Source organism: Exiguobacterium sp. s192, from assembly GCF_018618795.1.
GTDB lineage: Bacteria > Bacillota > Bacilli > Exiguobacteriales > Exiguobacteriaceae > Exiguobacterium_A > Exiguobacterium_A undae.
Genome location: NZ_JACSMS010000017.1, coordinates 1 through 42,028, shown reverse-complemented (window position 1 = coordinate 42,028; position 42,028 = coordinate 1). Strand labels below are relative to the sequence as shown.

At 49.2% G+C, this 42,028-nt stretch carries 43 protein-coding genes, 2 tRNA genes and 2 rRNA genes; 1 reads left to right on the top strand and 46 read right to left on the bottom strand.

Annotated features, from left to right (window positions below; all coding sequences use genetic code 11):
* The 36 genes from KNP87_RS16400 to metG all read right to left on the bottom strand — a co-directional run.
* Nucleotides 1-99, bottom strand: a 16S ribosomal RNA gene (locus tag KNP87_RS16400); the annotation flags it as partial.
* A gap of 414 nt (nt 100-513) precedes the next feature.
* A complete protein-coding gene (gene lysS / locus KNP87_RS16395) occupies nt 514-1,995 on the bottom strand; it encodes a lysine--tRNA ligase (protein ID WP_214722316.1) in 1,482 nt (493 codons plus the stop codon).
* 167 nt (nt 1,996-2,162) lie between these two features.
* Nucleotides 2,163-3,158 (bottom strand): tRNA dihydrouridine synthase DusB, encoded by a 996-nt coding sequence (gene dusB / locus KNP87_RS16390; protein ID WP_026831533.1) that lies wholly within the window; start codon nt 3,156-3,158, stop codon nt 2,163-2,165.
* Complete coding sequence (gene folK, locus KNP87_RS16385) at nt 3,145-3,684, bottom strand: 2-amino-4-hydroxy-6-hydroxymethyldihydropteridine diphosphokinase (RefSeq protein WP_214722314.1); 540 nt, start codon at nt 3,682-3,684, stop codon at nt 3,145-3,147. The genes dusB and folK overlap by 14 nt, the downstream gene beginning before the upstream one ends.
* Nucleotides 3,681-4,052, bottom strand: coding sequence for a dihydroneopterin aldolase (gene folB, locus KNP87_RS16380; RefSeq protein ID WP_028105317.1), 372 nt, complete (start codon nt 4,050-4,052; stop codon nt 3,681-3,683). Before folB ends, folK begins: the two co-directional genes overlap by 4 nt.
* A gap of 2 nt (nt 4,053-4,054) precedes the next feature.
* Nucleotides 4,055-4,846: a dihydropteroate synthase gene (gene folP / locus KNP87_RS16375; RefSeq protein ID WP_214722313.1), complete on the bottom strand. Its 792-nt coding sequence runs from the start codon at nt 4,844-4,846 to the stop codon at nt 4,055-4,057.
* The gene (locus KNP87_RS16370; RefSeq protein WP_214722312.1) at nt 4,843-5,682 is read right to left on the bottom strand and encodes an aminotransferase class IV; all 840 of its coding nucleotides are present in this window, start codon (nt 5,680-5,682) and stop codon (nt 4,843-4,845) included. Before KNP87_RS16370 ends, folP begins: the two co-directional genes overlap by 4 nt.
* Nucleotides 5,666-6,247: an anthranilate synthase component II gene (locus KNP87_RS16365; protein ID WP_214722311.1), complete on the bottom strand. Its 582-nt coding sequence runs from the start codon at nt 6,245-6,247 to the stop codon at nt 5,666-5,668. Before KNP87_RS16365 ends, KNP87_RS16370 begins: the two co-directional genes overlap by 17 nt.
* On the bottom strand, nt 6,244-7,632 hold the full coding sequence (locus tag KNP87_RS16360) for an anthranilate synthase component I family protein (RefSeq protein ID WP_214722310.1): 1,389 nt from the start codon (nt 7,630-7,632) through the stop codon (nt 6,244-6,246). Before KNP87_RS16360 ends, KNP87_RS16365 begins: the two co-directional genes overlap by 4 nt.
* Nucleotides 7,633-7,780: 148 nt before the next feature.
* Nucleotides 7,781-8,728: a cysteine synthase A gene (gene cysK, locus KNP87_RS16355; RefSeq protein ID WP_026831539.1), complete on the bottom strand. Its 948-nt coding sequence runs from the start codon at nt 8,726-8,728 to the stop codon at nt 7,781-7,783.
* A 79-nt stretch (nt 8,729-8,807) separates the two neighbouring features.
* Complete coding sequence (locus KNP87_RS16350) at nt 8,808-9,119, bottom strand: SurA N-terminal domain-containing protein (protein WP_035387542.1); 312 nt, start codon at nt 9,117-9,119, stop codon at nt 8,808-8,810.
* Between the two features lie 12 nt (nt 9,120-9,131).
* The gene (gene hslO, locus KNP87_RS16345; RefSeq protein ID WP_214722309.1) at nt 9,132-10,058 is read right to left on the bottom strand and encodes an Hsp33 family molecular chaperone HslO; all 927 of its coding nucleotides are present in this window, start codon (nt 10,056-10,058) and stop codon (nt 9,132-9,134) included.
* 10 nt (nt 10,059-10,068) lie between these two features.
* Nucleotides 10,069-10,830 carry a type III pantothenate kinase gene (locus KNP87_RS16340; protein ID WP_026831542.1) on the bottom strand — a complete coding sequence of 254 codons (762 nt, stop codon included), beginning with the start codon at nt 10,828-10,830 and terminating at the stop codon, nt 10,069-10,071.
* Nucleotides 10,831-11,039: 209 nt separating this feature from the next.
* Nucleotides 11,040-13,046: an ATP-dependent zinc metalloprotease FtsH gene (gene ftsH / locus KNP87_RS16335; RefSeq protein ID WP_026831543.1), complete on the bottom strand. Its 2,007-nt coding sequence runs from the start codon at nt 13,044-13,046 to the stop codon at nt 11,040-11,042.
* Nucleotides 13,047-13,166: 120 nt separating this feature from the next.
* The gene (hpt, locus tag KNP87_RS16330; protein ID WP_012368964.1) at nt 13,167-13,712 is read right to left on the bottom strand and encodes a hypoxanthine phosphoribosyltransferase; all 546 of its coding nucleotides are present in this window, start codon (nt 13,710-13,712) and stop codon (nt 13,167-13,169) included.
* Between the two features lie 33 nt (nt 13,713-13,745).
* Nucleotides 13,746-14,990: a tRNA lysidine(34) synthetase TilS gene (tilS, locus tag KNP87_RS16325; protein ID WP_119924090.1), complete on the bottom strand. Its 1,245-nt coding sequence runs from the start codon at nt 14,988-14,990 to the stop codon at nt 13,746-13,748.
* A gap of 78 nt (nt 14,991-15,068) precedes the next feature.
* Nucleotides 15,069-15,140: transfer RNA gene (locus KNP87_RS16320), tRNA-Glu, on the bottom strand.
* 9 nt (nt 15,141-15,149) lie between these two features.
* Nucleotides 15,150-15,226, bottom strand: a tRNA-Met gene (locus KNP87_RS16315).
* 153 nt (nt 15,227-15,379) lie between these two features.
* Entirely contained in the window at nt 15,380-15,910 is a 531-nt protein-coding gene (locus KNP87_RS16310; protein ID WP_012368962.1) for a S1 domain-containing RNA-binding protein, read from the bottom strand.
* 82 nt (nt 15,911-15,992) lie between these two features.
* On the bottom strand, nt 15,993-16,373 hold the full coding sequence (locus tag KNP87_RS16305) for an FtsB family cell division protein (RefSeq protein ID WP_026831545.1): 381 nt from the start codon (nt 16,371-16,373) through the stop codon (nt 15,993-15,995).
* Nucleotides 16,374-16,438: 65 nt separating this feature from the next.
* Nucleotides 16,439-16,711 carry an RNA-binding S4 domain-containing protein gene (locus KNP87_RS16300; protein ID WP_028105324.1) on the bottom strand — a complete coding sequence of 91 codons (273 nt, stop codon included), beginning with the start codon at nt 16,709-16,711 and terminating at the stop codon, nt 16,439-16,441.
* Complete coding sequence (yabN, locus tag KNP87_RS16295) at nt 16,708-18,138, bottom strand: bifunctional methyltransferase/pyrophosphohydrolase YabN (protein ID WP_214722308.1); 1,431 nt, start codon at nt 18,136-18,138, stop codon at nt 16,708-16,710. Before yabN ends, KNP87_RS16300 begins: the two co-directional genes overlap by 4 nt.
* Nucleotides 18,135-19,673, bottom strand: coding sequence for a putative polysaccharide biosynthesis protein (locus KNP87_RS16290; RefSeq protein WP_251135663.1), 1,539 nt, complete (start codon nt 19,671-19,673; stop codon nt 18,135-18,137). Before KNP87_RS16290 ends, yabN begins: the two co-directional genes overlap by 4 nt.
* A gap of 8 nt (nt 19,674-19,681) precedes the next feature.
* A complete protein-coding gene (mfd, locus tag KNP87_RS16285; protein ID WP_214722306.1) occupies nt 19,682-23,197 on the bottom strand; it encodes a transcription-repair coupling factor in 3,516 nt (1,171 codons plus the stop codon).
* Between the two features lie 54 nt (nt 23,198-23,251).
* Nucleotides 23,252-23,809, bottom strand: coding sequence for an aminoacyl-tRNA hydrolase (gene pth, locus KNP87_RS16280; protein ID WP_026831550.1), 558 nt, complete (start codon nt 23,807-23,809; stop codon nt 23,252-23,254).
* Between the two features lie 120 nt (nt 23,810-23,929).
* Nucleotides 23,930-24,886 (bottom strand): ribose-phosphate diphosphokinase, encoded by a 957-nt coding sequence (locus tag KNP87_RS16275; protein WP_014969100.1) that lies wholly within the window; start codon nt 24,884-24,886, stop codon nt 23,930-23,932.
* Nucleotides 24,887-24,952: 66 nt separating this feature from the next.
* Nucleotides 24,953-26,302, bottom strand: coding sequence for a bifunctional UDP-N-acetylglucosamine diphosphorylase/glucosamine-1-phosphate N-acetyltransferase GlmU (gene glmU, locus KNP87_RS16270; RefSeq protein ID WP_028105328.1), 1,350 nt, complete (start codon nt 26,300-26,302; stop codon nt 24,953-24,955).
* Nucleotides 26,303-26,469: 167 nt separating this feature from the next.
* A complete protein-coding gene (gene spoVG, locus KNP87_RS16265; protein ID WP_026831552.1) occupies nt 26,470-26,781 on the bottom strand; it encodes a septation regulator SpoVG in 312 nt (103 codons plus the stop codon).
* Between the two features lie 162 nt (nt 26,782-26,943).
* Complete coding sequence (purR, locus tag KNP87_RS16260) at nt 26,944-27,783, bottom strand: pur operon repressor (protein ID WP_026831553.1); 840 nt, start codon at nt 27,781-27,783, stop codon at nt 26,944-26,946.
* A 69-nt stretch (nt 27,784-27,852) separates the two neighbouring features.
* Nucleotides 27,853-28,713 (bottom strand): 4-(cytidine 5'-diphospho)-2-C-methyl-D-erythritol kinase, encoded by an 861-nt coding sequence (gene ispE, locus KNP87_RS16255; protein ID WP_028105329.1) that lies wholly within the window; start codon nt 28,711-28,713, stop codon nt 27,853-27,855.
* A gap of 96 nt (nt 28,714-28,809) precedes the next feature.
* Nucleotides 28,810-29,049, bottom strand: coding sequence for a Veg family protein (locus KNP87_RS16250; RefSeq protein WP_012368950.1), 240 nt, complete (start codon nt 29,047-29,049; stop codon nt 28,810-28,812).
* 84 nt (nt 29,050-29,133) lie between these two features.
* Nucleotides 29,134-30,012, bottom strand: a complete 879-nt coding sequence (rsmA, locus tag KNP87_RS16245) for a 16S rRNA (adenine(1518)-N(6)/adenine(1519)-N(6))-dimethyltransferase RsmA (RefSeq protein ID WP_026831555.1) — start codon at nt 30,010-30,012, stop codon at nt 29,134-29,136.
* Entirely contained in the window at nt 30,009-30,566 is a 558-nt protein-coding gene (gene rnmV, locus KNP87_RS16240) for a ribonuclease M5 (RefSeq protein WP_026831556.1), read from the bottom strand. Before rnmV ends, rsmA begins: the two co-directional genes overlap by 4 nt.
* 69 nt (nt 30,567-30,635) lie before the next feature.
* On the bottom strand, nt 30,636-31,919 hold the full coding sequence (locus tag KNP87_RS16235) for a 3D domain-containing protein (protein WP_214722305.1): 1,284 nt from the start codon (nt 31,917-31,919) through the stop codon (nt 30,636-30,638).
* On the bottom strand, nt 31,916-32,683 hold the full coding sequence (locus KNP87_RS16230) for a TatD family hydrolase (protein ID WP_119924084.1): 768 nt from the start codon (nt 32,681-32,683) through the stop codon (nt 31,916-31,918). The genes KNP87_RS16235 and KNP87_RS16230 overlap by 4 nt, the downstream gene beginning before the upstream one ends.
* A 59-nt stretch (nt 32,684-32,742) precedes the next feature.
* Nucleotides 32,743-34,698, bottom strand: coding sequence for a methionine--tRNA ligase (gene metG, locus KNP87_RS16225; protein WP_119924083.1), 1,956 nt, complete (start codon nt 34,696-34,698; stop codon nt 32,743-32,745).
* Between the two features lie 340 nt (nt 34,699-35,038).
* On the opposite strand from metG, the gene KNP87_RS16220 reads away from it, so the two are divergent.
* Complete coding sequence (locus tag KNP87_RS16220; RefSeq protein ID WP_012368944.1) at nt 35,039-35,335, top strand: transition state genes transcriptional regulator AbrB; 297 nt, start codon at nt 35,039-35,041, stop codon at nt 35,333-35,335.
* 38 nt (nt 35,336-35,373) lie between these two features.
* On the opposite strand, the gene rsmI is transcribed toward KNP87_RS16220, so the two are convergent.
* The 10 genes from rsmI to rrf all read right to left on the bottom strand — a co-directional run bounded on the left by rsmI (nt 35,374) and on the right by rrf (nt 42,020).
* The gene (gene rsmI / locus KNP87_RS16215) at nt 35,374-36,228 is read right to left on the bottom strand and encodes a 16S rRNA (cytidine(1402)-2'-O)-methyltransferase (RefSeq protein ID WP_026831560.1); all 855 of its coding nucleotides are present in this window, start codon (nt 36,226-36,228) and stop codon (nt 35,374-35,376) included.
* The gene (locus KNP87_RS16210) at nt 36,206-36,487 is read right to left on the bottom strand and encodes a GIY-YIG nuclease family protein (protein ID WP_026831561.1); all 282 of its coding nucleotides are present in this window, start codon (nt 36,485-36,487) and stop codon (nt 36,206-36,208) included. Before KNP87_RS16210 ends, rsmI begins: the two co-directional genes overlap by 23 nt.
* Nucleotides 36,480-37,217: a tRNA1(Val) (adenine(37)-N6)-methyltransferase gene (locus KNP87_RS16205; protein WP_214722304.1), complete on the bottom strand. Its 738-nt coding sequence runs from the start codon at nt 37,215-37,217 to the stop codon at nt 36,480-36,482. The genes KNP87_RS16210 and KNP87_RS16205 overlap by 8 nt, the downstream gene beginning before the upstream one ends.
* A gap of 49 nt (nt 37,218-37,266) precedes the next feature.
* On the bottom strand, nt 37,267-37,629 hold the full coding sequence (yabA, locus tag KNP87_RS16200) for a DNA replication initiation control protein YabA (RefSeq protein WP_026831563.1): 363 nt from the start codon (nt 37,627-37,629) through the stop codon (nt 37,267-37,269).
* Complete coding sequence (locus tag KNP87_RS16195; protein ID WP_026827009.1) at nt 37,626-38,456, bottom strand: PSP1 domain-containing protein; 831 nt, start codon at nt 38,454-38,456, stop codon at nt 37,626-37,628. Before KNP87_RS16195 ends, yabA begins: the two co-directional genes overlap by 4 nt.
* A 6-nt stretch (nt 38,457-38,462) precedes the next feature.
* Nucleotides 38,463-39,455, bottom strand: a complete 993-nt coding sequence (locus KNP87_RS16190; RefSeq protein WP_026831564.1) for a DNA polymerase — start codon at nt 39,453-39,455, stop codon at nt 38,463-38,465.
* On the bottom strand, nt 39,455-39,784 hold the full coding sequence (locus KNP87_RS16185) for a cyclic-di-AMP receptor (protein WP_012368937.1): 330 nt from the start codon (nt 39,782-39,784) through the stop codon (nt 39,455-39,457). The genes KNP87_RS16190 and KNP87_RS16185 overlap by 1 nt, the downstream gene beginning before the upstream one ends.
* Nucleotides 39,781-40,419 carry a dTMP kinase gene (tmk, locus tag KNP87_RS16180; protein WP_028105334.1) on the bottom strand — a complete coding sequence of 213 codons (639 nt, stop codon included), beginning with the start codon at nt 40,417-40,419 and terminating at the stop codon, nt 39,781-39,783. The genes KNP87_RS16185 and tmk overlap by 4 nt, the downstream gene beginning before the upstream one ends.
* Nucleotides 40,416-41,834, bottom strand: coding sequence for an aminotransferase class I/II-fold pyridoxal phosphate-dependent enzyme (locus KNP87_RS16175; RefSeq protein ID WP_251135662.1), 1,419 nt, complete (start codon nt 41,832-41,834; stop codon nt 40,416-40,418). Before KNP87_RS16175 ends, tmk begins: the two co-directional genes overlap by 4 nt.
* A gap of 70 nt (nt 41,835-41,904) precedes the next feature.
* Nucleotides 41,905-42,020, bottom strand: a 5S ribosomal RNA gene (rrf, locus tag KNP87_RS16170).
* Nucleotides 42,021-42,028: the final 8 nt, after the last annotated feature.

Genomic DNA, 42,028 nt, shown 5'->3' with positions numbered 1-42,028 from the left:
CTTCCCTCCGAAGAGTTCCGTGAGCTTCCTGCGCTCGACTTGCATGTATTAGGCACGCCGCCAGCGTTCGTCCTGAGCCAGGATCAAACTCTCCATAAAGTGTTTGACTTGCTCGTTGTTGTGACCGAAGTCACGTTGACGAAGCTTGCGCTTCATTCATTGTTTGTATCCGAAGATACGTTTTTGCCTCATCGTTCAGTTTTCAAAGTTCGTCGTGTCGTTTTCAGCGACTTTAATATCTTACCAAGTCACTGACACGATTGTCAATAACTTTTTTTGATATTTTTTTCGGTGTGTCACAACCATTTGTGGCACAAGAAGTAATATACCATGGAGTTTTTGTTTATACAAGTGTTTTATTAGAAAAACATTTAAAATGATCTTATTCCCGGTTTTCATAAGGATTATTCTAATAAACACCTGATTAATTAAAGGTTTTTATTAGATGAATCAAAGTAAAAATCCCCCCGCTTCCTTCTATATGAAGAAAGACGAGGGAATGACCGTTCCAAATTAGTTTTGTTGATGACGCATCGTTGGGAACAACAGTACATCGCGAATCGACGTAGAATTCGTCAATAACATGACGAGGCGGTCAATTCCGATTCCGAGTCCTCCAGTTGGCGGCATGCCGTACTCGAGTGCTTCGATGAAGTCATTGTCCATTTCATGGGCTTCATCATTCCCTGCTTCTTTTTCAACCAGCTGGGCTTCGAAACGTTCCCGTTGATCGATCGGATCATTTAACTCCGTAAAGGCATTCGCATGCTCACGGCGGACGATGAACAATTCAAATCGATCCGTAAAACGAGGATCTTCCGGATTTTTCTTCGCAAGTGGCGAAATCTCAACCGGATGTCCGTAAACGAATGTCGGCTGAACGAGTGACTCTTCAATTTTCTGTTCAAAGAATTCATTGAGGATATGTCCCGTCGTCATATGCGCTTGGACTTCGACACCATGTTCGTGTGCGAGTTCATGGGCACGCTCTTTCGAAATCTCTTCAAAGAAATCAACACCTGTCGCTTCTTTGACAAGATCCGCCATATGCGCACGTTTCCAGCCGACAGACAAGTCGATGACATCTTCGCCGTACGTGACTTGTGTCGTACCGAGTACTTCTTGTGCCACATGAGCAATCAGGTTTTCCGTCAAATTCATGATGTCGTTGTAATCCGCGTAAGCTTCATACAGTTCGATCATCGTAAATTCAGGGTTATGACGTGTCGAGATTCCTTCATTTCGGAAAACGCGACCGATTTCATACACCTTTTCAAGTCCACCGACGATTAACCGTTTGAGGTGCAATTCGATGGCAATTCGCATGTAAAGTGTCATATCGAGTGCATTGTGATGCGTAATGAACGGACGCGCCGAAGCACCACCCGCGATCGTATGCAACATTGGTGTTTCGACTTCCAGGTATCCGAGGCTGTCGAGGTACTGACGAATACCGCGAATGACTTTACTGCGTGCAATAAACGTCTCACGTGATTCGTTGTTCGTAATCAAATCCAGGTAACGTTGACGGTACCGTTGTTCGACATCTTTTAATCCGTGGTATTTATCCGGAAGCGGACGTAATGCTTTGGTCAACAACGTAAACGATGTGACGTGAACCGAGAGTTCGCCAACATTCGTTTTGAAGACGTAACCGCTGATTCCGACGATGTCCCCTAAGTCACACGTTTTATAAATCTCATATGCTTCTTCCCCAACGTCGTCCTTACGCACATACAATTGGATCTGACCGTTTACATCCTGGACGTTCGTAAAACCGACTTTCCCTTTACGGCGTGTCGTCATGACACGACCCGCGATGGAAACGTCCGGCTTCAGTTCTGCCAATTCTTCTTTTTCATGTTCGCCGTAAGCAGCACGAATACTCGCTGTATCCGTTGAACGTTCGAAACGTGCACCAAACGGATCAAGTCCTTGTTCACGCATGGCGTTCATCTTACCAAGACGCACCTGCATTTGATCATTCATTTCCATGTCCTGACTCACTGTCTTCACTCCTTTTATAATGGTTCACGATGGTTTTCATCCGCTTCGATGAAAAAGCTGCCGGCATGACCGACAGCTCTTAGAAAAACCGATTCGCTCATCTTCAATGGCATTAGCGTACCATAAAACGGGCAATCCCGACCATACTTTACGTGTCACGCATGTACTGCGGTTGATTCCAATGTTTCGACATACTGGCGCAACAACTCTTGCAGACCCGCATGAGTATCGATATCGAATAACGCTTTACGGACTTGTCCGTTTCCGCTTAATCCTTTGAGGTACCACGCAACATGGGTGCGCATTTCCCGCACGGCAAGTTTTTCCCCTTTTAGTGCGACGAGACGCGCGGCATGCAACAGGCAAATATCAATCTTCTCACGTGGTGTCGGCTCCGCCGGTAACGTTCCGGATTCAAGATACTGGATCGTCTGATACAGCATCCACGGATTCCCAAGTGCAGCCCGACCGATCATGACACCGTCTACTCCGATCTCATCAATCATCCGTTGGGCGTCTTGCGGCGTCTGGACATCGCCGTTACCGATAATCGGAATGTTGACTGCCCGCTTCGCTTCGCCGATGATGTTCCAGTCGGCAACCCCTTCATACTTTTGTGAACGGGTCCGTCCGTGGATGGCGACAGCCTTCGCTCCACCGGCTTCTGCCGCCCGGACATTGTCGACGCAATAAATATGATGGCTGTCCCAACCGGTCCGCATCTTGACCGTCACGGGTTTCTCGACTGCTTGCGATACGGCATGGACCATCTCGTACACTTTATCCGGATCAAGCAACCATTTCGCTCCGGCATCACACTTTGTCACTTTCGGAACGGGACAGCCCATATTGATGTCAATGATATCGGCATTCGTATTGGCATCGACATACTGTGCTGCCTGGACCAATGTTTCCTTCGAACCGCCGTAAATCTGCAGACTGAGTGGTTTTTCTCGGTCATCAACGTACAACATCTGCATCGTCCGTTCATTTTCGTAAAGAATCCCCTTGTCACTGACCATTTCTGCACAGACGAGACCTGTCCCGAATTCTTTTGCAATCAAACGAAACGCAGGATTACAGACACCCGCCATCGGTGCTAAAATGACACGGTTATTCAGTTCAACATCACCAATTTTAAAACCTGTCATCACGCTCTTCCCTTCTCTGCTCTGAATGCGGCTTGCCTTCAATTCGTTTTACATCCGCCCGCTCCGCTTCCGGCAAGTCGACATACAACTCGTCGACAGTTCGTTCCCAACCCGGCACGAAATAGGAAGCATTTAATTCACGTAATGGGGCCAAGACGAATGCCCGATTGTTCATCCGTGGATGCGGTACCGTCAACCCTTCCGACTGAATCATCTCGTCATTATACAAAATGATGTCGAGATCGAGTGTCCGCGGTCCATTTTTGAATAACCGCTTCCGCCCTTCCTGGTGTTCAATCTGTTGTAATTCCGTCAATAGGTGCTCGGCGGATAAGGTCGTATCCAGTTCGACGACCATATTGTAAAAAAGATCTTGATCCACATAGCCGACGGGTGCCGTCTCATAGATTGACGAAGCACGCACTGCTTTCGTCGTTGGCAAGGCACGGATCAACCGGATGGCCGCTTGCAGGTGAGCTGCTTTATCGCCGATGTTCGATCCCAGTGCGACGTAGGCACGATTCATGCATAATCGCCCCGTTTCCGGTGGATTTCAACGGCAACATGTTCATAATGTCCCGCAATCGGCGGATCCGGTTTAATGACCTTGATCGTCGTCTCAAGAATCCGGGGATCGAGCAACAGCACCTGTTCTGCAATTCGGTCTGCGAGCGCTTCGACGAGTTGCAGCGGCTTCCCTTCGACAACCTGTTTCGTGACTTCGTATAACTCCGCATAGTTGACGCTTTCACGTAAATCATCTGTCTTACCGGCACTTGATAAATCAAGACCAATCGTCAGATCAACGTTAAAGCGTTGACCCAACTTCGTTTCTTCTGCAAACACACCATGGTATCCGTAAAAACGCATACCGGTCACCTGTATCCGATCCATCTTCATTCTCCTCCCGGTAATTCTGCAGCCAACATCGTATCCATCATGACGGCTGCCCGTTTGACCGCCTGCACATCATGCACCCGCATCCATTCACATCCTTGTTGAATGCCGTAACAGACTGTCGCAATCGTCCCTTCGACACGCTGATCAGCCGGCAAGCCAAGCGTCAGACCAATCATCGACTTCCGGGATGTCCCGAGCAGGACAGGATAACCAAAGTCCGTCGTAATCGACAGATGCCGCATTAAAAATAAGTTTTCTTGATGTGTCTTCATGAACCCGATGCCGGGATCCAACCAGATGTGGTTTTCTGACACTCCGGCCTGTTTCGCCAATCGAATCGAATCTTCCAAATCGGCCCGTACTTCAGCCAGCATATCCGGTCCATGAGGTTCTGAGCGGTTGTGCATTAAAATGATCGGGACGTCATGCCGGGCTGCCACGTCGACCATCGAGCCGTCCCCCCATTTCGATCCCCAGACATCGTTGATGATGTCTGCTCCGGCACGAACAGCGGCTTCGGCGACTTCCGGTTTATACGTATCAATCGACACCAATATATCCAGTTCACGTTTCAGACGCCGAATGACCGGGACAACACGGTCGATTTCGTCTTCAGCCGAGACAAATGAAGCGCCAGGTCTCGTCGATTCACCACCGACATCAATCGCGTCCGCTCCGTCCGCGACGAGTTGTTTCGCATGCCGGACTGCCTGTTCGATATCCACATAGTTCCCGCCATCGGAAAAAGAATCCGGTGTCACGTTAAGAATCCCCATGATTTTCGTCATCCTTTTTCCCTCCTCGACCACTTCGATTGGACGGCGTCATCAAACAATCTCCGAACTGCTTGATACCCGTGTCCTTTAAGACCCGGGAACGTCCGCCCATCCAAGGAAGAGACTGCGACCGCTTCTTGAACCGAGTTTGTATAAAGGATTTCATCCGCTTCCGTCAATTGCGGCAATAACGCCAGCCGTTCCTCGACAGGCAACTCTTCCATCAGGAATTGACGGGTGATGCCATTGAGGACACCTGTCTCAAGTGGTGGCGTATACCATCGTTCTCCATAACGCCAAAAGATATTGGACGTGATACCTTCACAGATGAAACCGTCTTTTGTTAAGAAGAGACCTTCTGCCTCCTGATTAAACAACTGACGTTTGGCGACCAGATTGTTCATGTAGTGATGTGATTTCAACCGATAACTCGTTTCCGGTGTACTCCGGGGCAAACGAACGGTTTCAAGCGCCCGTTCCGCCATCTGTCTGGAACCGATCGATTTCGCATACAACAGAACAGTCGGCTGCTCATACGGTTCAATCGAAAGACCGATTTCACGGGCACCGGCGGAGACGTTTAAACGAAAGTAGAGATCTCCCGTTCCGTGCACACGACACAATTCTTCAACGGCCGCCAATAAATCATCACGTCCGTAAGGCAATTTGATGCCGATTGCCGCACAACTCATCTGCAGACGCTCGATGTGATCATCAAAGAGAAACGGATGACCCGCATACGTCCGGAATGTCTCGAAGACCCCCATCCCGTATAGATATCCATGATCGAGCGGCGAGATGCGTACGTCTTCTTCTTGTTTTATCTGTCCATCATGCCAAAGATACATAGTGTGTCAACTCCAAAAAGTTTTTTAACATCTGTTTCCCGTCACGTGTCAAAATTGCTTCCGGGTGGAACTGTACACCGACGATCGGCAACTCCTTATGACGAAGGGCCATGATTTCCCCATCTGCTTCTGCCGTCATCGTCAAGGCGTCCGGGAAACTTTCCCGTTCGACGACAAGTGAATGATAACGCGTCACCGGCGTCTCCTGTTCAATTCCGGCAAACATACCGGAACCGTCATGGGTAAGCAAGGACACTTTTCCGTGCATCAATGTCTTTGCCCGGACGACCTTTCCACCAAACACTTGACCGATTGCCTGATGTCCAAGACAGACACCGAGGATCGGCAGACGACCGGCAAAGTAACGGATGGCTTCTAAACTGATTCCAGCTTCGTTCGGAGTACACGGTCCCGGGGAAATGACCAAATGATCCGGTGCCAGTGCTTCAATTTCCTCAAGCGTAATCGCATCGTTTCGAAAAACACGGACCTCTTGTCCAAGCTCTCCAAAGTACTGTACTAAGTTATACGTAAATGAATCATAATTATCGATCAGTACAATCATGTCGTTCCCTCCGCTAATTCTTTGGCGACCCAAAGCGCCTTCGCCTTACTGAGTGATTCTTCATATTCGCTTTCCGAATCGGAATCCGTCACGATTCCGGCTCCCGCCTGAATATACGCCATCCCGTCTTTTGCGACAAGCGTCCGAATCAAGATGTTGAAAATCGCATCATCCGCCCAGCTGATAAAACCGAGTGAGCCGGTATAAATCCCCCGGCGGACCGGTTCAAGCTCTTCGATGATTTCCATCGTCCGGATTTTAGGCGCACCGGTAATCGTGCCTCCCGGGAACATGGCGGCAAGAACACTGCTTCCGGTCTCACCTTCCGCAATCTCCCCCCGGACGTTCGAGACGATATGTTGAACGTGTGAATACTTTTCGATGACCATCAACTCATCAACATGAACCGAACCATAGCGGCTGACCCGTCCTAAATCATTTCGTTCGAGATCGACGAGCATCACGTGTTCCGCCCGTTCTTTTTCGTTATCGAGCAAGGTTTTCGCTAAAGCAAAATCCTCTTCCTCATTTTTGCCGCGCGGACGGGTTCCTGCAATCGGACGGGTCGCTAAGGCTGAATCGATTTTTTCCACGAGCAACTCAGGTGACGCCGACACGAGAACCAGTTCCTGATCTGCAAAATAGCCCATGTAGGGAGACGGGTTGACAGTTCGCAACACGTCATAAATATGTGCCGGTGTCGTCTGGAGCGGCTCTTGCTGGCGGACAGCGAGATTCACTTGAAAGACATCGCCCGCTTCGATATACCGTTTGATCCGATCAGCGGCGTGAACGAAATCACGCCGTTTAAAGGAGCGGTCCCGCTGAGGACGCTTGACGTCCGGAACCTGAAACACCGGTGCCGGACTCATTTGCCGCCACGAGGCGACTTCTTCGACTAATGCCAGACGGGCTTCCGCTTCTGTCTCACGGGTGACGGCAACAAATAATTGATTTTTTTCATGATCAAAGACGGCCACCTCATCGTACCAATAGAGCGAAAGATCAGCTGTCTCCAAATCGTCCGCCGCCTGCTGCGGCAGGCGTTCTAAATAACGGACAGCATCATAACTGACGTATCCCGCCAGTCCTCCAAAAAACGGTGGCATTCCCGCCGGTCGAGCCGAGGCGTAACGTGAACGAATGTCCTCCAAGATTGTGAATGGAGTATCTGTTGTCTCTGTTTCTTCCCCGGACATCGCCACTGTCGTAAGACCATTTTTTGTCCGAATGTGTCCCACCGGTCGGACCCCCGCCATCGTATAAGCCCCGATTCGTCCGCTTTCGAGCCAGACGTGTCCGGTCCGGTTTGCCGTCAATTCGACGTACCGGTTATAAAATTGTTCCTTCGTCCATGTAAATGCTTCGTATACTGTCTGTCGCACGCTTGTTCCTCCACTTCCGAGCTATCCTGTTTTCATTATACGCAAAAAATCAGTCAGACGGACGACTCAAACGCAAGTCCCATTCTTTCCGACAAGGAAAAAGAGGTCCATTCCGAACAAGCGGAATGAACCTCTGAGTCTGCTAAGATTATAGTTTTGAGCTGTCCGCTTCTTCTTCCACCTGATACAACGGTGTACTGAGGTAGCGTTCTCCGTTTGACGGAATGATCGCCAGAACGTTTTTGCCTTTTCCTAAACGCTTCGCCGTCTTCAAAGCAGCTGCAATCGCTGCACCGGAAGAGATTCCGCCGAGGACTCCGTTCGACTTGGCCGCGCGACGTGCATGATCAAACGCTTCTTCCGTTGTCACTTGCTCGACACCATCATAAATCTGTGTGTCGAGAATCGATGGAACGAATCCGGCACCGATGCCTTGCAACTTGTGTGGACCGGGTTTTCCACCCGACAGAACAGGTGAATCCGTTGGTTCAACCGCGATGATTTCGATTCCAGGGAACGCCTCACGCAAGACTTTTCCAGCGCCGGTGATTGTACCGCCCGTTCCGATTCCCGCGATGAAGGCATCGAGGGATAATCCTTCAAACGCTTCGACGATTTCCGGTCCCGTCGTTTTTTCATGAACGACCGGGTTCGCTTCATTGTTGAACTGTTGCGGCATGAAATAACCGTGTTCGTCCGCTTCTGCCGTCGCCCGAGCAATCGCACCCTTCATTCCTTCTGGACCGGGTGTTAAAATCAACTCCGCACCGTACGCACGAAGAAGAGTTCGACGTTCCATGCTCATCGTTTCCGGCATGACGAGAATCGAACGGTAGCCTTTTGCAGCAGCCACCATTGCGAGTCCGATGCCCGTGTTTCCACTCGTCGGTTCGATGATGGTATCTCCTGCTTTGAGATGTCCCGCTGACTCAGCCGATTCGATCATCGCTAAGGCGATTCGGTCTTTGACGCTTGAACCCGGATTCATATATTCCAATTTCAAGTACACGTCCGCATCTTCCGGTCCTGTCAAATGATTCAATTTAACGATCGGCGTGCGGCCGACTAAATCCAATACTGAATTCGCAATGCGCATGACCATTCCTCCTCATAATGAAAAACTTTAATTCCAAGTAATCCGATAGATCAATTATCCACGGACTGGATGAAAATTGTCAATCAAAGCGTTCTACAGTCGGCTTTGATCCATTTTCCGACTGTTTTTCGACTGCTTCCGCAATCAGACGGTCAATCGTTTCTTGTTCATGCTCGTTTCGCATGACTTGATACACATCCGCCCGCGTGATTTCCTGATCTCCGACTTTGGCGACGACATCTTCGAGTGGTCCGCCGATGCTATCTTGAACGACCTTCGGAGAATCTACTTTCGGCAATTCTCCCATGAACGCGTAAGCACCCGTCAAAAAGTTTGTCAGTAATAAAATGAAAATCAACATCCACAAGTACTTAGAGTTTACAGTTCCCATTTTCAGACCCTCTTATGCTCTTTCGAGTGATTTTTCGCGAAGTGATTGTAATTCTTCGACATCATATTGGTAATGTTCCGAACAGAAATGACAGACCGCTTCCGCTCCACCATCTTCATCAATCATCGCTTGAATCTCATCCGGTCCGAGAGCAACAATCGCTGTCGCTAACTTTTCACGTTCGCACGTACAGTTAAATGACACCGGAATCGTATCGAGCAGTTCGAACGATTCTCCTAAGACAAGACTTAACATCTCTTCCGGTGTTTTTTCTTCACCGACCAGAATCGAGATCGGTTTTAAGGCCGCGACTCGTTGTTCCAGTGCCGCAATCGTTTCTTCCGACGCACCCGGCATCAGTTGAACGATCAATCCGCCTGCTGCGATGACCGACTCATCTTCCGGATAGACGAGAACGCCTGCTCCGACGACAGATGGACTTTGCTCGGAAACCGCGAAGTAATACGTAAAGTCTTCACTGATTTCACCTGTTTGAATCGGTGATTGTCCACCGACGAAGTCACGCAGACCTAGATCCTTGATGACGGAAATGTTTCCGCGGCCGACTGCATCGCCGACTTTCAGTTTTGTCAGACCGTCACTGTTGACGTATGTGTCCATCTCGACACGCGGGTGACTGACATATCCCCGGACTTGTCCTTTCGCATCCGCATCGACGATGATTTTTCCGATTGGACCATCCCCTTCGACTTTCAGCGTCACACGGGTATCCCCTTTTTGCATCGTTCCCATCATTGCGCCAATCGTCAACGTCCGACCGAGTGCTGCCGTGACGACCGGTGTCGTCTGATGACGGAGTTGTGCTTCATAAACGGTTTTCGTCGAACGAATCGCAAACGCGCGGACTTCGCCGTTAAACCCTAAGGCTCTGACTAAATAATCATCTTTTAATTGTGCTAATAATTCTTCACGTTTCATTATTTTTCCCTCACTTATTTCGTTCGTAGATAATCCGCAACCCGTCCAGCGTCAAAAATGGATCAACGATTTTAATCGTCGCGGATTCCTCACTGATTAATCGGGCGAGTCCACCTGTCGCAATGACAGTCGCTTCTCCCATTTCTTCTTTCATCCGATGGACCAGTCCATCGACTTGCGCGACGTATCCGAAATACGTACCGGACTGCATCGCATGTACCGTATTTCGACCAATCGTCGACTGCGGTTTGGCAATCTCGATTCGTGGTAATTTCGCCGCTTTGTTATACAAGGCTTCTGTCGACACCATGACACCCGGTGAAATGATTCCACCGTAGTAGCGTTTTTGTGAATCGATATAACAATATGTCGTTGCTGTTCCAAAATCAACGATGATTAAAGGACCATCATATTTTGCCGTCGCAGCGACGGCATTGACGATCCGGTCTGCCCCGACTTCTCTTGGATTATCGACTTTTAAATCGAGTCCCGTCTTGATTCCCGGTCCGATCACGAATGGACGTCGGTTGAAATAACGGACGCACATGTTCTCGAGTGGAAACACGACAGGGGGTACGACAGATGATAACACGATTCCCTCAATGTCTTCCACGTTTAAGTCTGCATCCCGAAACAGGGCTTTGACCAACATGCCGTACTCGTCCGTTGTCCGTGTACGATCCGTTGCAATGCGCCAATGCTGGACAAGTGTCTGTTCATCATAGACGCCAAGTACGATATTCGTATTTCCCACATCAATTACTAAAATCATCTGCTTCCCCACTTTTCTCTGACGATAACTGTTGCATACGTTGTGATTATACCATGCAGCCGGGGCTTCACCTACCGAAGTGCGCCTTGCAACCTGCCTACAAAAAAAGAGGTCAGCATCCCATTCGGAATACTGACCTCTTCGTCAAACGAAATCCATTGATCTTTCACTCCGTCCACCGATTCATCCGAACGGTGTTTCATGAGTGATTAGATTTGATCATCCCGGCGTGGTTGATCTGGTTTTTCCGTATCGACATTTTCCCCTTCGTCGATGACAGAGCCGCGTTGTGTCGGAGATTCTGTCGGTTGATCGATGACAGGTGTCGTCGATTCCGGCGTTTTCTCATCCGCTTTTGGTTCTGCAATCACTTCAGGTTGATGCTTTTTATATTCGCCTGTCTCTAAGAGATGGTGAATTTGTTTCTGATCAAGTGTTTCCACGTCAAGTAACGTCGTCGCAATCAAATCAAGCTGATCGCGTTTTTCTGTTAAGATCGTTTTCGCTTTTTGGTAACACTTGTTGATGATCGCTTGAATTTCTTTATCGATTTCATGGGCAATCGCATCAGAGTAGTTCTGTTCGTTTTGGAAGTCACGTCCTAAGAAGACGTTTCCGCCTTGACCGGAACCAAACTGAAGTGGTCCGAGTTTTTCACTCATCCCGAACTCCATGACCATTTTCCGTGCTAATCCTGTGGCACGTTGGAAGTCATTACTCGCTCCAGTCGAAACTTCACCAAAGACGATATCTTCCGCGACACGACCACCAAGTAATCCAGTGATCTTATCTTCAAGTTCCGGTTTTGTCATGAAGTAGCGGTCTTCTTTTGGAAGCATGATGACGTAACCGCCTGCATTCCCGCGAGGAACGATCGTTACTTTATGCACTTCATCCGCATCATCGAGTGTGACACCGATGATCGTATGACCAGCTTCATGCCATGCAACAATCTTTTTCTCTTTTGGTGAAATGATCCGACTCTTCTTCGCTGGTCCAGCGATGACACGGTCGATCGCTTCTTCGAGATCGACGATTGAGATCTTGTCACGGTCGGTACGCGCGGCAATAAGTGCTGCTTCGTTCAACAGGTTTTCAAGATCCGCACCAGAGAAACCTGGTGTGCGTTGTGCGATGGCTTTTAAATCAACCGTTGTATCAAGTGGTTTATTGCGTGCGTGTACTTTCAAGACCGCTTCACGTCCGACGACATCTGGACGCTCAACCGTGATTTGACGGTCAAAACGACCTGGACGGAGTAAAGCCGGGTCCAAGATATCCGCACGGTTCGTTGCTGCGATCATGATGATACCTTCGTTTTCACTGAATCCATCCATCTCGACGAGAAGTTGGTTCAATGTTTGTTCGCGCTCATCATGTCCGCCGCCAAGACCAGCTCCACGTTGACGACCAACCGCATCGATCTCATCGATGAAGATGATACATGGGGCGTTTTTCTTCGCATTTTCAAACAAGTCACGTACACGTGATGCACCGACACCGACAAACATCTCAACGAAGTCAGAACCTGAAATCGAGAAGAACGGTACGCCGGCTTCACCAGCTGCTGCACGGGCAAGCAATGTTTTACCTGTACCTGGAGGACCTACAAGGAGGACACCTTTAGGAATACGGGCACCGAGACGGGCAAACTTACGTGGATCTTTCAAGAATTCAACAACCTCAACGAGTTCTTGTTTCTCCTCATCCGCTCCCGCGACATCGTCAAACGTAATCTTTTTCTTTTCTGTATCATACAGGCGCGCCTTCGATTTCCCGAAGTTCATGACACGGCCACCGCCGCCACCGCCTTGTGCTTGATTAATCAAGAAGAAGAACAGGATGAAGATGATGATGAATGGCACGATCGTCGTCAGTAACGCGATCCAACCGCCATTTGTTTCTGCTGCTTTGAAGTCCATCTTGACGTTTTGGCTACGCAATTGCGTGTACAAATCCGTCAGTTCCGTATCAACAGCCGGTACGACGGTTTCATATGTCGTATCCTTTTCACGTAATTCACCCGTGACGTTATACGTCTGTCCCTCATACTGGAACGTCGCCGTCTTCACATCACCTTTTTCAACAGACTCGACAAACTGTGTGTAATTGATTTCTTTGCTTTTGTTCACTGGACTCTGCAAGTATTGCAGAAACAAGATCAAAGCTAGAAAAATGACCCCAAACACGAGGGTATTCTTCACTGCTCGGTTCATCGTAGGCCTCCTCTCCGCACCAACTGATTAAACTTACTCAATCGATACGAATCCTAACGCGGCAAAGCGCGCTTTGTAATTGGTTTCATCTTATCATGTGACAGTCAAGATTAAAAATAATTAGCCGCCGTAGACTGCTGGCTTCAATACTCCAACATAAGGAAGGTTCCGATACTTTTCTTCATAGTCAAGACCGTAACCGACAACGAACTCATGTGGAATGACGAAACCGCTGTAGTCGGCGTGTAAATCGTTTTTACGACCACTCGGCTTATCCAGCAACGTCACGATTTTAACCGACTTTGCTTTCCGGTATTTGAAGAGGTCCACGAGATACCCTAATGTTAATCCGCTGTCGATGATATCTTCGACAATCAGGATGTCACGTCCTTCTACTGATGTGTTTAAATCCTTCTCGATCTTGACTTCCCCTGTCGATGTCGTCCCACCGTGGTAAGTCGACACATCCATGAAGTCCATTTCAAGATGCATGTCCATCTTTTTGACGAGATCAGACATGAACGGCATTGCGCCTTTTAATACACAGACAAGCAGTGGGAAACGATCTCCATAATCCGCTGTCAGTTCACCCGCGAGTTCACCGACTTTATGTTGGATCTCTTCTTCCGAAATCAGTACTTTTTCCATATCATTCATTAAGGTCATGCTAGGTATTCCTCCTCCATTTTAAACACTACATTACCATTCTATCATTAAACCTGATTCTGCGAGGAGTTCAAATGACCCGAATATTGCAATTCGATGTCCGATGACTGCCAGAACTTGCCCTGTTGCATCCACGACGACCGGGATTTGTGTTCGAAGTGTCCGTGGAACTTTAGCGTCCATCAAAATTCGGCTGACTTTTTTAGTGCCGACCGCCAGTTGAATCCGATCCCCGGGTAACGGTGGTCGAACCGTCAACGGGAATCTGATGGCCGAAAACGGAATGCCGGTGGTCGCACGGGAAAACCTAACCATTTGTTCACCATAATAATAGGTACCCAAACGCTCCCCCACTTCAAACGGTTCAGGTACAGAGTGTCTCACAGGACAGGGAACACATGTCAAGTAGCCATATGTACGCTGTATCCTCCAGTTTCCATAATACACTTCACCGGACGGCATATCTACTCGTAGCAGTGTCAAAAATCGATTGTAATCGTTCGGTGTGAGTTCTGCGTCCGGCACGAGCACACGCAGGACCAGGCGTCTGAAGTCGGAAGGGAGTTGAAGAACGTTCTTCAGCGGAAGTCCCTGTTCCGTCGTCCAGTCTTTGACGAGCGCCGCGACATAGGCAAGATGTTCTTGTTTTTGTTCATGTCGCAGCATCGCAGCGCGAACGGTCGCGGCTTCATAACCGGGACGTAAGGCAGCGAGCACGGGCATTACTTGATGCCGAATCTGATTGCGAAGGTACTTCGTTTCCGCATTCGTCGCATCTTCGTGCCACGCGACTTGATGTTCCGCCGCATAGTCATACAGCTGCTGCTTCGTATACGTCAATAACGGACGGTGGATCTGCCCGTGTGCAAACGGTCGGACTACTGGAATCCCGTCGATATGCGCTTCCCCGCGGAGCAATTGAATCAATAACGTCTCCAGTTGATCGTCCCGGTGATGGGCGAGGACCAGCTGATCGCGTCCAGTCTCCCGCATCACCTCTTGAAAAAAAGCATACCGTCTGCTGCGGCATTTCTCTTGAGTCGCCGTCTCGTCTGTCCATTCAAGACGCGTCATCCGAAAATCGAGTTGGCGTGCCTGCGACCAGGCTTGAATCGATTGTGCTTCTGCATCGGATTCGGCACGAAGTCCATGGTGCACATGAACGATGATGATATCGTGACCTGCTTCATACAACAGATGGGCTAACACCATCGAGTCACAGCCGCCGGATACGGCAACAAGCAAGGGTACGCTTGGAAGTTTTACTTCTACTGTCACGTCTTCATCCTCCCTTTTGCATTAATCTAAACGAAAAAAGCTATCTCTATATGAAATAGAGATAGCTTTTTTACAGAATGACCCGTACGGGAATCGAACCCGTGTTACCGCCGTGAAAGGGCGGTGTCTTAACCGCTTGACCAACGGGCCAAAAAAATATGGTAGCGGCGGAGGGAGTCGAACCCACGACCTCACGGGTATGAACCGTACGCTCTAGCCAGCTGAGCTACACCGCCATATTTTGAATGTTTGTGTCCTAAGCACATTTTCTATAATACTTGGGAGTCAAATGATTGTCAACGCTTTTTCTAAAAATAATTCTAAAAAAATAAAAGATGGAATGAACAGCGTCATTCCACCTCTATTCTTATAAAGAACAGGTCAGCAAGTTATTGACGTTTAGCACCGCGTCCGCCACGTTTTGAATCCGTTTGACGTTTCAATGTCGCAAGACGATCTTCACTGTCTTTAAGGAAACTAGTCATCAACGTATCGAACGTTTGCTCTTTGCGTGGAGCCGGTGCGCCACGGCCACCTTTGTTAAAGCCACCACGGTTTCCACCGCCGCCGCTTCCACCACGTGGTCCTTTGTTATCAAACGAACGTGGTCCGCGGTCTTGACCTGCAGGACGTGGTCCGCGATCAAATTGACGAGCTGGAGGACGTGGACGTTCACCTTCTGGGCGATCGACGGCTTTCTTAATTGAAAGACCGATTTTTCCGTCGTTCTCTACACTCAACACTTTAACCGTGATTTCTTGTCCGACTGTCAAGACATCATTGATATCTTTGACGTAAGAATCTGCTACTTCACTGATGTGAACAAGACCTGTCTTACCCGTCGGTAATTCTACGAACGCGCCGAAATTGGTGATGCCTGTAACTTTCCCTTGTACTTTGCTGCCTACTTCAATCGACATAAATTGTATTGCTCCTTTTTAGTTGATTCTTTCTTATTATACGAGTGATTCTACATTTTTTCAATCAATCGGCAAGCTTCGTTTAATCTTCCGGTGAAAAATAGAAAATCGTTTCGCCTTTTTTCGAGTACAGCAGTTCACTTCTCGCTAAGTTCGCAACATACTTCTTATCATTCAACCGTTCAATTTCTTCTTTCAGACGAGCGGACTCTTTTTCCGCCTTTGCCTGTTCTTGATGCGCAACCTGAAACGACTGCTTCTGTTCAGCGATCAGTTGTTTCTTTTCGATATATGACCACCCCATCAGGGACAGGACAATAAGAAAGATCGACATACAGACTAAGAAGCGCCTCTTCAGACGTAAACGGTTTTCGATTGCATTTTGACTCAACTGTTTTTTCCGGTCATTAAGCGGTTTGATCTTGGGCGGCGTATCGCGCCCTGATTCCAACGGTGCTGGCATATCATCCCTCCTTATCCGAGTGGTCATCTCTGACACTCTCTAGTATACTTCCTTTTTCAACCAAATTACATCGATTCTTCGGAATTCACTTTTTCTTCACGAATGATTTGATACATCTCCGACGCATCTTCTTTTTTGGCGTGTTCCTTAATGCCGTCGATTTGGACGGTGACGATCTTGTTTCCGAACCGGATTGTCATCTCGTCTCCGACCGCCACGTTGCTGCTCGCTTTGGCGACAAGTCCGTTAATCGTAATCCGACCTTGGTCCGCGACCTCTTTCGCGAGTGTCCGGCGTTTGATCAGACGGGATACTTTTAAAAATTTATCAAGTCTCATGACTGTTCCTCCTGCTTTGATTGATTCCACAAGGCATCTTGTTCCGCTAACGATAACTCCGTTAACGGACGGTCTGCCAATTGTTCCATTCGGGTAAAGCGGCGAATGAATTTGTCATTGGTCTGCTGTAACGCATCTTCTGCCGACAACTCCATATATTTTCCGACGAGCGCTAACGAAAACAGGATATCTCCAAATTCCCCTAACTGCTCTTCCGCCGGTGCCTCTTGCAGTTCTTGAATCTCTTCCCGGACTTTATCAAGTGCCCCGGCGACGGTTTCCCATTCAAAGCCGACCTTCGCGACTTTCTTTTGAATCTGTTCTGCCCGCATCAAGGCAGGAGCTCCCTTCGTGACACCATCCAAGAGAGAGGTTCGTTCCGGTTTTTCCTGTGCTTTGATGTCCTGCCAGTTATTGACGACGTCGGTTGCCGAGTCGACTTTCACATCTCCAAAGACGTGAGGATGCCGGCGGATCATCTTCTCGCTGATACTGCCGATGACATCCCGCACATCAAAATAGCCTTCATCCAAACCGATTTGGGCATGAAGCATGACTTGCAGCAAGACGTCGCCTAATTCTTCAATCATTAAGTTATCGTCCTGAAGGTCGATTGCTTCCAGTAATTCGTACGATTCTTCAATTAAATGTTTTTTCAGCGACTCGTGTGTCTGTTCTTGATCCCACGGACAGCCGCCTTCACCACGCAATCTGGCGATGATTTGTTTCAGCGTCGTAAAATCTCGATTTAAAATCGTTTGATCCGTGACGGGTGGTACATACACCGTCGTCAAGTTGCTGAGCGTCGTCACATGATCCAACTCGTACAACGGGACGGTCACGACATGTTCGCGGCTGGTGCCGGCCGCCGTGACGAGTGTCACGTCATGTTCATCGGGATAACGTTCCATCAGCATGACTTTCAGATCACCCGCGACCAACTGATCGTAGACTTGTCCGATCAACAGATGTTGCCGGATTTGGGCTTCATCGATGTCGAACGCCGTCGCATCCAGCAATTGAAAACCTTCGATCGGATCGACGCCCACTGCGGCAAACATTGGATCCAGAAAACTTTGTCCTCCGACGATCTTGATGTTGTCCGATTGGTTCAACAGTTGCTGAACCGTACTTTCCGCGACCAACGGATGACCGGGGACAGCGTAAATGACAGGTTCCGTCCGGGCCTGTTCAAGCAGGGTGGCGACGATTTCACTGTAGACCGACTCAAAGCGGTCGTGTTTCTCATAAATAAAATCAAACGATGTAAATTCCATTCCCTCTGCCATCAGTTCTGAAACGACAGGATGATCCGCTGTCCGCAAATAAACGGGTAATGTCGTTTCCTTGAGTAACTTGTAGATGCCAAACGGTAATTGTTCCAGTTCGCCGACGCCTAAGCCGACGACCGTGATTTGATGTGTCATATAATCCCCCTACGTTGATGAATACGATATAGTTTCTCTCCAAAAGGCAACAGCGCCCACTCGCGTTCGGTCAAAACACCGATCCGTAACGCGAAGATACAAAAGACGACGGCTCCACCTAGGACCAACAATCCAACCTCAATCGTCGCTCCGATCCGACTTTCCCAGCCGGACAACTGAAAGAGTTGTTCGATCACATATAAGAAAATCGCCATCGGGAGGACTGCTTTGATCAACTTGATGTAAAACGCCCGACCAGCCGTCACGCGACCAAACTTCCGGTTCAATAAGATCAATTGTGCTGCCGCCATGACAGCAAATCCACCGAACGTCGCCATCCCGGCACCGGTCATGCCATATGCCGGAATCAACCAGATGTTCAGCCCAAATTTAACCGATAGACCAACGATGACACCTGCAAAGGCGTACTTTTCCGCATCCACCGATTGGAGACAGGAGACAATGATCATCGACAAGGACGCCGTGAATCCGGTTGCCGCAAGCCAACTGAGCGCCATCGTCCCATTGTCATCCTGATAGAGTGCGATATTTAACGGTCGCATCACACCGACGAGTCCGACCGTCGCTGCGGCCGCAATCAGCAGACCGGAACGCAACAATGTCTCCAAATGATGTTTCGTCGCGGTGTCATTGCGCTTCCGATATTCTAACAGTAATGTCGGTACACTCGCGAGACTAATTGACGTCGCAAACAAAATCGCAAACTGCAGCAACGGATAACCTCGGTCGAATATCCCTTTTTCAATTTTTGTTTCGATGGAATCGCCTAACAGATTCACAAAGGTCAAGCCATCAATCAACTGCATCAATAACAATGCGAGCGAGGCAATGCTGACCGCCATCCCGCTCGTCAACAGGACCCGTCCGACACGACGGATATGCTGTTTCGATACGACTGGGCGACCAATCCGCCCTTTCGCGAACCGTAACAATAAGATGAGCGACGCAACGCTGCCGCCGAGTGCCGTCATATGGGCCGATGCTCCGATCTGATACGGATTCGCCCCGACTTGGACACCGTAGTAGGTCACAAGTAACAGCAGGCAGACACGAACAGCATTTTCCGTGATTTGTGAAAACGCCGTCGGCCGCATTTCAAGATCCGCCTGAAACATCCCCCGTAAGACGGCGATGACCGGCAACAGGTAAAACGTAAACGTAACTGCCCGGAGCGGTTCTACCAGTTGTGCGTCCCCAAATAACCGGGCCACTTCAGGAGCAATCCACCAACCGAGCGTCCCGAGGATTAACGACATGCCGGACAAGACGAAAAAGATTGCCCATAACACTTCCCGTTTCTCTTCCGGATGATGTAACGTCAACTTCGCGACAACGACCGGCAACGCATAAATACCAAGTGCTGCTGCAATCGCAAATAACGGATAGACGGTCTGATAGACATACAGACCGACGTCTCCCGCCATATTTTGATACGGGATGCGATAGAAAAAGCTCAACAGTTTGGAGACGTAACTCGAAATCGCCAGGAGTGCTGCGCCCTGAGCAATGGTCATTCGTTTACTCATTGCAGGATCCGGCGATCAATCTCAGCGAGCAACCGTTCCGCTTGCTCCGTCGTCTGCTGCAACGTTTGTTTGCCGCGATTCAGTGTCAACACCAATTTCCCGTCCTCTTGTCCCATCCCGAGACCACGCCCGATCGGAACCGTCCATTTGACGAAGTCAGCGACATCAAGCGACTGAGTCGTTTGTGCCGAAAGGACGATTTCGATTTTCGGATCCGTCTGTTTGACGCGTTCGATCCGTGCCCGCTCTGCAAAAATCCGCATCCGTGTCAACTGAATCAACCGGGCGACTTCGACCGGGAATTCCCCGAACCGTTCCAACATCTCGGACTCGAGCGACTCGAGACTTTCCGGTGTGTCCACATACTTCAATCGTTTATAGAATTCAATTTTCAATTCGGAGTCGGCCATATAATGGCTTGGGATGTAGGCATCCAGGCTGAACGTAAAGTCCGGTACGAATTTTTGGACTCTCCGTTTTCCTTTCATCCGCTCTTTGCGTTCTTCGACCGCTTCCGACAGCATTTGCGAATACAAATCAAATCCGACGGAATCGATGAAGCCTGATTGTTGCGATCCGAGCAAGTTCCCTGCCCCGCGAATCGATAAGTCGCGCATCGCGATTTTAAAACCACTGCCGAGTTCCGTAAACTCTTTGATCGCCTGCAGACGGCTTTCCGCAACCTCGGTCAACCGTTTTTGCGGACGGTATGTGAAGTAGGAATAGGCGACCCGGCTTGACCGACCGACACGTCCCCGCAGTTGATACAACTGGGAGAGCCCCATTTGATCCGCATCGTTGACAATCAACGTATTGACGTTCGGAATATCGATGCCGGTCTCGATGATCGTCGTACTGACCAAGACGTCGGCGTCCCCTTCAAAGAAGGTAATGAGCTGACTTTCGAGTTCACTTTCCGTCATGCGGCCATGAGCCGTCACGACACGTGCTTCCGGAACGAGTGCCCGGATTTCCTCTGCTTTGCGTTCGATCCCTTCGACCCGGTTGTAGAGGAAAAAGGCTTGTCCGCCGCGACCAAGTTCACGCTCCAACGCTTCCCGCATGACGATTCCGTCATATTCCATCACATACGTTTGAACCGGATAACGGTTTTCCGGTGGTGTCTCAAGCACCGACAAATCCCGAATACCGATCATCGACATATGCAGCGTCCGTGGAATCGGTGTCGCCGTTAAGGTCAGGACATCGACATTCGTTTTCAGCTGTTTCAGTCGTTCTTTATGTTTCACTCCGAACCGTTGCTCTTCATCGATGATCAGCAAGCCGATATCGGCAAACTGAACATCTTTGGATAAGACACGGTGTGTGCCGACGACGACATCAACCGTTCCTTCCTTCAATCCTTTTTTCGTCGCTTTTAGCTCTGCCGCCGAGCGGAAACGGCTCATGACGGACACGTTGATCGGCCAGTCGCTGAACCGTTCGAGCATCGTTTCGTAATGCTGTTGCGCAAGGACGGTAGTCGGGACAAGCAAGGCGACTTGTTTGCCGGCCATGACGGCTTTGAAGGCCGCTCGAATCGCGACTTCTGTTTTTCCGTAACCGACATCGCCGCACAACAGGCGGTCCATCGGACGGGAACGTTCCATGTCTTTTTTGATTTCTTCGATCGACCGCAACTGGTCGACCGTCTCTTCGTATGGGAATGAGGCTTCGAATGCCTGCGTGCTGTCATCATCTTCCGGAAAAGCAAATCCGACCGCTGCTTCGCGTGCCGCATACAATTTGATCAGCTCATCCGCGATGTCTTCGACGGATTTCTGGACTTTGGCTTTGACCTTTTTCCATTCCATTCCGCCCAGCTTGTAGATTTTCGGTTCTTTGCCTTCAGCCCCGACATATTTTTGGATCAAATCAATCTGGTCGACCGGGACGTACAACGAGTCCTCTCCGGCATAGATCAGATGCAGGTAATCTTGATGGTTCCCCGCGACATCAATCGTCTTAATCCCGTGGTACCGTCCAATCCCGTGATGAATGTGGACGACATAGTCACCGGTTTTCAATTCCTGATAACTTTTGATCCGTTCGGCATTCGTCAGTTTGGTCGTTTGTTTGCGTCGCCGTGCCGGTTGTTTAAAGACTTCTTCTTCTGTGATGACGACGAGGCGTGCGTTCGTCATCTCGAATCCGCCGTGGATGCCGCCGATCAGAATTGATGGATGCCCGCGGCGAATATCGTCTTCCGTCGTATGCAACGAGGCTTCGACCCCATAATCGGATAATGTCTGCCGCATCCGTTCGGCCCGTTCGCGGTTACTCGCTAAAAAGACCATCCACATATCCGCGCGACCGTACCGATCGACCTCTTGCTTCAGACGCTCCATTTGACCATGGAATGGGGCAATCGGTTTGATGCTGAAATGAATGGCAGCACTCTCCGGAACACCGCTCCGGCGTGTCGGGAGCAAGGACAGATACAGCAGTTGCCGTTGCTGAAACACCTTCATCATCGGAACGGCTAACGTGTACTCACTGACACTCTGTCCCCGTTCGATCAAGGAAGCCATCCATTCCGCTTCTTCCGTATCCTGGACTTCCGCTGCTTCCTCGATTCGGGCAATTTCATCGACGATCAAGACGGCATCTTTAATGTCGTCGAGTAACGTCGTTTGATAAAGCATTGGTGCATATTTCGCAAGCTGTTTTGGTCGCTCGCCGCTTTCAAGCACTTCGACATCGTAGGCGATGCCTTCTTCGAGCGCCGCCAAGACTTCCGTACTTTGGACCCGTTCCTTTGTCACGTCATACAACCGGCGCAACTGTTCCCCGGCGGTCCGCAACCCTTCACCGGTCGCAAAATGTTCGGCGGCAGGCGGTACTAACGCTTCCGCGATGACACCAAGCGAACGTTGTGTTTCCGCGTCGAACGTATAAATCGAATCCACTTCTTCATCAAACAAGTCCAACCGGTACGGACGTTCCACCGTCAACGGATACAAATCAATGATGCTTCCGCGCACCGCAAATTCACCCGGCGTCGTGACCGTAGCGGTCCGTTCGTATCCGGCATCAACCAATTCTTGAATAAAATCCGGAATCGACAAGATGTCGCCGGGCTTAATCCGTTTCGTATGCCCTAAAAAATCGGACGCTGACGGGACGTACCGTCTTAGACCGACGAGCGGAATGATCAGTATTCCGTCATCCGTCGTCAGGAGACGGTGCCTCGTCTCGATACGTGTCGCCCGGAGTTCCGGGCTCGCGCCGTAAGACAGTTCGGCCGCGAGTGTCTCGTCGACCGGATACAACATCACGTCTTGTTCCGGAACCAATTCAATCAGATCATCGTACAATTTTTGGGCTTGGAACATATTGTGCGTCACGATGACGAACCGTTTTTTTGTTTCCTGATAAATACCCGCGACGAACAACGCTTTCCCGCTGTTCATCAGTCCTGTGATCAGTTGGGCATTAACGCCGTCACGGAACCGTTCCCGGACGGTTTTAATCTCCGGAATACCGAGTAACAGATTTTGTAGTTGTTTCATACTTTCCCTCCTAGGACGACAGCAAAAACGCTTTGGATGTCCAAAGCGTTTTGTTCAGTTATAACGATTCATCAACGCCAAAAACGGCGTATCGATAAAATCGGTTGCGATATGAACCGAATCAGATAACACATGTTGCAACGTCACCTGTTCTGATTTTGCGAACGGCATCAAGACCCAGTCGATGACTTGGATCGGTGCCGGTGGCCGGCCGACGCCTAATTTTAATCGTTTAATGTCTTGTGTACCGAGATGTTGGATCAACGATTTGACTCCGTTATGTCCTCCGGCACTCCCTTTTGAACGCAAACGCATTTTCTCGAGTGGCAAATCCAGGTCATCATAGATGACAAGGACGTCTTCGACCGCAATTTTATAAAAATCGAGTAACGGACGGACCGCTTCACCCGACAAGTTCATATACGTCAATGGTTTAACGAGGACCACGCGCTCCCCTTTAATCATTCCCGTTCCGAAGACCGCTTTAAACTTCGACTCGGTTAATTTTATTCCGTGTTCCTTGGCCAGTGCATCGATTGCCAAAAAACCGATATTATGGCGTGTATTAGCGTACTTGGCGCCTGGATTGCCTAAACCGACGATACATTTCATACCGTCACCTCCTCTGCTTTCTCCTGCCGGATCCTTCAATCCGTCAGATGGTGGAAAAACAACAACGCACAAGGGTCCGATTTCTAAAAACCGGACCTTGGCGTTCATATCTGTTTGAAATCAGCTAAAGAGCGGGCTGATTGATTTTTGCTCATGGACACGGATGATTGCTTCTGCAAGCAAACGTGCGACAGAGATTTGTTTGATTTTGCTTGCGCATTCACGTTTCGTCAAATCAATTGTGTTCAAGACGACGAGTTCTTCAATCGCCGAGTTTTCGATCCGTTCCATCGCAGGACCCGACAGAACCGGGTGTGTACAGCAGGCATACACTTGCTTCGCCCCGTTTTCAATCAAAGCGTTGGCAGCGAGTGTGATCGTTCCTGCTGTATCGATGATGTCATCGATGATGATCGCGATTTTTCCGTCGACTTGGCCAACGATGTTCATGACTTCCGCCACGTTTGGTTTTGGACGACGCTTATCGATGATCGCGATTGGTGCTTTTAATTGTTCCGCTAATTTACGTGCCCGTGTCACACCGCCATGGTCTGGAGAAACAATGACGAGTTCGTTCGGGTCGATGTTCTTCTTCTCGAAGTAAGAAGCAAGCAAGGGAACACCCATTAATTGATCTACTGGAATATCGAAGAAACCTTGGATTTGAGCTGCATGGAGATCCATCGTCACGACGCGTGTCGCACCGGCAACTTCAAGCAAGTTCGCAACAAGCTTCGCTGTGATCGGCTCACGTGAACGTGCTTTACGGTCTTGACGCGCGTAGCCGTAATACGGAATAACGACGTTGATCGTCCGTGCGGAAGCTCGTTTTAACGCATCGATCATGATGAGCAACTCCATCAGGTTTTCATTGACCGGTTGGCTTGTCGATTGAATGATGTAAATATCATCCCCCCGGACACTTTCTTCGATGTTCATTGAAATTTCGCCGTCACTGAAGTGTTTGACTGAACTTTCGCTGACCGGAATCCCGATGACTTTAGCGATTTCCTCTGCCAGTGGTTTGTTCGAGTTAAGGGCGAAAATACGAATTTCATGTTCTAAGACAGTAGACATGGTTAGGTGGCCTCCATTTGTTTGGGTTTAGACGAGTAGAGCGACAGGTAAAATGAACGAATAAAATTAACGGTAATCAGGTTTAGTTGTCTGACGCTCACGTGCGATTGCCAGTCCGTTTTCCGGAACATCATCCGTAACGGTCGATCCTGCTGCGACAAGCGCATTTTTACCGACAGTGACCGGTGCGATCAAGTTGACGTTGCAGCCGATGAAGGCATCGTCTTCGATGACCGTCTGGAATTTATTTGTTCCATCGTAGTTGACAGTGATCGAACCGCATCCTAAGTTGACGTTTTTGCCGATTGTGGCATCGCCGACGTAACTTAAGTGGGCAGACTTGCTGCCTTCTCCGAACGTTGATTTCTTCACTTCAACGAAGTTTCCGATGCGCGTGTTGGCACCAAGTACGGCTTGTTGACGCAGATGGGCAAATGGACCGACTTGTGCGGCTGCTCCAATTTGACTGTCCGTCACAACCGATTGGCGGACGACGGCATGATCCGCGACTTCACTGTCCCGAATATCCGAGTTGGGTCCGATGATGCATTCAGAACCGATCGTTGTTTTTCCGAGCAATTGTGTCCCCGGGTACAAGACTGTATCCGAACCGATCACGACGTCCGGTCCGATGTACGTTGAAGAGGGATCAACAAACGTGACGCCTTGACGCATCCAATGCTCATTTGTCCGCTTGCGCATCGATGTTTCCGCCTGCGCGAGCGCGACACGGTCATTGACGCCAATCGTTTCTTCAAATGTCGGTGCAGCGTACGCAGCGATCGTTTCGCCGTCTGCTTTTGCGATTTCGATGACGTCCGGTAAATAATATTCACCTTGTACGTTATCATTTTTGACTTGTTTTAAAGCCGCAAACAACATCTCATTGTCAAACACGTACGTTCCGGTGTTGATTTCTGTGATTGCCAGTTCTTGTTCGTTCGCATCCTTATGCTCGACGATTTTCGAGACGTTTCCGTCTTCGCCGCGAACGATGCGACCGTAGCCTGTGGCGTCATCTGCATGTGCGGTTAGGACCGTCACTTTTGCGCCTGTTTCCGCATGATGCTGCAAGAGTGACTCAAGCGTTGTGCTCGTCAGGAGTGGCGTATCTCCACATACGACGAGTGTCGAGCCTGTTTCGTTCCCAAGTACAGGTTCTGCCATTTGAACAGCATGACCCGTGCCAAGCTGCTCGCTTTGAAGTGCATATTCCACCGATGTGCCGAGCACTTCTTTTACAGACTCTGCACCGTGACCGACAATAACGACTTGACGTGTGACACCAAGTGTCGTCAACTGATCAACGACATGTTGTACCATAGGCTTCCCAGCTACTGGGTGAAGTACTTTGTAGAGCTTTGATTTCATCCGAGTGCCTTTACCCGCTGCTAGAATTACCGCGAAATGATTCATCCTTGTCGCTCCTCCATGTAAATTAGTGTTGATTTCTTTCTGAAATAGTCCACTCGTTCCCACTATAACGAAAATGGCGCACCGAATCAATGACGGGACGGGGCGGAAGTCATGAAAAAGCACAAAAAAAGACAGGTTCTCCCATGAACGGAAACCTGTCTATTGAATTACGATCGATCGGTCGCTTCAAGTGGCGTCAACTCAAGCTCTGACGTTTCAGCATTTTCCTCACGAACCGCGTATGCTTCTAATACTGAATCTTCGACCTTTTTTCGCATTAATGCATTGATTGGATGGGCGACATCACGAAAGATGCCTTCCTGTGTCCGTTTGCTTGGCATCGCGACGAAAAGACCGCTGTTCCCTTCGATCACGCGTAAATCATGGACCACAAATTCGTGGTCGAGCGTAATCGAGGCAAGTGCTTTCATTCGACCCTCTGCTACGACGCGACGAATCTTGACGTCGGTGACATTCATTTTGTCCGCACCCCTTTTTATAACCGTTGTCACAACTCTTCGTTGTCTACTTCTACTTACGGCTTAAAACATTCAAAGGTTTAGCTTTTGCCAATCTTTTTACGCATAATTTCCAAAAGTTTGATAATTACAGTATAGTTACAAAAAAATCGTGTGTCAAATTCAGGTATTGTCACCATCTGTGAAATACTGGTCGACATTTCCGCGCTTCACTTGGATTTGTCCAAGATCCACGTCGACGTCCGCAAGCTTCATCAGACTGACGTACTCATTGACCATCTTCTTCTCGGCACCTTCTGCTTCAATCAGCACACCGACACCCGCCACGTTCGCTTCAAACTCACTGAGCAGACTCATCATGCCGCGAATCGTTCCGCCGGCTTTCATGAAGTCATCAATCAGCAGGACATTGGCACCACGGGGAAGACTCCGACGTGCCAGCGCCATCGTCCGAATCGCTTTTGACGAGCCGGAAACATAATTGATGCTGACGGTTGATCCTTCCGTCACCCGGCTGTCCGAGCGGACGATCACAAACGGTACACCCAGCTGTTCGGCGACCGCGTACGCAAGCGGAATCCCTTTCGTCGCGATCGTCATGACCACGTCGACCTTCTTCTGACTGAAGACAGAGGCGAAGACTTGCCCCATCTGTTTGACCATCCGCGGATCCCCGAGCAAGTCCGTCAGATATAAGTATCCGCCCGGCAACAAACGGTCCGGTCGTGCGACCCGTTCACATAACTCATCGATAAACGGTAACGCCTTCGCACTGCTCCACGTCGGAATGAACATGACGCCTCCAGCTGCCCCAGGAACGGTGACGAGTCGACCTGTCCCCTCATGCTCTAACATTTCACTGACAATATCTAAATCTTCACTGATCGAAGATTTCGCAGATTTATAACGTTCCGCGAATATCGTCAATGAGACCAGATGATGCGGATGGTCCAGCAGGTAACGTGTCATGTCTACGAGCCGACCGCTTCTCCGAATTTTCATCTAAATTGTTCCACCTCTCCGTAATTCCGAATATTCACTAGTGAATATATCATTTTCATACGGAAACTATCAATGGTTTTCCCCTAAAAGACGAACGACGTAGACTTCGTTGCAAAAACCTCGTAATCCGTTATAGAGCCGTTGTGCACGATTCTCATGTTCCGTCAAAGCGAAGACAGTTGGTCCGCTCCCGCTCATCAAGACGCCTTCCGCGCCGCAACTCGTCATAAATGCTTTAATCTGTTCGACTTCCGGATGCATCGGTAAGGTCACCGACTCAAGAACATTGCCCAGCGCATCACAAATCGCCGTGAAGTCCTGGTTTTTAACGGCCTCGATCATCGCCTCGACATCCGGGCGCTCGGCTGTCTTTAAATCCAGTGCCCCGTACACGTCTGCCGTCGAGACACCGATCGTCGGTTTCGCGAGGACGACCCAGCACGGCGGAGGAGACACGAGTTTCTCCAGTTTCTCACCACGTCCGGTCGCGATCGCTGTTCCGCCCATGACACAGAAGGGAACATCGGAACCAACTTCTGCTCCGATTTCCGCCAATTGTTCAAGCGTTAAATCGAGCTTCCACAATTCGTTCAGCCCACGCAGCGTCGCTGCCGCATCACTCGAGCCGCCCGCTAATCCGGCTGCGACCGGAATGTGTTTCTCAAGGTAGATCTCGACCCCGCTCTTGATATCAAAGCGCTCTTTCAAGACCGCTGCCGCCTTGTACGCTAAGTTGCGTTCGTCGTTCGGCACATACGCATGTTGCGCATTCATCCGAATCTCACCCGAAGCTAATTCCGTTAGTTCGAGCCGGTCTGCCAAATCAACTGTCGTCATCACCATATGTACATCATGATAACCGTCCGGACGTTTCGCCGTCGCATCCAATACTAAATTGATTTTTGCTGGTGCTTTTACAATAATCGTCATCGTGCCGTTCCTCCTCTAGTACGTATCCTGTACGAATTGTATCAACCTTTGCACAAAAAAAGAAGCGAACATTTCTGTCCGCTTCGGAAGGTAAGTTTACGAATTCGCAAATTCGATTTGTACGGAGTCGGTTAATACGTCGGCATAGCTATAAGAAACTCGCTCGACATTGTGGCGCTCTGCGTCTAGCTTGACTACAAACACCGATGGATACGTCTCAACGAGCGTTCCGATTCGGGTTACGACCTTTTTACGACCGCCGCTTGCTTTTAGCGTCAGTCTTTCACCAACATGTGTTTCAAAAACATGTCTGATTTCGTTCAACGTCTTTGGCATACGCTTCACCTCACTAATATTTATTATAGCATATGAATTAAATATTAGAAAGGGCAAATATTATATCCGTTCTTTTGTCTACCGTCAACGTTTTTTAATCGGCAAAAGTGCGTCGGCCAGCTGTGCGAATTCCTGCAGACTGAGTGTCTCACCGCGACGGCGCGGATCGATTCCCGCTTCGTGCAACGCTGCCTCAACCGCCTCTTTCTCGGCTTTTCCGAAGTGACTGGATAAGTTATTCAAAATCGTCTTCCGACGTTGCGCGAAACTGGCACGCGTCACTTCAAAGAACAACTTCTCATCCAACGTCTTAACGGCCGGTTCCTTTCGGATGTTCAGACGGATGACAGCCGAATCGACGTTTGGTGCCGGAATGAACACGTGTTTCGGAACCGTGAAGCACACTTCCGCTTCCGCATAGTATTGAATGGCAATCGATAACGAGCCGTAGGCTTTTGTCCCCGGTTTCGCTCCGATTCGTTCCGCCACCTCTTTTTGAATCATCATGATCAATGTCCGGAACGGTGTCCGTGCTTCCAGAATCCGCATGATGATCGGCGTCGTCACATAGTATGGAAGGTTCGCGACGACCGCAAGATCGGTAATGCCTTGTTGCGTGAATTCCTGATCGACGATTGTCTCAAGATCGAGCTCAAGCGCATCACCGTGGATGACCTTGACGTGAGGATACGGTGCCAGTGAATCATCCAGGATTGGTAAAAGCCGTTGATCAATTTCAAGGGCCACGACCTTTTTCGCTTGTTTCGCAGATTGCTCCGTCAACGAGCCAATCCCGGGACCAATTTCAAGCACTCCGCTGTCCGGTGTTAAATTGGCGGCACCAACGATGTTCCCCAGTACATTTAAATCAATTAAAAAGTTTTGCCCTAACGACTTTTTGAAGGAAAATCCGTGTTTTGCCAAGATTTCCTTTGTCCGGTGCAATGTTGCAATGTCTTTCAATCCTGTTCCTCCTCTATCTGTCTCAAAGCATCTTCCCATTCTTGTTTCGTAATCCGAATCGACGCCACCCGTTTGACGAGTTGTTTCGCGTTCGGCTCTCCGATTGCCAGCACCTGTCCAAGCCGTTTGCGACGTTTCGAAGCAGCAGGTCCGCCAATCAAATCGGCTGCGAGAATCATGTCCCGCGTCACTTCCGCTTCCTGCTGTTCTTCTGTCTCATACACTGCGCTGAGGGCTCGTTCAATCGCCTGCGGTGACGCGTGTTCGACGCCGATTTTACCGCGTTTGTCTTTGGCATCCGCCCGTGGCAAGTAAGCTTGTTTACATCCCGGAACCCGCTCGTTGATCCGTGCCCGGATCCGGTCCCCGGGGAAGTCCGGATCGGTAAAGACGATCACACCGCGCCGTTCGAGCGCTTTCGCGATGCGTTGCAACGTCTGTTCGTTGACAGCAGAACCGTTTGTTTCAATTGTATCGACATCGAATACTTCCTGTAACCGTGTCGTATCGTCCCGTCCTTCTACGACGATGACTTCTTTTAAGCGTTTCCGCATCGTTTCTTCTCCACCTTTTTCAAACACTTCCGTAATTGTACCTGTTTCCACAAAAAAAACAAGGAAGCGTCAATTGCCCGCTTCCGTCTCTGCTTCGTTCGGAATGACCCAAATCTGAATCGTTTTTCGACCAAACTGTTTCGCTGTCGTTTCACCGTCTACAAGAACATCGATTTTATTGCCTTTGATCGCACCGCCGGTATCAAGCGCAATCGAAAGCCCGACTCCTTCGACATAAACTTTTGTGCCGAGCGGGATGACTTTCGGATCGACGGCGATGATTGGTAACCCTTGGTACGTGATCGTATCCGTCACGTCGTAACCGGTTGCCGTCAAGGCACGTCCATCATACAACCGACTTCCGTTCGATGCCGGATCATTGGTGTAGGCCGTCGCTTCCACCATCAGGGTTTTTGCTTCTTTAAAATCCAAATCCGTTGCAGCCTGAGGTGCTTCCGCTAACGGCACTGTCGCTTTTTCCTTATCGAAGACCGGTGCCGGTGTGGCGGCAACCGCCTCGACGGGTTTTGTTCCGACTTTCACGACTTGTTTAACCGGTTGACTCGTCACATCATTCGCAATTAATTTCTTTTCTTTGCTCAGACCGTCCGCAAGCGTCAATTGGTACTTTTGCGTCCGGATCCCGGGGCGTCCGGTTTTCGTCACTAACTGTTCGCCGACCGGCAGTGTATCGTCTTCAATCGTCTCGACCTCAAACGGTAACAGCTGTTCTTCCGTCAAAACAGCACGCCGCGTCGTATTGACCGTGACGAGCATATCTTTTTGGACCGTCGTCTCAAGACTCGGCAATACTTTATCTTCCGCTTGCAGCTTCACGCCCTGCATCGCCAACAGCTCCCGGACTGTCGTCTGATACGTATAGATTTCCCGGGCTTTTCCTTCAACGATCAATTCGACCGGGAACGCTTCCCGGTACCGGACCGTCATCCCGGTCGTCAAGACCGCATCTTTTGCCGGATAAATGTCGTCAGTCTCCATTTGTTTGATGCCGCGTTCCTTCAATAGATCATCCACCCGCCGAGCTTGGGTTCTGACGGTTTGTGCTTCCCCGTATCCCATGATCAAGGTGACTTCTTTCGCCGGTTGAACGACAATCAAATCATTGTCCGGAAGATCGGCACTGAGCGCCGGCTCGATTTCATCCTGAGCGCGGACGGAAATTCCCGCTTCCTGCAACACACCGTACACCGAAGTTTCAAGCGTCTCGACCTGTGTCTCGCGTCCGTCCACCATAATCGTAACCGTACGGGGGTGATCCATCGACAGATAGAGTAGACTGGCGATCAGCAACAGCGTCGCGCCAATCGTCATATAAGCGACCGATCGAATCATGGAAGCCGGAATACGCGTTTTGCGTTTTCAGTCGTCGCCTGTTCGATATCCGCATACATCATCCCGCGCAACTGTGCGATTTCTTCCGCAACGAATCGGACGTACGCCGGTTCGTTTCGTTTTCCGCGGTATGGAGTTGGTGTCAGGTACGGGCAGTCCGTCTCAACGAGCAAACGATCGAGCGGCACTTCTTGCGCCACCCGTTTTGGTGTCTTCGCATTTTTAAACGTCACGGGTCCACCGAGTGAGATATAGAAGTTCATCGCCAGACAGCGCGGTAACAGTTCTGCGCTCATGCTGTAGCTGTGCAAAATCCCACCGACTTCCTTGGCGTCTTCTTCTTCGAGGATACGGAGTGTATCTTCCGTCGCCTCGCGGTTGTGAATGACGATCGGTTTATTTTTTTGTTTCGCCAAGCGGATTTGTTTTCGAAACGCCTCTTCTTGGACATCCTTCGGTGATGTATCCCAGTGGTAATCCAGTCCGATTTCCCCTAGGGCGACGACTTTCGGATGATCCATCAACCGTTCGACTTTCTGATAGGCCGCGTCGTCGAAATCAATCGAATCAACAGGATGCCAGCCGATGACCGCATAAAGATCATCATAGTGCTCGACCAGTTCCATCGCCCGGTCAATCGTCTTATGATCAAATCCGACGACAATCATCGGTGACACGCCGTTTGCGCGTGCCCGTTCAATCGTTTCCTCGACGTCACCGTCGAATTGATCCGAATTTAAATGTGTGTGTGTATCAATTAACATACCGTTCGACTCCCTCTTTCAAAAAAACGCCTGCGACATGAAGTCCACAGGCATCTGAATTATTTTACGCTTGCTCCGTTTGCCATCGTCGATGGGACCGTCGCTAGTTCAAGCTTACCTGATTTTTCAGCAGCCAGCACCATTCCTTGTGACAATTCTCCCCGTAATGTGACCGGTTTTAAATTGGCGACCACGATGACTTTCCGACCGACTAAATCTTCCGGCTCGTACCATTCAGCGATTCCAGAGACGATTTGACGGGTCTCTTTCCCCATATCAACGGTTAACTTCAACAATTTTTTTGCTTTTTTGATTTTTTCAGCCGTTACGACTTCCCCGACACGCAGTTCGATTTGATCGAAGACATCAATCGTCGTCTCCGGACGCTCGTCGGCATCGACCTCTTCTTCGACAGTCTCTTCTTCGACACGTGCAGCAGACGCTTGTTTCATCATCTCGACGATTGCCTCGACTTCTTCTTTCATGTCGCGACGCGGGAAGATCGGTTGGGCGACGCCCACTTTTGTTCCTTCCTCGATTGCTGCGAATTGTTCAAGGGCTGTCCAGTCCATCGGCTGTCCTTCAAGACCAAGCTGAAGGAACATTTCTTTTGGAGAACGTGTCATGAACGGTTGCAGCATGATCGCAACGTGGCGTAATGCGCCGACCAGATGGACCATCGAAGAAGCCAATTCGTTTGTTTTCGCTTCGTCTTTTGCAAGCACCCACGGCTGTGTTTCATCGATGTACTTGTTCGCCCGGCTGATCAATTGCCAGATGTGCGACAAAGCGACCGAGAATTCCATATGCTCCATTGATGCTTCGACTTTCTCGACCGTTTCTTTCGCAAGCGTCGACAATGTCTCATCAAACGGCGTGACATTTCCGACATAGGTCGGGATGACACCGTCGAAGTATTTTGTGATCATCGCAATCGTCCGGTTGAGTAAGTTACCGAGATCATTCGCAAGGTCAAAGTTCATCCGTTCGACGAATGCTTCTGGTGTGAACATCCCGTCTGATCCAAATGGCACTTCACGAAGCAGATAATAACGTAACGCATCGAGTCCATACCGGTCGATCATTGGAATCGGATCGACGACGTTTCCTTTTGACTTCGACATCTTCCCATCCTTCATCAGTAACCAGCCGTGTGCAAAGACTTGCTTCGGAAGCGGCAGGTCAAGCGCCATCAGCAATGCCGGCCAAACGATTGTATGGAAGCGGACGATTTCTTTTCCGACCAGATGAACATCCGCCGGCCAGTATTTATCGAAGTTTCCTTGATCATCCGTCCCGTAACCAAGCGATGAGATGTAGTTCGTCAACGCATCGACCCAGACGTAGACAACGTGTTTCGGGTTCGACGGTACTTTTACGCCCCAATCGAATGTTGTCCGGGAGACCGCAAGATCCTGAAGACCTGGTTTAATGAAGTTGTTGATCATCTCATGTTTCCGCGATTCCGGTAGGATGAACGATGGGTTCGCTTCATAGTACTCGACTAAACGATCCGCGTATTGACTGATTCGGAAGAAGTAACACTCTTCCCGAACGAGTTCGACCGGATGACCGCTGTCCGGGCTTTTGCCGTCAACGAGTTGTGACTCGGTGTAATACGTTTCGTCCGGAACGGAATACCATCCTTCATATTCGCCGAGATAGATGTCCCCTTTTTCGAGTAACGTCTCAAACACACGTTCCACGACTTCCTTGTGACGCGGTTCTGTCGTCCGGATATAGTCGTCATACGAGATATCCAGGCGATTCCACAAGACTTTGATCTGTTCAACGACGCCGTCGACAAACTCTTGTTCCGACACGCCCGCTTCTTTTGCTTTTTCCTGAATTTTTTGTCCGTGCTCATCTGTTCCTGTTAAGTAACGAACATCAAATCCTTGAAGGCGTTTATAACGTGCCATCGCGTCTCCCGCGACCGTCGTGTATGCATGACCGATATGTAGCTTTGCGCTAGGATAATAAATCGGTGTCGTGATATAAAATGTTTTTGCCATGATATTCCTCCGTTCTGTATTTCATTTCATTATTATACGCTGTTCTGTCGTCTGTGTCGAAACTCGTTTTTTGTCGAATCGAAACATTTTTTGACATCAGACATCAAATTACAGAAAAACACACTCAATAGTTTCATTTCCTTTAAAAAGGGAAAAACTATTAATAAATCGTTTCAGATATGGTTTTTTTGAGAAATAAATGACATTTTGATTTCAAGCTATTCAGATTGGTTGACTACTTTTGGAAAGTTTAGTATTCTACATTCTATAGAAGTGATGTCGAATTTTGACGATTTTCCAAAAAAAAAGAGAACCTAGACATCAGAGGAGGAACAACAAAATGAAATCAACAGGTATTGTACGTAAAGTAGACGAGCTCGGTCGGGTAGTTATTCCAATTGAACTTCGTCGGACTCTTCAAATCGCAGAGAAGGATGCACTCGAGATTTATGTCGACAACGAGCAGATCATCCTTAAAAAATACAAACCAAACATGACTTGCCAAGTAACAGGCGAAGTATCAGAAGATAACTTCAAATTGGCAGATGGTAAATTGATTCTCTCTCCAGACGGCGCACAACGTGTCCTCGTTGAGTTAAAAGATTTCCTCGATCGTCATTACGCAGGAAACGAATAAGTCAAAAGAAGCGATTCCAAACGGAGTCGCTTCTTTTTTTAGGATTCATGATAACGGAGGTACAGTTCCTGACGATCAAGTCCCCGCTCCTTGGCCACTCGTTTCAAGGCAGCATTCGGTTTTTCCCCTTGTTCGATGTACCGTTCGATTTGTTGCAGCGGATCAGCTTCTTGCGCGATTTCGCTCGGCCGTTCCTCGGTTGTTCCTTCGACGATGACGACAAACTCGCCGCGGACGTCTTCTCCCGCCCATTCGAGGGCTTCCGTCACTGATCCACGGATGTATTCTTCATACCGTTTCGTCAGTTCCCGGGCTAACGTCAGCTGACGGTCACCGAGTACGTCTCGCAAGGCCCCCAGCATCTCTTTTAAACGATGGGGTGCTTCATAGAAGATCAGGGTGCCGCTCTCATACCGAACCGTTTCCAGTGCCTCCCGGCGTTCTTTTTTCTTGCGCGGTAAAAACCCGTAATAGAGGAACCGTTCCGTCGCAAGACCGGATGCGACAAGTGCCGTCAAAGCTGCATTCGCTCCGGGTAAGACGATGACCGGTACATCGGCGTCGATCGCCAAGCGAATCAAATCACTGCCCGGGTCGGAAATGCCCGGCATCCCGGCGTCCGAGACGAGTGCGACTTGTTTGCCGTCCTGTAAGTCCGCGAGCAAACGTGCTCCGCTGACCTGTTTATTGTGTTCATGGTAACTGACGAGTTTCGTCTCGATCTCAAAATGATTAAAGAGTTTCATCGTTTGTCGTGTATCTTCCGCCGCGACGAGATCCGACTCTTGTAAAATCCGGACAGCCCGGTACGTCATGTCTTCTAAGTTTCCGATCGGCGTCGGAACGATGTACAGTCCCGCCGTTTGTCCTTTAAAGCTGCTGGTTGCTTTCATGCGATGTCATCCCTCCTTGAATGAGTTGTTCCTTTTTGGTCCGTGTCAGTTGTTTGATTGCATACTCTCGTTTCAAGGCGTCTGACTTCGTCGTGAATGTTTCGGTGTATTCGAGCACGACCGGCAGTCTGGCCCGGGTGTATTTTGCCCCTTGTCCGGCATTATGTGTCGCCAGCCGTTTTTCAACATCGACGGCATATCCGGTATAGAGACTGCCGTCCCGACAACGGACGATATAGACGGCGTGGTGCTCAGACATCGAACTGGTTCCGCATCTGCTCGGTGTACGTATCATCCTGTTCATACACGATGAACGGGGATAATACTTTTAACCCCGGTTTGGCGTCTTTGATGCCTTCAATCAACAGCATGTTGGCTTCTTTGCCTTCTTTCGGATAAATCAGTTGCATCCGCTTCGGTTCGAGCCGGTACTGACGCATCAAGGTCACGATGTCGAGCAGACGCTCCGGGCGATGGACAAATGCCGTTTTCCCGCCTTGCTTCAGGAGATCGGCGGCCGACCGGATACAATCTTCCAGCGTACATAAAACTTCGTGCCGGGCAATCGTATAATGTTCACTTTGGTTCCGGTTCGAGGATTCGTTAGCCAAGAAGTATGGCGGGTTACACGTGACGGCATCGTACAGCCCGTATCCCAACTGTTTTCCTGCTTCCTTGACATCTCCTTCGATCATCTTCAACTGGTCCTGTTTTTCGTTAAACGCGATGCTGCGCCGTGCCATGTCGACCAGACGCGGTTGAATTTCAAGACCGGTGATCGTCCCTTTGGTCCGGTACGATAAAAATAACGGAATGGCCCCGTTGCCGGCGCAAAGATCCACTAATTTCCCTTGTTGGATCGGTACCCAGGCGAATTGTGCGAGTAACGCGGCATCAAGCGAATATGAAAATACGCTGGGACTTTGAATGATGTGCCCTTCTTTTCCAAGCAGATGATCAAGTCGCTCATCTGATAGTAATTCAGCCATACAGTTCTTCCTTTCTGAAAAAAAGACTGACTCCTAGGAAGTCAGCCTCTCAATGTTTCGTTAACATGGACAAGCAGAACAGACAGTCTCCGTCTTTACGGACTTGACCATAATGCAGGTTACAAATATGGAACCCTTCTTGATAGAGCCGTCCTAAATTGTCATAACCGGCTCCAACCCCGGCTTCCGCTTCCGCTTCTTCCGTGATCGGTTGTTGTTCATCACGCTCCACTTTCTCACGGAGGTGGTGATTCTCAAGATAAAGGTGTTGATTCTCCTCCATCATATAAGCAAGCTGATCTTTTAACACGCTCAGATGCTCCGTCAGCAAGTGAATCTGTTGCTCGATCGCATCGACACGCGTAATGATTTCTTTTTTATCGACTCTCTCCACGCGTATGCACCCCGTCATTCTTTTGGTCGTTTTTGTTTTACGGCACCGACGGACAGTAATTCCTCCATCGAGTATGTGAGGACCCGGGAACGGTCTTTTAATTCGATTTGGACGATTTGATCGAGGATATTCAGACCAACGACCCGTCCTTCCCCTTCAGGAACGGTCAGACGTTTTCCGTAATCCGGCAAATCGCGTCGCATTTCTTCGTACGTGTCATTTTCGTATTTGAGACAACACATCAAACGACCGCACACACCAGAAATCTTGGTTGGATTTAAGGAAAGATTTTGATCTTTTGCCATCTTGATCGAGACGGGTTCAAATTCTCCTAAGAAAGAAGAACAACAGAGGACGCGGCCGCACGGACCGATTCCACCAAGCAATTTCGCTTCATCCCGTACGCCGATTTGACGTAATTCAATCCGGGTCCGGAAGACCGCAGCTAAATCTTTGACGAGTTCACGGAAGTCGACACGACCTTCGGCTGTGAAATAGAAAATGACTTTATTTCGATCAAATGTATATTCGACGTCGACTAATTTCATATCGAGCTTGTGCTCCCGAATTTTTTCGACGCAGACAGCGTGCGCATCAAACGCCGCCATTTTATTTTCACGGACAATCATCGCGTCTTTATCATCCGCGACGCGAAGAATTGATTTCAGCGGCAAGACCACATCATCTTCGTCCATTTGTTTATCGGCAATTACCACTTCACCATATTCAATGCCCCGCACTGTCTCAACGATGACGGATTGTCCTCGTGATAATGACTCTTGTCCAGGTGCAAAATAATAAATTTTGCCCGCTTCTTTAAAGCGAACGCCTACTACTTCTAGCATATCGCTCTACCCTTTCTGTAAGTCAAACATGAGACGCTCAACTGTTAATTGAGGATTAACATTTGCTTCGATCCGTTTAACGGCTGCGAGTACTGCCTGCAACCAACGTGTGATCGTCGTCTGACTTTTTCCACCCATCTGTTCAAGTAATGGTCGGCTGTTTGCATAGGTGATCATTTCCCATGACGGATTCAGTTTAAGATGCAGGACATCTTCAAAGAAACACGTCACCAGTTCCAGACCAATCCGCGCATCTTGCCGGTTTTTAAATTGAGTGATCCATTTCTCTTGGACGAACAGAGGTAAATCGGCCGGACGATTCGCTAATTCCTCCATCAATTGTAACACTGACACTCGCGCATTTACAAACCAGTCTTCGACCAATGCCTGCTCCGCATCCTCGATTTTCGGATAGACCCGTGCAGCGAGTTGGGTTAATTCGCTATCCCGTCCCGTTTTTTCGGATAAGACCTGTCCGATCAACAAGCGATCCGCCGGTCGAAAACTTAACAATTGACCGCGTGAACGAATCGTCGGTAACAACAACTGCGGCTGATTCGTGATTAAAATCGCCACTTTTCCCGCACCCGGTTCTTCAAAGAACTTCAATAAACTGTTCGCGGCTTGCGGCGTCATCTTATGCGATTGCGTCACGACGTAGATTTGGCGATCCCCTTCGAGACCACGCAACGACAGATCATGCATCAACTGCTGAATCTGTTCCTTCTTGATCGTCGCCCCATCCGGTTCGATTTGATAGTAGTCGACCAAGTTCCCACTGTCCATCCGGCGGCAACTCCGGCATGTTTGACACGGCTCGATTTGATCTTTTTTCTCACAAAACAGACTTTTGGCGAACAACTGAGCCGCCTCCAGAAGAAGCGGCTCATAGTCTCCGGTAAAGATATAAGCATGATTGATCCGATTGGTCCGTAACGAATTTTGTAAAATGGTCGCGATGACCGATTGTGTTTGTTCTAGTTCATGGAATGTTTGCATCAGAATTGATGAAACCCTTCGATTGGCAAGACGAACACCGTCGCTCCACCGACCTGTACTTCAACAGGATAAGGGATATAGGAATCAGCATGACCGCCCATTGGGGAGATTGGCGAAACCATCTGTTCCCGGCTCGAACAATTCTTTTTAATCAGACGCATCAAGTCATCCAAGCGTTCACTCTGAACACCAATCATGAACGTCGTGTTTCCCTCTTTCAGGAATCCACCCGTCGTTGCAAGTTTTGTCGCCCGGAAATCATGTTCGACCAATGCTTCTGCTAAACGTAAGCTGTCTTTATCTTGAACAATCGTAATAACCATTTTCATGATAATCGCTCCCTTTTCTCTAGATAGGTCAGGACATCCTGACGCAAGATTTGTTGTAAGTCATCGATTGAGTGGTTGGCGTCTACCAGTTGAATCCGCTCCGGCTCCTGTTCGGCTAATGTCAAAAATCCTTCATATACCCGTTGACGGAAGCCGTCATCTCGTTGCTCAATCCGGTCGAGCGCCCCCCGCTCCACCATTCGTCGTTTCGAATCCGCGACCGTCAAGTCAAACAGATAAGTCCGGTCGGGTGTCAAACCGTTTGTGGCTTGCCGGTTGATTTCCTGCACCTGTTCAATGGAATAACCCAGTCCATATCCTTGATAGGCAATCGATGCATCGATGAACCGATCGCATAACACGATTTTCCCGGCGGCAAGGGCCGGGCGGATCAATTCATTGACATGTTGCGCGCGTGACGCCGCGTACAGTAGAATTTCGGTCATCTCATCCATCTCTTTAAAATCCGGATTCAAAATCAATGACCGAATTTCATTACCGATTCGTGTGCCGCCCGGTTCCCGCGTCATCACGATTTCATATCCTTCGGCTTTCAAATGATCTGCAAGTAGTTGTAATTGAGTCGTTTTTCCGGCGCCATCTGGCCCCTCTACGGTAATAAAAGTTCCTGTCATTCTGTAATTCCTTCCTGTATCACACGCAATTTTCCTTCATATAGAAGCTCCCCACCTTGGAGATGGACGGATGTGGTCATATACTGCTTCATCATTTCGATGTGTGCTTGCGTCACCCGTTCGCCCCGTAGTAAGAGTGGAACACCGGGGGGATAGGGAATGATCGTCTCAAGTGAAACAGAATCGACTGCCTCTTCAAAAGACCGTTCGACTGCCACGGTACGCTCCAGTTGATCGAGTGGACAAGCAAGTGATGATACCTTTATTTTACCCATAATAGGTTGTTCCATATACCTTTTATCGGGAATTCCTTCTGTTTTCATCATATCAAGTGCCTGTTTGATTTGTTCAATCCATGCATTCCGTTCGGATTCCGGTAAGAGGCGCAACGGTAAAATACAAACGACATGTTCCCCGAGAGCAAACTCTGCATCTATCCCCTGCTTGGCCAATGCTGCCAACACTTGATTCCCGGAATACCCGCGGCAGGAGACAATCATCCGCGACCAATCATCAAACGTAAATACGTCCAGCTCAGTGTGTTGATTGAGTTGTTGGTGAAAGTGTTCATGGCTGTTCCGTATTTCCAACATCTGTTCAACCGTAAATTGTTGACGGTAATCGCGGGCAAAATCAAGTGAAGCCATCAGCAAGTAGGACGGACTGGACGTTTGAAAGGCTTGAAGCGCACGTGTTAGCCGTCTTCGTTCGTCATCCGTGAAACGTTCATGGATCCACGCCCCCATCGTCAATGCAGGTAATGTCTTATGGGCAGATTGAACAACGGCGGTTGCACCTAACTCAAAGGCAGAGCGAACTCCAAAAGCTTCCCCAAAATGTGCACCATGTGCTTCATCGACGAGTAAGGGTAACCCGTGCGACTTCGTCAATTGAACCCATTTATCAATCTCGGCGCTTTCTCCATAATAGGTGGGTGACGTCAAAAAGACTGCTACTCCTCCGGGATACAGCTTCAAGGCCTCTTCTAATGTTTCACGTGAAACATTTCCGCTGATTCCTGTTGCATGGTAGTCCGGTTCCATTAAAACAGGCGATAACCCCAACCATTCCAACGCATTAAAAACAGACTTGTGTGAGTTCCGTTGCACGTAGATCCGGTCTCCACGACTCGCAACTGCTGCTAACATCGCCCAATTCCCGACAGTCGATCCATTCACCAGAAAATGACTGTCCGAGGCATCATAGATTTGACGCAATAAAAGTTTTGCTTCGTAGATGGCTTCTTCAGGATGATGAAAATCATCCAAACCAGCCAACTCTGTTTTATCCCATTCTAAAAAAGAAGGTAAGCCGTTTAGTAACGTTCCGTTTTTATGACCGGGAACGTGCCAAGAACTAGCTTTCCTTTCTACATGAGCATACAGTGCTTCAACAATCGGCATCCGACCTTTCATATCCGTACAGTCCTTTCTGATTTAAAGTACAAAAAAACCGACCTGCAGATGCAGATCGGTTTCTTCAATTGCCTGGCAACGTCCTATCCTCACAGGGGGAAGCCCCCAACTACTTTCGGCGTTCAAGTGCTTAACTTCCGTGTTCGGCATGGGAACGGGTGTGACCACTTGGCTATCGTCACCAGACGACGGGC

Coding starts and splice junctions, on each gene's coding strand:
- lysS (WP_214722316.1), bottom strand. CDS start 1,995: ATGGAAATGAATGATCAAATGCAGGTGCGTCTTGGTAAGATGAACGCC.
- dusB (WP_026831533.1), bottom strand. CDS start 3,158: ATGACAGGTTTTAAAATTGGTGATGTTGAACTGAATAACCGTGTCATT.
- folK (WP_214722314.1), bottom strand. CDS start 3,684: ATGAATCGTGCCTACGTCGCACTGGGATCGAACATCGGCGATAAAGCA.
- folB (WP_028105317.1), bottom strand. CDS start 4,052: ATGGATCGGATACAGGTGACCGGTATGCGTTTTTACGGATACCATGGT.
- folP (WP_214722313.1), bottom strand. CDS start 4,846: ATGACGAAAATCATGGGGATTCTTAACGTGACACCGGATTCTTTTTCC.
- KNP87_RS16370 (WP_214722312.1), bottom strand. CDS start 5,682: ATGTATCTTTGGCATGATGGACAGATAAAACAAGAAGAAGACGTACGC.
- KNP87_RS16365 (WP_214722311.1), bottom strand. CDS start 6,247: ATGATTGTACTGATCGATAATTATGATTCATTTACGTATAACTTAGTA.
- cysK (WP_026831539.1), bottom strand. CDS start 8,728: ATGCGCATTGCGAATTCAGTATTGGATTTAGTCGGCCGCACGCCGATC.
- KNP87_RS16350 (WP_035387542.1), bottom strand. CDS start 9,119: ATGGGAACTGTAAACTCTAAGTACTTGTGGATGTTGATTTTCATTTTA.
- hslO (WP_214722309.1), bottom strand. CDS start 10,058: ATGAAACGTGAAGAATTATTAGCACAATTAAAAGATGATTATTTAGTC.
- KNP87_RS16340 (WP_026831542.1), bottom strand. CDS start 10,830: ATGATTTTAGTAATTGATGTGGGAAATACGAATATCGTACTTGGCGTC.
- ftsH (WP_026831543.1), bottom strand. CDS start 13,046: ATGAACCGAGCAGTGAAGAATACCCTCGTGTTTGGGGTCATTTTTCTA.
- hpt (WP_012368964.1), bottom strand. CDS start 13,712: ATGACCTTAATGAATGATATGGAAAAAGTACTGATTTCGGAAGAAGAG.
- KNP87_RS16310 (WP_012368962.1), bottom strand. CDS start 15,910: ATGTCGATTGAAGTAGGCAGCAAAGTACAAGGGAAAGTTACAGGCATC.
- KNP87_RS16305 (WP_026831545.1), bottom strand. CDS start 16,373: ATGCCAGCACCGTTGGAATCAGGGCGCGATACGCCGCCCAAGATCAAA.
- KNP87_RS16300 (WP_028105324.1), bottom strand. CDS start 16,711: ATGAGACTTGATAAATTTTTAAAAGTATCCCGTCTGATCAAACGCCGG.
- yabN (WP_214722308.1), bottom strand. CDS start 18,138: ATGACACATCAAATCACGGTCGTCGGCTTAGGCGTCGGCGAACTGGAA.
- KNP87_RS16290 (WP_251135663.1), bottom strand. CDS start 19,673: ATGACCATTGCTCAGGGCGCAGCACTCCTGGCGATTTCGAGTTACGTC.
- mfd (WP_214722306.1), bottom strand. CDS start 23,197: ATGAAACAACTACAAAATCTGTTACTCGGTATTCCGGAGATTAAAACC.
- pth (WP_026831550.1), bottom strand. CDS start 23,809: ATGAAATGTATCGTCGGTTTAGGCAATCCAGGCGCCAAGTACGCTAAT.
- KNP87_RS16275 (WP_014969100.1), bottom strand. CDS start 24,886: ATGTCTACTGTCTTAGAACATGAAATTCGTATTTTCGCCCTTAACTCG.
- glmU (WP_028105328.1), bottom strand. CDS start 26,302: ATGAATCATTTCGCGGTAATTCTAGCAGCGGGTAAAGGCACTCGGATG.
- spoVG (WP_026831552.1), bottom strand. CDS start 26,781: ATGAATGTCACCGACGTCAAGATTCGTCGCGTCGTAGCAGAGGGTCGA.
- purR (WP_026831553.1), bottom strand. CDS start 27,783: ATGAAAATTCGGAGAAGCGGTCGGCTCGTAGACATGACACGTTACCTG.
- ispE (WP_028105329.1), bottom strand. CDS start 28,713: ATGACGATTATTGTAAAAGCACCAGCAAAAATCAATTTAGTATTGGAT.
- KNP87_RS16250 (WP_012368950.1), bottom strand. CDS start 29,049: ATGCCAAAGACGTTGAACGAAATCAGACATGTTTTTGAAACACATGTT.
- rnmV (WP_026831556.1), bottom strand. CDS start 30,566: ATGCGGAAACGCTTAAAAGAAGTCATCGTCGTAGAAGGACGGGACGAT.
- KNP87_RS16235 (WP_214722305.1), bottom strand. CDS start 31,919: ATGATTCGATCGGTCGCTTATATGACGATTGGCGCGACGCTGTTGCTG.
- KNP87_RS16230 (WP_119924084.1), bottom strand. CDS start 32,683: ATGTTAATTGATACACACACACATTTAAATTCGGATCAATTCGACGGT.
- metG (WP_119924083.1), bottom strand. CDS start 34,698: ATGGCAAAAACATTTTATATCACGACACCGATTTATTATCCTAGCGCA.
- KNP87_RS16220 (WP_012368944.1), top strand. CDS start 35,039: ATGAAATCAACAGGTATTGTACGTAAAGTAGACGAGCTCGGTCGGGTA.
- rsmI (WP_026831560.1), bottom strand. CDS start 36,228: ATGAAAGCAACCAGCAGCTTTAAAGGACAAACGGCGGGACTGTACATC.
- KNP87_RS16210 (WP_026831561.1), bottom strand. CDS start 36,487: ATGTCTGAGCACCACGCCGTCTATATCGTCCGTTGTCGGGACGGCAGT.
- KNP87_RS16205 (WP_214722304.1), bottom strand. CDS start 37,217: ATGGCTGAATTACTATCAGATGAGCGACTTGATCATCTGCTTGGAAAA.
- yabA (WP_026831563.1), bottom strand. CDS start 37,629: ATGACGGGGTGCATACGCGTGGAGAGAGTCGATAAAAAAGAAATCATT.
- KNP87_RS16195 (WP_026827009.1), bottom strand. CDS start 38,456: ATGCTAGAAGTAGTAGGCGTTCGCTTTAAAGAAGCGGGCAAAATTTAT.
- KNP87_RS16190 (WP_026831564.1), bottom strand. CDS start 39,455: ATGCAAACATTCCATGAACTAGAACAAACACAATCGGTCATCGCGACC.
- KNP87_RS16185 (WP_012368937.1), bottom strand. CDS start 39,784: ATGAAAATGGTTATTACGATTGTTCAAGATAAAGACAGCTTACGTTTA.
- tmk (WP_028105334.1), bottom strand. CDS start 40,419: ATGACAGGAACTTTTATTACCGTAGAGGGGCCAGATGGCGCCGGAAAA.
- KNP87_RS16175 (WP_251135662.1), bottom strand. CDS start 41,834: ATGAAAGGTCGGATGCCGATTGTTGAAGCACTGTATGCTCATGTAGAA.